This is a genomic window from Rhodanobacter denitrificans (assembly GCF_000230695.2).
In the GTDB taxonomy this organism is placed as follows: Bacteria; Pseudomonadota; Gammaproteobacteria; order Xanthomonadales; family Rhodanobacteraceae; genus Rhodanobacter; species Rhodanobacter denitrificans.
Window position 1 is genome coordinate 3,827,030 of sequence record NC_020541.1, and the last position, 57,671, is coordinate 3,884,700.

Consider the following 57,671-nt stretch of genomic DNA (forward strand, 5'->3'; position numbering starts at 1 on the left):
CCGTATTGCTCGATGAAGTGCGGCCAGTCGAAGGTACTGCTGAGCCGGGTCGTCTTTATCCGCCAGCCTTCGCGCATCATCTCGGCGAAGCGGCCGTGGGTCATCTCCTCGTCGAACAGCGGCGGGGCGAGCAGGCTGCCGGCCAGCGCTGCGCGGTCGGTGTTTTCCTGCGGGGTCAGGTTGCGCAGCCGATACACCTTCTCGCGCCCGAACTCCTGCCGGTAATGCACGCAGGCCAGCGAGTTGCGCTCGCGATGGGTGGAAACCGCCAGCAGCCGGCCGATGCCGGTCAGGTCGAGGTGGCGTTCGGCGTGCGGCGAGGCCGGGTTGCCGAAGAACGTGGCCAGCCCATCCATGCGCGCCTGGCGGATGCCGTCCCAGTCATCGTCGGCCAGCACCACGCGGAAGCCGGCTTCGTCCAGCGCCTTGCCGATCGCGCGGGCGACCTGGTCGGAACCGAAGATCAGCACGCCGCGCGGCTCCGGCTCGGCCACCTTCAACCAGATCGCCAGCGGCCGCGCGGTGGCACTCTGCAGGATCACCGTGCCGATGATCAGGGTGAACACCAGCGGCACCAGCGCTTCCGCTCCGGCTACGCCGAGTGCGCCGAGGCGCAGCGCGAACAGTGCCGACACCGACGCCGCCACGATGCCGCGCGGCGCCACCCAGCCGATCAGCGCGCGCTCGCGCCAATGCAACCCGCTGCCGAAGCTGGCGATCGCCACGGTCAGCGGCCGCACCACCAGCTGCGCGATCACGAACAGGGCGATGCCCGCGCCCAGCATGCCGTCCGGCAGCGGCCAGTGCAGCCGCGCCGCCAGCAGGATGAACAGCAGCGACACCAGCACCGTGGTGAGGCTTTCCTTGAAGTCGAGGATGTCGTCGATATGCACGCCGCGCAGGTTGCCCAGCGCGATGCCCATGATCGTCACCGCCAGCAGGCCCGACTCGTGGGTGATCGTGTTGGATAGGCTGAAGGCGAGCAGCACCGCGGCCAGCACGGCGTAGTTCTGCAGGTACTCGGGGATCATCTGGCGCCGCAGGAAAAACGCCATCAGCCAGGCGGACAGCGCACCGATCACCACCCCGCAGCCGATGGTGGCCACGAAGATGCCGATGGTGTGGCCTTCCTGGCGCGACACGATTGCCTCGTAGATCAGCACCGCGAACAGCGCCCCCAGCGGATCGATCACGATGCCTTCCCAGCGCAGCGTGTTGGCGATGCGCGCATTCGGGCGCAGCGTGCGCAGCATCGGCGCGATCACCGTCGGCCCGGTCACGCAGGCCAGCGCGCCGAACAGCAGCGCGATCGGCCAGGCCAGCCCGGCGACGAGATGCGCGGCCAGCGCCAGCAGCAGCAGCGAGGCCACCGCGCCGTAACTGACCAGCCCGCGCACCGCCTTGCCGATTCCCGGCAGCTCATGGAAGCGCAGGGTCAGGCTGCCCTCGAACAGGATCAGCGCCACCGCCAGCGACACGCTCGGAAACAACAGCCCGCCGAGCAGCTTGTCCGGATCGAGCACGCCGCTGACCGGACCCAGCACGATGCCGGCCAGCAGCAGGAACAGGATCGCCGGCAGCTTGACCCGCCATGCCAGCCACTGCGCCAGGAAGCCGATCATCAGCATGCCGGCGAGCATCAGGCCCAGCTCGATCGTCATCGCAGTCCCTGGGGAGATCAGACCGCTATCGAAGCATGCACCGGTGGAGACGTCCAGCAGGCAGGCGAAACTCAGAACCTCCGGTATTGCAGCGCTTCGGCCAGGTGCTCGCGCTCCAGCAAGGCGGCGCCGCCGTCGAGGTCGGCGATCGTGCGCGCCACCCGCAGCACGCGGTGGTAGGCGCGCGCGGACAGGCCCAGCCGCTCCAGCGCCGATTCGAACCAGCGGCGCTCGGCCGGCCCCAGCGCGCAGTCGCGCTCCAGTTCGCGCGTGCTGATCTCGGCATTCGGCCGGCCCGCGCGCATCAGCGACTGCCGGCGCGCCTTGAGCACGCGCACGCGCACCGTAGCGGAATCCTCGTCGCGTGCGTTGCGCGGCGTACCCAGCTCGGCCAGCGGCACCGGCGGCACTTCCACGCACAGGTCGATGCGGTCGAGCAGCGGCCCAGAAATGCGTGCGCGGTAGCGCTGGACCTGATCCGGCGTGCACTGGCAGCGCGGGTCGCCGGCATAGCCGCAGGGGCACGGATTCATCGCCGCGACCAGCTGGAACTGGGCCGGGAACGCCGACTGCCGCGCCGCCCGCGAGATCACGATGTGGCCCGATTCCATCGGCTCGCGCAGCACCTCCAGCACGTGCCGGCTGAACTCCGGCAACTCGTCCAGGAACAGCACGCCGTTGTGCGCCAGCGAAATCTCGCCCGGGCGCGGATACGAACCGCCACCGACCAGCGCCACCGCCGACGCGGTGTGGTGCGGCGCGCGAAACGGCCGCCGCCGCCAATGCTTCGGATCAGTGACCTGCCCAGCCACCGACAGCACCGCGCAGGTTTCCAGCGCCTCCGATTCCGACAGCGGCGGCAGGATGCCCGGCAGGCGTTCGGCCAGCATGGTCTTGCCGGTACCCGGCGGCCCGACCAGCAGCAGGTGATGGCCGCCCACCGCGGTAATCTCCAGCGCGCGCCGCGCCTGCAACTGGCCGCGCACGTCGGCCAGATCCGGACCGTCGTCGGCACCGCCGTCACTGGGGATGCCGACCGGCATCGACAGTTCGTGCGCGCCGCGCAGCCAGCCGCACACTTCGGCCAGCGTGTCGGCCACGCGCACATCCACATCGGAGACCAGCGCCGCCTCGGCGGCGTTCGCGCGCGGCACCACCACCCGACGACCACGCGTGCGTGCGCGCAGCAGCGCCGGCAGCACGCCGGAGACGCCGCGCAGGGAGCCGGTCAGCGCCAGCTCGCCGAGAAATTCGCAGTCGTCCAGTTTCTCGCGCGGCACCTGGCCGCTGGCGGCGAGGATGCCCAGCGCGATCGGCAGGTCGAAACGGCCACCGTCCTTGGGCAACTCGGCCGGCGCCAGATTCACGGTGACGCGGCGGCCGGGATACTCGAAGGCGGTATTCTGGATCGCCACCCGCACGCGATCGCGCGCCTCGCGCACCGCGGCCTCGGGCAGGCCGACGATATTGGTGCACGGCAAGCCGCCGGAAAGGTGTACCTCGACCATCACCTGCGGTGCGGCGATCCCTTCCTGGGCGCGGCTGAGGGTGACGGCAAGACTCATGCGGCGGCTGATCGCTGGCGCATGGAGGATGGGTCGCTGACAGAAACGATCATCAAGCGACTCCATCCAGCAGTGCTAATAAATAACCGCCTCCGATCGTTCTCGGGGTGAGGGTGACGGATCGGAGGCGGCTCCCGGGAGGCGGTTTGTCACTGACCCGCGCGGGCAGCCAGCGTGGCCTCCAATTCGGCCACGCGTCGCTCCAATTCGTCGACCTTGGCGCGGGTGCGCGCCAGTACCTGGGACTGGACGTCGAATTCTTCGCGGGTGACCAGGTCGAGGCGGCGCAATCCCTGCGCCAGAACGTCCTGGAAGTTGGTTCGCAAATCCTGATGCACCTGTGCCACCCCTGGCGGTACCAACGACACAAGTCGCAGGGCAATCTTGTCGATATCCTGCCTATCCATCATGAATAGCGCCTCGAGCTCGTCGAGGTAAATACTAGGTGAAGGGAAATCGGGCGCGCCATCGGTATGCTCCGTCAAAAGCTGTAGGGATTGTCCTACAGGTGCCGCGCGCGACGCGACATTGCTCCATCGTGCAGGCAAAATGCGGCCTCGACCCAACCGATATCTTTCAAGGAACCATCCATGAAGCTCGTCGTGGCGATCATCAAGCCGTTCAAGCTGGACGACGTGCGCGAAGCGCTGGCCGAGGTCGGCGTACAGGGCATCACGGTCACCGAAGTGAAGGGTTTCGGCCGCCAGAAGGGCCATACCGAGCTGTATCGCGGCGCCGAGTACGTGGTCGACTTCCTGCCCAAGATCAAGCTGGAGGTGGCCGTGGCCGACGATCAGCTCGATCGCGTGATCGAGGCGATCCAGTCTTCCGCCCGCACCGGCAAGATCGGCGACGGCAAGATCTTCGTCAGCACGCTGGAGCAGGTGATCCGCATCCGCACCGGCGAGCTGGATCACGACGCGCTATAACCCTGCCGCCCCCACGCAGGCACTCGACGCAAGCGGCACGCATATCGACTTATGCACAAGCTGTTGGGTTGACCCTGCCCGGGCCACCCGATATGTTGTGTGCGTCGGTGCCCGATCCGATGCGACATCGGTCGGGCTCAAAAGGGAATCCGGTGTAACTCCGGAACTGCCCCGCAGCGGTAAAGCGGAAACGAAAGCGCCCACATGCACTGGCCCTCGGCGGCTGGGAAGCGGGCGCAAGTAGGCGGATCACCTCGATCCACGTCCGCAAGTCCGAAGACCTGCCGGCACAGCGGGACGAGCGTGTCCCGCTGCGTAGTGACGGCTTCCGCGGGGAAGTGCGTCGTGGAGCCGGTTGCCGTCGGGCGACCGGCTGGCGCGTCGCCCCCGGACTCCGTCGCTATCAGGCCCTGCGCGCGGGAGCAGGCGTTTGATGTCCAGCCGGAGCCACCTGCCATGCAAGCCCTCGATACCGCCGCGCGCGCCAATACTCCCGTCGCCAGCGAAGCCGACCCCGCGTTCGCGCTGACCCCGCCACACAACCCAGCGCAGATGCGCGTGACCAAGCGCAACGGCGGCCAGGAGGCCGTCGACGTCAACAAGATCGTGCGCGCGGTGACCCGCAGTGCCGAGGGCCTGCACGGCGTTGATCCGTTGCGCGTCACCCTGAAAACCATCGGCGGCCTGTACGACGGCGCCACCACCGCCGAACTGGACCAGCTCTCGATCCGCATCGCCGCCGCGCTGACCGCGGAGGAACCCGAGTACGGCCAGCTCGCCGCCCGCCTGCTCGGCGCGTACATCGACAAGGAGGTCAGCGGTCAGGAAATCCAGAGCTACTCGCAGTCGATCGCGCGCGGCACGGAGCTCGGCCTCCTCAACGAGCGCCTGCGCGATTTCGTGGCCGCCAACACGCGCAAGCTCAACGACGCGATCGACCCACTGGCCAGCCGCCACTTCGAATACTTCGGCCTGCGCACGGTGTACGACCGCTACCTGCTGCGCCATCCGCAGCGGCGCCTGGTGATCGAGACGCCGCAGCATTTCTTCATGCGCATCGCCTGCGCGCTGGGCGGCAACGAGATCGGCGAGACGCTGGAACTCTACCGGCTGCTGTCCTCGCTGGAATACCTCGCCAGCTCGCCCACCCTGTTCAACGCCGGCACCGCGCACGAGCAGCTCAGTTCGTGCTACCTGCTCGACTCGCCGCGCGATTCGCTGGAGTCGATCTACGACAAGTACGCCGACGTGGCCAAGCTCAGCAAGTTCGCCGGGGGCATCGGCCTGGCGTATTCGCGGGTGCGTTCGCGCGGCTCGCTGATCCGCGGCACCAACGGCCATTCGAACGGCCTGGTGCCGTGGCTGAAGACGCTGGACGCGTCGGTCGCCGCGGTGAACCAGGGCGGCAAGCGCAAGGGCGCCGCCTGCGTCTACCTGGAATCGTGGCACGCCGACATCAAGGACTTCCTCGAACTGCGCGACAACACCGGCGACGACGCGCGTCGCGCGCACAACCTCAACATCGCGAACTGGATTCCCGACGAGTTCATGCGCCGGGTCGAGAACGATGGCGAGTGGTCATTGTTCGACCCCAAGGTGGTGCCGCACTTCGTCGACAGCTGGGGCGAGGCGTTCGATGCGGCGTACCGCAAGGCCGAAGCCGATGGCCTCGCCGTGAAAACCGTGAAGGCGCGCGAGCTGTATGCACGCATGATGCGCACGCTGGCGCAGACCGGCAACGGCTGGATGACGTTCAAGGACCGCTGCAACGCCACCAGCAACCAGACGGCCAAACCCGGCAATGTGATCCACCTGTCCAACCTGTGCACCGAGATCCTGGAAGTGAGTTCGGCGACCGAGACGGCGGTGTGCAACCTGGGCTCGGTGAATCTGGCCCGGCACGTCGTCGACGGCGCGTTCGACTTCGACCAGCTCGCCGCCACCGTACGCATCGCGGTGCGCCAGCTCAACCGGGTGATCGACCTCAACTATTACCCCATCGATACCGCACGTACCGCCAACATGAAGTGGCGCCCGGTCGGACTCGGCGTGATGGGTCTGCAGGACGTGTTCTTCAAGCTGCGGCTGCCGTTCGACTCGGCCGAGGCGCTGGCGCTGTCCACGCGCATCGCCGAGGAGATCTACTTCAACGCCTTGTCGCAGTCATGCGAGCTGGCCGAGGCGGAAGGCGCGCACCCCGGCTTCGCCGAAAGCCGCGCCGCGAACGGCGAGTTGCAGTTCGATCATTGGCCAAGCGCCATACCGCACGACGGTGCACGCTGGAACGCCTTGCGCGAACGCATCAAGCAACATGGCCTGCGCAACTCACTGTTGATCGCGATCGCACCCACCGCCACCATCGCCTCGATCGCCGGCTGCTACGAATGCATCGAGCCGCAGGTATCGAACCTGTTCAAGCGCGAGACGCTGTCCGGCGATTTCCTGCAGGTGAACCGTTATCTGGCCGATGAACTGAAGACACTGGGGCTGTGGACGTCCGAAATCCGCGACGCGATCAAGCTGGCGGAAGGTTCGATCCAGGGCATCGCGGCGATCCCCGAACGCCTGCGCCAGATCTACCGCACCGTGTGGGAACTGCCGCAGAAGTCGCTGATCGACCTGGCCGCCGCGCGCGGCGCCTGGATCGACCAGAGCCAGTCGCTGAACCTGTTCATGGAAAACCCGAACATCGGCCAGCTCAGCTCGATGTACATGTACGCGTGGAAAGCCGGCATCAAGACCACCTACTACCTGCGCTCGCGGCCGGCGACGAAGATCGCCAAGACCACGGTGTCGGCGGCGTCCGACCAGGCGCAGGCAAATGCCGCGGTGTTCTGCTCGCTGGAGAACCCCGAGTACTGCGAGGCTTGCCAGTAACCCCCACTCGTCATCCCAGCGAAAGCTGGGATCCAGTGACTTCCACGCACTCCGAAGAGGCACTGGATTCCAGCTTTCGCTGGAATGACGGTCTGGGCTCAGCCGCAAATCTCCGCATACAAATCCCGCCAATACGGATTGGACTTCTCGATGAGCTCGATCTTCCACGTCCGCTTCCACGCCTTGATCGCCTTCTCGCGGGCAATCGCGGATTCCATCGTGTCGCGCACCTCGAACCAGACGAGGCCATGCACGTGATGACGCTGGGTAAAACCAGCGACCACGTTGTTCCGGTGCTGCCAGATGCGTGCAGGCAGGTCGGAAGTGACACCGACGTACAACGTGCCGTTGCGCTGACTGGCGAGGAGATAGACGCATGGCAAGCGCTCGCGCATGGAGGGAATCCATTCCGTCATTCGACCTCGCTGAACGTACCAATGCACCGGCCGTCATCCCAGCGAAAGCTGGAAGAGCTTTACAACAGCGAAGCTGGTCATCCAGAGCCTTTGTCCTACATAACATCGCGACGAAAGCCCCAGTCACTGGATCCCGGCTTTCGCCGGGATGACGAGCCAAGAGCATTTGCGCCCTATCGGCTGCGAAACCACACAAGGAAATCCCACCATGTCCGCCCAACCCGCCCGCAACGCCCACATCCTCGATCCCGGCTTCGAACTCACGTTGCGCCCGATGCGCTACCCCGGCTTCTACGAGATGTACCGCAACGCGATCAAGAACACCTGGACCGTCGAGGAGGTGGATTTCTCGATGGATACGCGCGACCTCGACACCAAGATGTCTGCCGCCGACCGCCACCTGATCCAGCGGCTGGTGGCGTTCTTCGCCACCGGCGACACCATCGTGTCGAACAACCTGGTGCTGAACCTGTACCAGCACATCAACGCGCCGGAAGCGCGCATGTACCTGTCGCGCCAGTTGTACGAAGAAGCGCTGCACGTGCAGTTCTACCTCACCCTGCTGGACGCCTACATCCCCGATCCGGCCGAGCGCAACGGCGCATTCGCCGCGATCGAGACGATTCCGTCGATCCGTCAGAAAGGCGCGTTCTGCTTCAAGTGGATCGACTCGATCCAGGATCTGCCCCAGCTGGAAACGCGCGAGCATCGCCGCCAGTTCCTGCTCAACCTGATCTGCTTCGCCGCCTGCATCGAGGGGCTGTTCTTCTACGCCGCGTTCGCCTACGTGTACTACCTGCGCTCTCGCGGCTTGCTGCACGGCCTCGCCGCCGGCACCAACTGGGTGTTCCGCGACGAGAGCGGGCACATGGCGTTCGCGTTCGAGGTGGTGCGCACCGTGCGCGCGCAGGAACCGGAACTGTTCGACGACGCCATGCGCGCGCAGGTCGAGGAGATGATGGAGGATGCCATCGCCTGCGAGACCCGGTTCGCCGAGGACGTGCTGTCCGGCGGCGTGGCCGGCATGTCGGTGAAGGACATGCGCCAGTACCTGGAGTACTGCGCCGACCAGCGTTTCGTCCAGCTCGACCTGCCGAAGAAATACGGCGCGAAGAACCCGTTCGACTTCATGGACCTGCAGGACGTGCAGGAACTGGCCAACTTCTTCGAGCGCCGCGTCTCGGCCTACCAGGTCGGCGTGCAGGGCGAGGTGGCGTTCGACATGGCGTTCTGAGCCGGCCCGCAGATTCTTGCGATAGCAGTGAAGGCCATTTCCCTCGCCCGGACTGTGCAGGTTTGTCACAGGGCGGGATTAGAATGACGCGCCGATCCGCAGCCGGCAGGCAGCAAGCCCTGCAGCTGCGCTCGTCAGAACCGGGGAAAACCATCGACGATCCGATGCCGCCAGGCCCGGTGCCTGGCGACCGGGCACGGCGATTCTCCCCGCCGTCCAAACTCAAGGATCACCGATGACTACTCCCATCCGCGTCAGAGTGCTGCCGTTCGCGATCGCCTCATTGTTGGCCATGGCGCCGATCGCTGCCCAGAACATCACCACATCCGGCGTCAGCGGCCGCGTGCTGGACGCCCATGGCCAGCCCGTGGCGGGCGCCACGGTGACGATCGTGCACCAGCCGACCGGCACTACCAAGGAAGTGACCACCGACGCCGATGGCCGCTATGCGGCGCAAGGGCTGCGCGTGGGCGGTCCTTTCGAGATCTCCGCGGCCAAGACCGGCATGGCCGCCGTGGAGCAGGACAACGTGTTCCTGCAGCTGGGCCAGCCCTCGTCGATCAACCTGAGCATGGGCGCCGGCGAGCAGCAGGCGCGCAACCTCAGCGCGGTCACCGTGAGCGCCTCGACCCTGGCGCAGACCTTTTCCTCGGACAACAAGGGGCTGTCGACCAACATCTCGCAGCGCCAGCTGCAGGCGACCCCGCAGGGCAACCGCTCGATCGACGACGTGGTGCGCCTGGACCCGCGCGTCACCGTGACCGATCAGGGCACCGGCGCGATCTCCGCCTCCGGCATGAACAACCGCTACAACAACATCGCGGTGGACGGCGTGACCCAGGGCGATCCGTTCGGCCTCAACGCCAACGGCCTGCCCTACCAGAAGTCGCCGATCTCGCCCGAGACGATCGCCGAGTACAACATCTCCACCGCCAACTACGACACGTCTTCCGACGTGGTCGGCGCCGACGTCAACGCGGTGACCAAGTCCGGCACCAACCAGTTCCATGGCGCGGTGTACTACGCCTATCGCAACGCCAACCACCTGGTCGGCGACGCCGGCTGGTTGCCCAGCGGCAATCCGGGCTACCACTACAAGGGCTACCAGAAGGACACCACCTACGGCTTCAACGTCGGCGGCCCGATCATCAAGGACAAGCTGTTCTTCTTCATCTCGGCCGAGCACGAGAAAACCACCGGCATCGGCGCCGACTCGGCCAACGGCCTGGACGACTCGCTGGGCAACGGGCCGTCCACCAGCAACAAGGTTTCCCCGGGCGACCTGCAGAAGATCATCGATGCGGCCAAGCAGTTGGGCCTGACCCCGGGCACGTTCGGCGGCCCGACCGGGCTGACCTACGACGACAAGCGCTACCTCGGCAAGATCGACTGGAACATCACCAACAATCACCGCGCCAGCTTCACCTTCCAGCGCACCAAGGAGCTGCTGCCCGCGGTGGGCGGCAACAGCCCGAGCAGCGTGGGCCTGACCAGCTATACCTATACCAAGACGATCACCACCAACAACTACGTCGCCCATCTGTTCGACGACTGGTCCGACAGCTTCTCCACCGAAGCCAAGGTCGGCTTCCAGAAGTTCGTCCAGGACACCGCTGCGCCCTGGCAGCAGCCGGCGGTGAACGTGAACCTGTCGCCGACCGGCAAGGGACCGTCGGTGAACCTGGGCGAGGAGCGCTTCCGCCACTACAACCACATCGATACCAAGAAGTTCAGCGTGTTCCTCGCCGGCACCTATTACGCCGGCGACCACGCGATCAAGGGCGGCATCGATTACCAGAGCAACAAGATCAACAACCTGTTCGGGCAGACCGAATTCGGCCAGTACAACTTCTGGGGCATCGACAACTTCGCCGCCGGCAACTACAACTCGTACATCCTGTTTCACCCGGCGCCCGGCTACACGCTCAACGACATCGCCGGCAAGTGGACGTACAGCCAGTACAGCCCATTCCTGCAGGACACCTGGCAAGTCAACGAGCAGCTGTCGGTGCAATACGGCGTGCGCGTGGACATCCCGCATTCCAGTGCGCCGCCGGTCTACAACGCCGCGTTCGAACAGGCTTTCGGCTACCCGAACAACTACACGGTGGGCTCGCGCAACCGCGTGGTCGAGCCGCGGCTGTCGTTCAACTACCTGTTCGACAGCAGCTACAAGACCCAGCTGCGCGGCGGCGTCGGCCTGTTCCAGACCTCGCCGCCCACGGTGTGGATGACCAACCCATACCAGAACAACGGCATCACCCTGCTCTCCTACAACACGTTCGATCCATCGCAGGCGGCGTTCAGTCCGGATCCGTTCAACCAGAACATCCCGGCCGGCGGTGGCGCCGGCTCGATCGATACGATCGCCAGGGACTTCCGCCTGCCGACTGTATGGAAGGCCAGCCTGGCGCTGGACCGCGAGTTGCCGTGGTGGGGGCTGACCGCGTCGGCCGAGTACCAGCACATCCAGGTACGCGACGGCATCCTCTACCAGGCGCTGAACTTCGGCGCACCCACCGGCGTGCTGCCGGACGGCCGCGAGCAGTTCTGGAAGACGCCGGGCGAGGCGCCGGTCTCGAAAGACGCGCTGGCCAACCGGAACCGCGCCTTCAGCACGCAGTCGACCCTGCTCACCAATACCCACAAGGGCAAGTCGGACAGCCTCACCCTGGCACTGAACAAGCCCTTCTCGGCGAACTGGTTCGGCAACCTCAGCCTGACCTTCAACCACGCCACCGACGTCGACCCGGGCACCGACACGATCGCCTACAACGGCTACCAGCGCGTCGCCCGGCTGAACCCGAACTCCAACGTCGAGGCCACCTCCAATTACAACGTGGCCAAGACGCTGAAGGCCTCGCTGACCTGGCAGCATGCGTTTTTCGGCGACTACCAGACGCAGGTGTCGGCGTTCTACAGCGGTCGCACCGGCACGCCGTACACCTGGGTGTTCAGCAACGACGCCAACGGCGACAGCGTCTCCGGCTGGGATCCGGCCTACATCCCAACGGCCAACGACCCGAAGGTCGCCTACGCCGCCGGCACCAGCCAGCAGCTGATCGACCAGTTCCAGGCCTTCCTCTCCAGCGAGAAGTACCTGAACGCCCATCGCGGGCAGGTTGCCAACCGCAACGGCGCCCGCACCGCCTGGGTGAACGAGCTGGACATGAGCTTCTCGCAGGAGCTGCCCGGCATCTTCAAGGGCAACAAGGGCGAATTGCGCCTGGACGTGTACAACTTCCTCAACCTGCTCAACAAGGACTGGGGCCAGGTGCGCAACACCGGCATCTACCCGACCCGCAACCTCGCCAGCTACGCCGGCGTGAACGCGCAGGGCCAGTACGTGTATACGCTGCCGAAAGACAAGAACGGCAACTACCAGCCGCAGCAGCTGCAGGTCTATGACGGCGGCTTCTACGACCCCAGCCGCGTGGTGTCGCGTTGGTCGGCGATGCTGACGCTGCGTTACACGTTCTGACCGATCCGCACGCAACAGCAAGTACAAGAAAACCGGCGCCTCGATGGCGCCGGTTTTCTTTGTGTCGCCACGAGCCTCTGCGGTCCGGCCAATGACCGACGGCCTATTGACTACAAGTGTAGGCAAGAAGTACCGTGACTACACCTGTAGTCAATAGGCGTCACGATCATGCGCAAGCCCACCATCGGCGACCAGGAACTGGCGCTGCTGCACCACATCGACGAATGCGGCACCGCCTCGGTCGGTGAGGTGGCCGCGAGCTTCGGCGAGCCGCGCGGGCTCGCCCGCTCCACCGTGTTGACCATGATGGAGCGCCTGCGCGGCAAGGGCTATCTCAAGCGCCGCCAGCTCAAGGGCATGTTCCGCTACAGCACCGCCACCGGCCCGGGCGAAGTGATGCGCAGCGCCGTGGGCAGCTTCGTCGAGAAGACGCTGAGCGGCTCGGTGTCGCCGTTCGTGGCCTGGCTGTCGGAGCGTGCCGAAGTTTCCGACAGCGAACTGGCCGAGCTCGAGGCGCTGGTGACCCAGCTGCAATCGCGGCGCAAGGAGTCGTGAGATGGACGCACTCAACCATTTTTCCGACACCCTGCTGACGCGACTGGTCTGGACGTCCATCCAGGCCGCGCTGCTGATCGGCGCCGTCTGCCTGGCCGGCCGTCTGTGGCCGCGCCTGTCGGCGGCGATGCGCTGCATGTTGTGGTGGCTGGTCGGCGCCCAGCTGCTGCTCGGCCTGCTGTGGCACGCGCCGCTGGAGCTTCCGCTGCTGTCGCCCGCACCGCTGGAAGCCCCCGCGCCGGTCACGCCGCCCGTGGCGTTCTTCGCCACGCCGGCGACCGCCGACGCCGCGCTGCCGTCGATCGCTTCGCCGGCCACACCGGCGCCGTCCTGGCGCACCGGCATCGCCCTGTGGTGGCTGGCCGCCGTGCTGTTGCAGGCGCTGATCGCGCTGCGGCAAGGGCGGCAGGCACGCCGCGTGCTGCGCGAATCGCAGGCCTTGCGCGATGCCTCACTGCAAGCGCTGTGTACGCGGCAGGCGCGGCAACTCGGCTTGCACCGCTGTCCACGGCTGCGCGTCTCGAACGCGATCGTCTCGCCGCAGGTGACCGGCCTGTGGCGACCCACCGTGCTGCTGCCGACCGGCCACGCGCTCAGCGCCGACGAAGCGGCGATGGCGATCGCGCACGAGCTGGCCCACCTGCGCCGCGGCGACCTGTGGCTGGCGTGGGTACCGGCGCTCGCGCAGTGCCTGTTCTGCTTCCACCCGCTGGTGCGCTGGGCCATGCGCGAATACGCACTCAACCGCGAATCGGCCTGCGATGCGCAGGTCCTGCGGCAGGACCACGCCGCGCCACAGGACTACGGCCGCCTGCTGCTGCGCCTGGGCGTGGCGCAACCGATGCACGCCGGCCTCGCCGGCGCTTCCCCGTCGTTCCACAATCTCAAGAGGCGACTGACCATGCTGCAACAAACCGTGAACCAGCCGTCGTCGCGCGCACGCGGCTGGCTGCTCGTCGCACTGATCGCCCTCGTCGGCGTGCTGCCCTATCGTGTGACGGCGGCCGGCGCGGACAACACCCCCCCCACGCCGGCTTCCGCGCAGGCAAGCCTGCTGCCGCTGCCGCCGCCAGCCCCATCTACCCCTCCGGCCTTGCCAACCCCGCCGCTGCCCGCTCCTCCAGCCTTGCCAACCCCGCCGCTGCCCGCTCCTCCAGCCTTGCCAACCCCGCCTCCGCCGGCTCCTCCAGCCACACTACCCCCACCGCCGCCGCTGCCACCCGCCCCGCCGCACGACATCAGTGGTCTGCGCGTCCACCACGCCAACGTCGCCATCCATACCGACGCCAGCGAAGGCTTCGCGCTGTTCGACGGCGATGCGGCCATCGTCAACGGCAGCGACGTCGACCTTGCCGCCGCGAAGCGCCTGCAGCGGGACGGCAAGTCCACGCTGTGGTTTCGCCGTGGCGACAAGGCCTGGCTGATCGACGACCCGGCCTACGTGCAGCGCGCCAAGGCCGCCTACGCGCCGGTCGACGCCCTGGCCAGGCAGCAAGGCGAACTGGGCGGCCAGCAAGGCGCGCTCGGCGGCAAACAGGGAGCCTTGGGCGCGCAGCAGGGCGCGCTGGGCGCCAGGCAGGGGCAGCTCGCCGGCCAGCGCGCCATGCTGGCCAGCCGGCAAGCCACGCTCGCCGCGCAATCCAGCCAGCATGAACGCTCCGCGGAAACGCAGGCGAACCGCGCCAAGCTGGAAGCCAGCGAGCAGGAACTCGATCAGCAGCAGGAAAAGCTCAGTCAGCAACAGTCGGCACTGGGCCGGCAGCAGGCCGAACTGGGCAAGCAGCAGGAAGCGCTTGGCGCGCAACAGGAAGCACTGGGCAAGCGCCAGCAACAGGCCACCAGCCAAGCCAGTCAGCAGATCCGCAAACTGCTCGACGAAGCGAGCGCCAAGGGCGTCGCCAAGCCGACGAGCCTGCGCTGACCGGAACCTCGGAGCCTCACCCTCTGACCTCCAGCAAGACCGAACGCATCGCCTTGCTCCCTCCCCTGCTCGCAGGGGAGGCCGGGGTGGGGTCGCTCTTCATCAAGCCCAGGATCAAGAGCGTCACCCCCTCCTGCCCTCCCCCTGCTGCGCAGGGGGAGGAACCGGACGTGTTGCTTCTACTTCCATCCCGCAAGCGAAGAGGAACACAGACAGCGGTATCTCACATAACTCACAACCACTCAGCGCCAGGGCCACGCCTTCAGCTGGTACTCGTGCGGCGGCGTATTGCCGGCCAGGTACTGCACGAAGTAGTCCCAGCGTCGGCGGGTGGCGTACGGGGTCGCCTCGGCGTAGCCGTGGTGGACGTTCGGGATCAGCAGCAGGTCGAAATCCTTGTTCGCCTTGATCAGCGCATCAGCTACCAGCAGGGTCTGGTAGGGCGGCACGTTGTCGTCCATCGTGCCGTGCACCAGCATCAACCGACCCTTCAGGTTCTTCGCGAAGCTCTGGTTGGCCTGGGCGTCGTAGTTGGTCTTGCCGTCCTTGTTGGTCACCAGCAGGCCCTGCCACTTCTCGGCCCAGTCGTCCTCGTAGTTGCGGTTGTCGTGGTTGCCGCTTTCGGCCCAGCCGACCTTGAAGAAGTCCGGGTAGTGGAACATCGCGGCCGCGGTGGCGTTGCCGCCGCCGGAGTGGCCCCAGATGCCCACGCGGTCGAGGTCGATCCATGGATACTGCTTGCCGAGTTCCTTCAGGCCGGCCACCTGGTCGGGCAGGGTGTTGTCCTCGACGTGCTCGAAGTAGGCGTCGTGGAACGCCTTGGAGCGCCACGGCGTGCCCATGCCGTCGATCGCCACCACGATGAAGCCCAGCTCGGCCATCGCCTGGTGGTCGGCGCGCGCGGCAGAGAAGCTGCGCCCGCGCACCGAACCGGTCTGCGGGCCCGGGTAGATGTAGTCGATGATCGGGTATTTCTTCGAGGGATCGAAGTGGGTCGGCTTGAACATCATGCCGTACAGGTCGGTCTTGCCGTCGCGCCCCTTCACCGTGAACGGGATCGGCGGCACCCAGCCGGCGGCCTTCAGGCGCGCGATGTCCGCGGTGGCCACGCTCGCCACCTTGCGGCCATCATCGGAAGCGCGCAGCACGATGACCGGCGGCGTGGTCGGGGTGGAATACGCATCGACGAAGGCCCTGCCGTCCGGCGACAGCGTGACGGTGTGGTCGGCCGCTTCCGGCGTCAGCAGCACCGGCTTGCCGCCGTCCAGGCTGACCTTGAAGAACTGCTGGTAGTAGGGATTCACGCCCGCCGTGCGCCCGACGCCGCGGAACCACACGGTGCGCGTCTTCGGATCGACCTTCAGCAGCTCGGTGACGTTGCCCTCGCCCTTGGTGATCGCGCGCTTGAGCTTGCCGCTGGTGAGGTCGTACAGATACAGGTTGCCCCAGTTGTTGCGCTCGCTGAACCAGATCGCCTCGTTGGTCTCCGGCAGGTAGCGCCAGTTGACCGCGCCGTTGCCGCTCTCGTAGTACGTCGGCACCACTTCCTCGAACACCGTGCGCACCTTGCCGGTGTTCGCGTCGGCGATGCGGAACCATTCGTGCCTGTGGTCGCGCGAGGTGGAGACGAAGGCCAGGGTCTTGCCGTCGGCCGCCCACTTCACGTCGTCCCAGCCGCCGTCGGGGCCGCAGCTGACGTCGTCGCACAGGGTGGAGCGATGCTGGTCCGGCGGCATCTGCAGGCGCAGCACCTTCTTCGCTGCCACGTCGACGATCACGCGCTCGATCATCGTCACGTCCTTGTCGCCGACCAGCGGGTACTTCCACTGCTCCAGCTTCGGATGGCCGAGGTTGGTGCTGACCAGGTACATCTCGCCGGTCTTGCGCTGGTCCTGCTGGAAGGTGGCGATCCGCTTCGAATCCGGCGACCACTCCACGATCGCGTTGTCGGTGTGCTTCCAGCCGGCGTTGTCGGTGGCGTAGCCGAAATTCTCCACCCCATCGGTGGTGAGCTGGGTCTCCTTGCCGCTGGCGACGTCGCGCAGCCACAGGTTCCAGTCGCGGATGAACGCCTCGCTCTGCTTGTCCGGCGACAGCGCGCCCGGCTCCTTGCCGGTCTTCACCAGCGCGGTACGGTCGACGCAGCTCGCCTCGACGGCGGCGAGGTCGCACACGTAGTGCTTGCCACGCACGGCGATATCGACCCGCCCGTCCGGCCTCGCCTCGTAGCCAGTCACCGGCAATTTCTTCGCATCGACCGGCTTGCCGCCGGCCTTGCCCAGCGCCACGGCCAGTTTCGCCTGGTCGAACAGCGGCGCGGTCTTGCCACTGGCCGCGTCCATCCGCACGAAATGATCGCCGGCGGCGTCATGGTCGACGTACCAGAAGTGACCGTCGTCCAGCCATTCGACCTTCGGCACCGCGTGGTCGACCAGCGGCACGGTGTTGTAGCTCATGAAGCGCTCCGCCCGCGCGTAGTCGTCGGCGCTCAGCGTGCGCGCCTGCGCCGCGACACCGGCCGACAAGGCGCCCATGACCAGCGCGCCGAGCACGCGCGAACTGCCGGTTTTCGAACTCATGCTGCGTTCCCCTTGCGGAAGCGGATCTGTGCGGTTGCCGACCCTGGCGCGGACTCCCTCGACTGACCGATGCTAGCGCGGGCATGACCAATGGCACCCATGCCATTGGTCCCGATCCGGCCCCATGCGCCAGCGCATGGGCGACCGTCCCCTGCGCTTGACGCGCAGGCATCGGCCGTCGCACGCTGCGCCAAGCGTGTCCCCGGAGCCGCGTCATGTCGCAGCGCCTCAGAGTCATCGGCAATTACATTTCGCCCTACGTGCGCAAGGTGCTGGTGTGCCTGGAGCTGAAGGGGCTGGAATACGAGGTCGACCCGATCGCGCCGTTCGTCGGCAACGACGAATTCACCCGGCTCAGCCCGCTGCGCCGCATCCCGGTGCTGATCGACGGCGGACTGGAGCTCAGCGACTCCTCGGTGATCTGCCAGTACCTGGAGGATCGGCAGCCCTCGCCCTCGCTCTACCCGCGCGACATCGCCGACCGCGCCCGCGCGCGCTGGCTGGAGGAATACGCCGACACGCGGCTGGCCGACGGGTTGATCTGGCGGCTGTTCCACCAGCTGGCGATCAAGCGCCACGTCTTCGGCGAAGCGCCCAATGAGGCGGTGGTGCAGCATGCCCGCGAGGTGGAAATCCCCGCCGCGCTCGACTACCTGGAGCGGCAGCTGCCGGATGACGGCTTCGTGTTCGGCGCGCTGTCGATCGCCGATATCGGCATCGCCAGTTTCTTCCGCACCGCCTCGTTCGTGCGCTACACGATCGACGCCGAACGCTGGCCGCTGGCCGCCGCACTGGTGGCGCAAGTGCAGGCGCTGCCGGTGTTCCAGAAACTGGCCGGCTTCGAGGATTGCATGCTGCGCCTGCCGCTGGCCGAGCAGCGCGGCGCCCTGCTCACCGCCGGTGCCCCGCTGACCAGCGACACGCTCGGCACCAGCGCGCCGCGCCCCGGCCCGCCGCGCGCCTCGTAAGGCCACGCCACCTGCCGTGGACGCGCACCCTGTGCGCGATGGTTTCCGGTCATGTGACGATGAGCATCACGCACAGGGCGCGCTCCTACGCCGTCGTCAACTCCACCAGCCAGTCGACGAACACGCGCAGCCGCGCCGGCATCTGCCGCTGCTGCGGGTACAGGATGGTCATCGGCAACGACGGTGGCGGGTGCGCCGGCAGGATCTCGCGCAGCCGGCCGTTCTTCAGCGCATCGACGATGCGGTAACGCGGCATCTGCGCGATGCCCAGGCCGGCCTCGCAACAGCCGAGATAGGCATCCACGCCGCTGACGCTGACGCAGCCCGGCAGCGCGATCTCGCGCCGCTTGCGGCCGACCATGAACTCCAGGGGCTCCGCGCGGCGCGTGGTGGGCGACACCCAGTTCACTGCCAGGTGGCCGTCCCGCAGCGCGGCCAGCGCATCGGGCAGGCCATGCCGGCGCACGTAGGCGGCGCTGGCCACGGTCACCTGCTCCAGCATCGCCACGCGACGCCCGACCATGCCCGAATCGCCCAGCTCGCCGACGCGCAGCACGCAATCCACGCCCTCGCGTACCAGGTCGACGAAGCGGTCGCCGGTGCCGATGTCCAGCTGGATCTGCGGGAAGCGCGCGAAGAAATCGCGCAGCGCCGGGATCACCAGCAGGCGTGCCAGCGACACCGGCAGGTCGACGCGCAGGCGGCCCTTCGGCTGCACCCGCGCCTCGCGGAAATCCGTCTCGACCTCGTCCACGTCGGCCAGCAGGCGCAGGCAATGGCCGTAATAGGTCTCGCCGTCACGGGTGGCGCGCACGCGGCGGGTGGTCCGCTGCAGCAGCTGCGCGCCCAGCCGCGCCTCCAGCCGCTTGATCGCGTGGGTGACGGTGGCGCGCGGCAGGTTCAGGTCGTCCGCCGCGGCAGTGAAACTGCCCAGCTCGACGATCCGCGTGTACAGCCGCATGGCTTCGAGCCGGTCCATTGCGATTGTTGTCCCGGTTTGAATGGTCATGGCCATTATTGAGCATTTATCCGGCGATCGTCATGGCGCACCATGCGTCCACCCCATCTACCGGAGCGACTCGCATGCAGACCCGCACCCTCGGCAGCCACGGCCCCCGCGTCTCCGCCCTCGGCCTTGGCTGCATGGGCATGAGCGCGTTCTACGGCGCGCACGACGACGCCGAATCCATCGCCACCATCCACCACGCGCTGGAGCGCGGCCTCACCCTGCTCGACACCGCCGACATGTACGGCCCGCACACCAACGAGGTGCTGCTGGGCAAGGCGCTCAAGGGGCGGCGCGAGCAGGCTTTCGTGGCCACCAAGTTCGGCATCGTGCTCGACCCGAACGACCCGGCCGCGCGTGGCATCAACGGCCGCCCGGCCTACGTGCACGCCGCCTGCGACGCGAGCCTGAAGCGCCTCGGCATCGATACCATCGACCTGTACTACCAGCATCGCGTCGATCCGGGCGTGCCGATCGAGGAAACCGTCGGTGCGATGGCCGAACTGATTGCCGCCGGCAAGGTGCGCTACCTGGGCCTGAGCGAGGCCTCCGGCGCCACGCTGGAGCGCGCCTGCACGGTGCACCCGATCGCCGCGTTGCAAAGCGAGTTCTCGCTGTGGACGCGCGACCCGCAAACGAACGGCATGCTCGCCGCCTGCCGCAAGCTCGGCGTCAGCCTGGTCGCCTATTCGCCGCTGGGCCGCGGCTTCCTCACCGGTGCGATCCGCTCGCCGGACGATTTCGACGCCGACGACTACCGCCGCGGCAGCCCGCGCTTCATCGGCGACAACTTCGCCCGCAACCTGCAGCTGGTCGAACAGGTGAAGACGCTCGCCGCCGACAAGGGCTGTTCGCCCGCGCAGCTGGCGCTGGCCTGGGTGCTGGCGCAGGGCGACGACGTGCTGGCGATCCCCGGCACGCGCCGGCGCAGCCGGCTGGACGAGAACCTGGGCGCGCTCGACGTGCGGCTCGGCGCCGCCGAGTTGAAAGCGATCGACGCCGTGTTCCCGCCGGATGCGGCCAGCGGCAGCCGCTATGTCGAAGCGGGAATGCGGATGGTCAATGCGTAAGGCCGGGAATGGGGAATAGCGAACCGACAGAGCCGGGGCCCGCTCGCGGGTGATGCTCTTGCTTCTGCGGGTCCCAAATCCCGAATCCCCGCTCCAAAGGCATCGCCCGCGAGCGGGCTCCAGCAGGGGCGGCGGGGTAAACTTGGAGGATGAGCACCCCCGAACATTCCCCGCTCGGCAAGGACACCGTCTACGCCGACCGCTACGAGCCGCGCCTGCTGTTCCCGATCCCGCGCGCGGACAAGCGCGCCGAGCTCGGCATCGCCGAGTCGCTGCCGTTCCACGGCGTGGACATCTGGAACGCCTACGAATTGTCGTGGCTCGACCCGCGCGGCAAACCGCAGGTGGCGCTGGCCGAGTTCCGCGTGCCGGCGGCGTCGCCGCACATCATCGAATCGAAGTCGTTCAAGCTGTACTTGAACGGCTTCGCGCAGGAGCGCCTCGCCGATGCCGCCACGCTGGCCGCCACCCTGATGCGCGACCTGTCCGCGGCGGCCGGCGCGGTGGTCGGCGTACAGTTGCGCGAGGCGCGCACCGACGCGCTGCCGGTGGTCGATCTGGACGGCCATCTGCTCGACACGCAGGACATCGCGATCGACCACTACGGCCCACCGCAGGCCGATTTCCTGCAGGCCGACACCACCGCGGCGCCGGTGGCGGAGACCGTGCTCTCGCACCTGCTGCGCTCGAACTGCCCGGTCACCGGCCAGCCCGACTGGGGCAGCGTGCAGATCGCCTACCGCGGCGCGCCGATCGACCACGCCGGGCTGCTGCGCTACCTGGTCTCGTTCCGCACCCACAACGAATTCCACGAGCAGTGCGTGGAACGCATCTTCGTCGACCTGATGCAGCGCTGCGCGCCGCGGCAGCTCAGCGTGCATGCGCGCTACACCCGCCGCGGCGGGCTGGACATCAACCCGTTCCGCAGCAGCACGCCGGCCACGCCCGGCAATCTGCGCACGGTGCGCCAGTAGCGACCGAGGCGCGTGTCGGCACCGCGTGAAATCCGGCGCCGGCGGTTCCCTCCGGTAATCGCCGCTTCAGATCGACGGCGCTAGCCTCGGCAGCCTGAGTCCAGGCCATGGAACGGCATCTGCCACGTCATCGACACCGGAGTTCCCATGACACGATCCATGCATTCCCTCGCGCTGTACGGCGCCGTGCTGGGCAGCCTGCTGTGGCTCGGCGGCTGCGGCAAGCACGAGTCGGCGCCGCCGGCACCGGCATCGGCCAGCACCGCGCCGGCGGCCGCCGCCTCCGCACCGGCCGGCAGCGCCACGCGGCCGCCTGCCGGCGCCGCCTCGGCCGCTGCGGCCCGCGCAGCAAGCGTCGCCCCGGCGATCGCGCCGGTCACCGCGCCCGCTCCGCTCAGCGTGGCCAAGCTGACCCTGGGCAGCGCGGTGAACGCCGACCATCAGGTAATCCGCGCCAGCAACAGCTTCGCCACCAGCGACAAGATCCTCTACGCCAGCGTCGCCACCGAGGGCAGCAGCGGCGGCGCCACGCTCAACGCGAAGTGGAGCTACCTGGAAGGCCAGGGCCAGTTGGTCAGCAGCATCAGCCAGTCGATCGCCACCGACGGCCCGGCCATCACCACGTTCAAGGTGCAGAACCCCGACCTGTGGCCGGAAGGCAGGTACAAGGTCGAGATCTCGCTCGACGGCAAGCCGGTGGCGCAGCAGGATTTCGCGATCAAGAAGAGCTGACCTCGCCCGATCCGGCATGCACGAAGAGGCGCCTGCAAGGCGCCTCTTCGCGGTTCAGTGCCCGTCCAGCGCCTTGCGCCCGATCGCCGGATCGTCGCCAGGTCCGGCTCGACGAAGTCGGCGCCGTCGGCGATCGCCTTCGCATACGAAGCCAGCGTGTGCTCCGGGCGCAGCGCGCTGGCACCGCGATGGCCGATCACCAGCACCCTGGCGGCAAGCGGTCTCTCGGCTGAAGAGGTGGCAACGGGCATGGAAATTCCGACCTGTGATAGCGACGCTCAGCAACTGGGGCGATTGTCGTCCATGGAGCGTTCTACGCCGCCCACTTCTGACCCCGGCTGGCGTATTCCATCATCACCTCGAAGACCCGGTCGCATTTCTGCTTGAACAATGCGCGGTCGTAACTGGATGGCAAGTCGGCATCCAGCACGGTCACCACTGCGTTGCGCACCGCCTCCTGGGTCTGACGATCCTTGAACCAATCCTGCACCAGCACCTTCGGGCTTTCCTCCAGAAGGCGGTGCAGCAGGTGGCGCGCGGCCAGCTTCACTTTCTGCGTTTCGTCCTTGCTGAGCCCGTCCTGCAGCAGCAGGTCGTACAGCTCCAGCTCGTCCTCGGTAAGCCCCTCGCGAAGATGTCGCTCGTCCTCGGCCTTCAGGTCGCGGGTGAATTTCAGCAACTCCTCGAAATACTGCTCATTCGACGAGCCGCCTGCGTTGTAGCTGTCGATGATCTGCTGCAGGCGCTGCGCGAAATCGGCGCGCGTGGCATTGGCCTGCAGCATCTGCTCCAGCTTGCGGGCGATGAAGGCGCGCAGGTCGGCGATCTCGATGTTCTTGTATTCAGTGGCGGTGAACTCGGCGCGCAACTTGTCGAAGTCGATCCGGCTGAGGTCCCAGACCCGGCCCTTCTGCACGATCTGGTAGACCGGGCTGGCGCGATCGGCCTGCCAGCTTCCCGACTGGCGATCCACCACCACGCTCTGATCCAGCAACTCGCCGACGCGCCGGGCCACGTCATCGATGTCGGCCTCGCCGATGGCGCTGTCGATCACCCCGCGAAGATACTGGAACACCGCCACCTGGCGCGTCACCGGCCGGCCCAGGATCTCCGGCTTGCTCGCCTCGTACAGCGCGCTGATGCTGTTCTCGTAGACGTTGAACGACCTGCGCCATTCGTCGTTCCCGAGCAGCGTGTCGGCGAAGCGGCCGAACTCGCCCACCTTCTCGAACACGTTCGCCTGCGCCAGCACGTTGTCCAGCTCGACGCCGCGTTCCGCGCAGAACGTCCGGCCCTGGGCAATCGCCTCGTCCAGCAACACGAACAGCTCATCCTTGGGCTGGACCGGCGGCCGCTCCTCGTCGCTGTCGCCCTGCGCGTAGTCTCTCAGCGCCCGCTTCATGTTGCGGAACACGTTGTAGTAATCGACGATCTCGCCGTTGCGCTTGGGCACGCCGCTGATCAGCCAGCTGGTCACGCGGTTCGCGCGTGCGATGGTCTGCATCAGGGTGTGATCCTTCATCGGCTTGTCCAGGTACAACGTGGACACCGTGGGCGCGTCGAAACCGGTCAGCCACATCGCGCAGACGAACACGAGCTGCAACGAATCGCCGGGATCCTTGAAGTTGTATTCAATGTCATGGCCGTTCGCGTCCAGCCGGCTCATGCGCGATCGATGCAGTTTGATGTCCAGCTTCTGCTTCGCGAACTTCTCCTCCTCGCCGGCCTCCTCGCTGACGATCACCGCCATTTCCACGCCGCGCATATATTCCAGCCGCTTCTTCAGCCGCGCCTTTTCCAGCTCGTCGACCGAGCCGGCGATGCGCCCGACCAGCGCCTTGACCTCGTCCTTCCACAGCGCCTGCACCTTGTCGTGCATGCGCAGGGCGGTGAATTTGTCGAGCGAGATCACCATCGCCTTGCCGAGATAGCCGCGACGCGGAAAGTGGCTGACGATGTCGCGCGCAATCGCCTCAAGCCGGTCGTCGCGCTTGATCACCTCCACTTCCCTGGCGAAGCGCTGCTCCAGCTTGGCCTGCTGCGCTTCGTCGAGGTTCTCGTCCTCCAGGATCTCGTAGAACTCCTCGCTCAGATCCTCGTTCTGGATCAGCACCTCGGGCACGCGCTTGCAGTAAAACAGCGGCACCGTGGCACCGTCGTCCATCGACTGCTGGAAGTTGTACTCGGACACGTAGCCGCCGAACCAGGTCGCGGTCTTGCGCTCGCGCCCCAGCAGCGGCGTGCCGGTAAACGCCAGGTAGTTCGCGTTGGGCAGGCCGGCGCGCATGTTCTCGGCCAGGCTGGCGTACTGGGTACGGTGCGCCTCGTCGATGATCACCACGATGTCGGCACGGTCCGACAGCAGCGGATACGCCGCGCCGGCGGCATAACGGAACTTCTGGATCAGGGTGAACACCAGCCGCTTGTTCTGGCCGAGGAACTGGCGCATCTCCGCACTGTTCTTCGGCTGCGCCGCCGCGGCCTGGCTGACCGTCTCGGTGTTGAGGAAGTTGCGGTAGATCTGCCCGTCCAGGTCCTCGCGATCGGTCACCACCACGAAGGTGAAGTTGCCGGGCGTGCGCCGGAAGATCTTGCGCACGTAGAAGATCATCGAGAAGCTCTTGCCCGAACCCTGGGTGTGCCAGAACACGCCGAGCTTGCCGTCCAGCTCGGCGCGCCGGTCGAACCGCTCCAGCGCACGGTTGACGCCGATGAACTGGTGGTTCTGCGCAATGATCTTCTGCGTCTGCTTGTGGAACAGGATGAAGTTCTCGACGTAGTCCAGCAGCCGTGCCGGCACGAACAAGCCGTCGATCACCCGCTCCAGGCTGGTGCCGTCCGCGCGGATCTGCTCGCGGTCGATCTTCTCCTTCTCGTCATCCGGACGCAGCCAGGTGAAGAAATGCTCCCACTCGGCGGTCAGGCTGCCCACGCGGGTGTCCAGCGCGTTGCTGAGCACGCAGAACGCGTTGCACAGGAACAACTGCGGAATCTCGTGGCGGTAGGTGGTGAGGTTGTCGGTATAGGCGCTCTTCAGCGCGACGTTGGAATTCTTCAGCTCGATGAATACCAGCGGCAGGCCGTTGACGTACAGCAACACGTCCGGCCGGCGGTAGCCGCCACGCTCGCCCTTGATCCACAGCTGCGACACCGCCAGGAAGTCGTTGCGCGCCGTGTCGCGGAAGTCGATCACCCGCAGCCGCTCGTACTGGCGGCGCCCCTGCGCATCGTCGAACTCCACCGCGATACCGTGGCACAGCAGGTCGTAGACCTCGCGGTTGGCCATCACTGCGGTCATCGCCGGTCGCCGGTCGCACAGCCGCTCCAGCGCCTCATCGAGGACGGACCCCGGCAACGCCGGATTCAGCCGCCGCGCCGCCGCACGCAAGCGATCGAGCAGGATCACCTCGCGCTTGTCGGCGCGGCCCGAGCCATCCGCCGGCTGATCCCGTTCGGCGGTGTGGCAATTCAGCACCGACCAGCCCGACGACGCGGTCAACCGGCCCAGCAAAGCCTGCTCGATCTGGTCTTCCGTTATCGGGTTCGGCATCGGCAAGCTTTCCTTGCAGCAGCTGTCAGTTGACGATAATGCGCTTGCGTCAACTAGGCGGCTGCCTGATAGGGCGTGATTTTCCTCAGTGCGCCGCCGATGCTGTCCTGCGCGCACTCGATGTCGTAGCGCTGCTGCAGGTTCAGCCAGCTCTGCGCGTCATTGCCGAAATAGCGCGCCAGCCGCAGCGCGGTATCGGCGCTGATGCCGCGCCGCTCGCGCACGATCTCGTTGATACGTGCAGGCGTGACTTCGAGGGCGCGGGCCAGCGCGTTGGACGACAGCTCCAGCGGCAGCATGTATTCCTCGCGCAGGATCTCGCCGGGGTGGATGGGTGGCAGTTTGCGGGGCATGGCAAATCCTCAGTGATAATCGACGATCTCGACCAGGCCCGGGCCGTCGGCGGTCCACACGAAGCACAGCCGGAACTGGTCATTCACACGAATGCTGTGCTGACCCTTGCGATCGCCGGCCAAGGCTTCCAGTCGATTGCCGGGCGGCACCCGCAGATAGTCCAGTTGGGTCGCCGCATTCAACAGCTCCAGCTTGCGCCGCGCCGCCGCCTCGATCACCAGAAAGCGCCGCACCCGGCGTCGCTCGAACAGCGCCTGCGTATCCTTGCAGCGGAACGACTGGATGGTCATGGCTTATAGTGTATCGGAAAGCGATATGGCGCAAGCGCCGATGACTCGCGATATCCCATGGCGCGCTGCGCGCCAGCGGTCAACCCGCCTGCATGCTGGGCGGAAACTGGATATCGAGCTCGTCCACGCGCAGTTTGCCGGAGATCAGGCGGGGGAGGAGGAGGTCGCGGGTTTTGACGAGCTGTTCACTCATCCTTAGTAGAACTTCAATTTGGTCGAAGATCGGCGCAGCCATGTGCAAATATCGCTCAATCAAGGACTTCTGCGGCACCAAAACCTGAAACTTTTTGATGGTGTCCTGGCTTAGGTTCTGCTGTGCAGCGCCATGCGCAAAAGTGACCATTTGAGCAAGCGCATACTTTGCGAGAAAGTACGTAAAGCTTGGATAGAGGTAATCCTTCTTGGGCAAGAGAGCACAGCATGCTTGATTGGTTGCGGCATCAATAGCCAAGAGACTCACATCGGGCATTGCGCAATACATTGCCATGACCACAGTTTGCCTTGGAAATACCTTCGCGGAGGACGAGTCCATCCCTTGCTCTGTGATGGTTTCTGCAGTGCTCAGAACAAAGAGTTGCTTCAGCTCGCCAGTCTTAAGCCAGTTGATACGACCGCCGTAATTCCCAGATGAGGCGCGAGACGGTGTGCCGCCCGATGCCGTCCTATAAAGCTCGCCGAGCTTAGTGACGGTCCAGCCAAATGGAACACCCTTCTCGAACTTCGCTTGCTGATAGCCGGGAAAGCGGAAGCGGACGAACCATTCGCGGTAAAGCTGCTCGGCCATCCGCTCCAGCAAGGCAATCCGCCGCCGGCTGTTCTCGATCAAGTCATCGTAGGCCGATAGCACCGCTGCGATCTTTTTCTGCACAGCGCAGTCGGGAATTCGGAAGCGGAAGCTCAGCAATTTCTCGACGCTGAGATTGTCTTGCGTCGTTCCCTGCGAGATCGCCCGGATTCTCTGCTTGTACGTGTCCAGGCAGTATTTGACGTACTTCGCGTCGGATTTTTTGGGATCGGCTGTAAACCCGATGATGCTGTCCGGAAAGCATGCCGGCATAGCCAGAATGGCCGTATCAGCGATGTTTGCCGCAATCGTGATACACAATGTGCCCGGTGGCCAAAGCTTGCTCTGGGCTAGCCCTTTCTCGTTGTACGTCTGGTCGAACTCGCGCAAATAGAAAGGCGCGGCTTTCACGTCACCAGTCTGGACAAAAGGGTATGCCCCGCCGTAAAGCTGCGGGTCGTTTCGGGGTCGATGCCTCGATTTCCCACGTGCGACTGATCCAACTTCGATCAGTTGCTTGAACTCATTTTTGCGCAACACCGAACTCACGCCATATCCACGATGGATTTGAGGTTGCTGCTGATGAGATCTTCCAACGTGCGGGCATCCTCATTCAACTTTGCAAACTCTTCGTTCATTGCCAGCAGCTCAGCGACAAACTCCTCTTCAGTCTTTCCATCCTCCTCGATCACCACGCCCGCATAGCGCCCGGGGTTGAGCGAATATTCCTGCTCGGCCACCTCGGCCGGCGTCGCCAGCTTGCACAGACCGGTGACGTCTTCGTATTCGGCATTCGGAAAACGCTCCTGTAGCCAGCGCACATGGCCGAACCAGTACTCGGCACGGCGCACTTCCGCGTGCAGCGCATCTAACGCGACCTTGAGTGCGCGGATGTCGCGGCCCGTGCCTCCGCGCCGACCTTCGGCCTGGGCAGCATCGGCCAGCTTCTTCTCGTGCGCCCGCACGCGCTTGTCGAGCTGCTTCAAGTCAGCATGCAGCGCGACGAAAAACGGATCGCAGTGCTCGCGCAACCCGAGTTGCGCGCGGTTGCTGGCTTCGGTGGAGGTGCTGGCCTCGGCCTTCGCCCGGTACTTGGCGTAACGCGCCTGCAGCGGCTTCAGCGCGGCCCATTCGGCCTGCATCGCCGCCACCGCCTGCTGGCCTTCGGCATCATCCAACACCGCCAGCAGCTGTTCGGCCAGCGGCGCGATCTGCGCATGGCTTTCGGCCAGTGCGGCGAAGCCGGCGGCGAAGTAGTCGTCCACCGCCTCGATGAACTCGTGCCGGTCGCCGAGATGCAGCTGGCTGATCAGCGCCAGGTTGCGTACCTGCTCGTCGCTGAACTCGCGGTGCGCGCGGTCGACCTGGGTGAACACATTGCGCGCATCGATGAACAGGATGTGGTCGTCGGCCTTGGCCTTGTCGAAGAACCACAGCGTGGCCGGCAGGGTGACGGTGTAGAACATGTTGGATGGCAGGGTCAGCATGCCGTAGATCAGGTTGGCCTCGATCAGCGCCTTGCGGATGTCCGCCTCGGAGTGGCGCGCGTCGCTGGCCGAGTTGGCCATCACCAGCGCGGCGCGGCCCTGTTCGTTGAGCGAGGTGGCGAACAGGTTGATCCACAGGTAGTTGCCGTTGGGCACGGTCTGCTTGCCCTCGTCCGCCTTCTTCACCTTGGTCTTGTTGCGCGGGATGCCGTAGGTGTTGAAGCGGCGGTCGCCCTCCACGCTGCCCAGCGACACGTCGTCGACATTGAACGGCGGATTGGCCAGCACGTAGTCGAACGCACCGAAGCTGTCGTGCGGATCTTCGTAGTAGGTGTTGGCCTGCTTGATCTCGCCGCGCAGGCCGTTGACCGCCAGGTTCATCTTGGCCAGCTTGACCGTTTCGAGCGTCTTCTCCTGGCCGTAGACGTAGATGTCCGCACCGCCCTCGGCCTTGTCGCGACGCTGCTGCTCGATGAAATGCGCGGACTGCACGAACATGCCGCCGGAGCCGCAGGCGGGGTCGTAGACGGTGCCGCCATGCGGCTGGATGATGCCGACCATCAGCCGCACCACCGAGCGCGGGGTGAAGAACTCGCCGCCACCCTGCCCTTCGGACATGGCGAACTCGCCGAGGAAGTATTCGTAGATCTGGCCGAACATGTCGCCATCGGCGTCGGCCGGGATGTCGGCGAAGTTTTTCAGCAGCTGGCGCGGGATGCCGCGGTTCTGCTCGGAGCGGGTGAGGCGAAAGTATTCGTCCTGCGGCAGCACGCCAGCCAGCTCGGGTTTGTACTGCTCGATCGCCTGCATCGCCAGCTTGATCGCCCGGGCGATGTCCTGGTCGTCCGGCAGGTTGAGCAGGTAGTCGTAGCGGGCGTGCTCGGGCAGGTAGAAGCCGCATTGCTCGATGGCGATGGCCGCCAGCTCGCGTTCGGCACGCTTGCCCTTGTGCTTGCCGTATTCGGCGAGGATCGCCGCTTCATGCTTGTGGTAATTGTTGTCGGCGAACTTCAGGAAAATCAGCCCGAGCACCGGCGTGGATTACTCGCTGGCCTTCAGGTCAGAGTTGGCACGCAGGCTGTCGGCCGAACGCCACAGGTCGGCTTCGAGTTTTTTGAGCTGCTCTTTGGTCATCGTCGATTCTTGGGCTGGGTGATGCGCCTGGGCGCTTGCGCCACGGGCATGGTCAAGGCGGCTCCATTCTCGACGCGAGAGGCACGTGGTGGAAACCGCCCGATGCCACCCATTCTCCGCGATCACGGAAGAACTGTCGCTTGTCGGCCATCTACGGTGGATCGGACGACATGGCCTTGCACGCCGCGCACGCGTATCCCGCATGCCCCTGATGAAGCCCGCGACGAATATCCACTGATTCGGAGGATGCACCTCCGGCGAGGAAGTGGCGAAAATGGTGCGCCCGGCGGGATTCGAACCCACGACCCCTGCCTTCGGAGGGCAGTACTCTATCCAGCTGAGCTACGGGCGCATTTAGGGCCGCGCGGAGCTGTGGCCGGAGGCCGGCACCGCGGGGTACGCAGTATAGCCGAGTTGCCGCCGCGGAGTGGACGGACCGCCGCCGGCGGCGGAAACGCGAGCGGCCCTCCCGAACGGTGCCGGGAGGGCCGCTGCAGGCTTGCCTCAGCGTGCCTTGAGCAGCGCGGTCAGCGTGTCGGGCTTGCTGGTGTCGCGTACCAGGTGCGGGTATTTCAGGCCGTCGTGGTAGTCGATGCGGATGGTCTTGTACTCGTCGAAGTTCTTCACCAGCAGCTCGACTGGCTGGCTCTTGTCCTTCGCCGAGGCGGTCACCGCCTCCTTGAGCGCGTCGGCGTCATAGTCGCGACCATTGACGGCGATCACCGTCATGCCCGGCGACAGGCCGGCCTTGAACGCGGGGCCGTCCCACAGCACGTCGCCGATGCTGCCGCCCTTGCCGATGGAGACGCCCAGCGAATAGGTGAGGTCGGCGATGTGCCGGCGCGCCTCGATCGCCTTTACCGCCTCGGACGGCTTGTCGGTGTAGACCAGCCTCCAGCCGTGCGACTCGATGCCGCCGATCAGCGGGCCGTGACCATCGAGGCGCGTGCGCAGGTACTTCGCCCAGTCGTACGGCGCGATGTCGTTGAGCGTCTTGACCACGTCCTCGAAGGTGTAGGTGTTGACGTCCCACTTGCCGTTCTCCATGCCGAAGAACGCCTTGCCGAAATCATCGAGGGTCTTCTTGCCGCCGCTCAGCGCACGCAACTGGCCGTCGACGTCGAGCCAGATCATCTGGCCGGCCGAGTAATAGTCCTCGCTGGCCTGGTAGTTGCGGTACGGCAACGGGCGACGCTGCGCGATGATCGGGTCGTTGGTGGTGTCCTGCACATTGCGGAAGCTGGCCAGGCCGGGACGGCCCCTGTCGTAGGTGGCCGCGGTGAAGGCCCACATGTCGTGCGCCTGCTCGGTGTCCCACAGGCCCGAACGCGCGGCCATCACCTGGCCCCAGAACTGGGTCTGCCCTTCGTAGACCCACAGCAGCGTGTCGCTCATCGGCACGTTGAAGTTCGGCGTGGCGAGATCCGCGCCGCGGCGATACTTGCCGTCCCAGGAATGGTTGAACTCGTGCGAGAACAGGTCGCGGGCCAGCGCATTCTTCTTCCACTCGGTGAAGAAGTCGGCCGAGGTGCCGTCCTCGCTGGAGCGGTGATGCTCCAGGCCATTGCCGCTCATCTTGTCGCTGAGCGAGACGAGGAAGTCGTAGTGGTCGTAGTGGTGCGCGCCGTACATCTTGTACATCTGCTGGACCAGGTTGCGGAACGGCTTGATCTGCTCCGGCTTGATCTCCAGGTACTTCGGGTCATCGGCCACGATGCTCATGTGCACCGGCACCTTGGCGCCCGGATCCAGATCGATGCGCTTGAAGTACTTGCCGGCATAGATCGGCGAATCGACCAGGTCGTCGTAATTGATCGGCTTGAAGTTCAGCGTGTCGCCGTCCTTCGAGGCCACCTCCAGCGCGGTGCCGGCCTGCCAGCCGGCGGGCAGCTTCACGCTGGCTTCGGTGTTGATCCCGCGGGCGAAGTAGCCGGCCGGATACATCGTCACCGAGTTCCACTGCAGGTTGAGCATCTCCGGCGTCATCACCACGCGGCCCTGGCGCTGGTCCTGCGACGAGAGGAACTGGAACTCGACCTCCACGCCAGTGGCGCCCTGCGGCACGTCGACATGGAACGCGTAGACGTTCAGCGGGTCGCGCGTCCACGGCAGCACCTGGCCGTTCGCCTTCACCACCAGTCCGGCCATCTTGTCGATCGTGCCGTTCGGCGCATGGTTGCCCGGCAGCCACTGCGGATACAGCAGGGTCAGCGGACCGGCCTGCGCCGGGATCACCTGGTGCACGCGGAAGATGCGGTGGGCCAGGTCGGTGGCGTCCACCTTGATCTTCAAGGTGCCCTGGTACGGCACATCCTGCGGCGCCGGGACATCGGCAAGCGCGGCGAAACTGGCCAGGCCGAAAGCGGCGGCGGCGAGGGCGGTGGCGAGGCGGGTGGCTTTCAATGCGTTCTCCGGGTGGGCAAGGGGAAGCCTGCGGGGCGGACTGATCCGCGGCGAGGGCCGCCCGGGCAGGCCCGGGAATCCATGCCGCAGGAGTTGCCGCGGCAGGCAACCGAAGCGCCGATGCTAGACCGGCCATGCCGGACTTCACCCCTGCCGAAGGTCACGAGCATGGCTCGCGCATGAACCCGTTCCAGCCGATGGCCCGGATCTGGCATCCATCTTGCTCGGCTTGGGTCGAGCCTCCCGGCTCTCCACCCGAAAGAACCCGCATGCACGCCTTGTTCAAGCATCTCCGGCAAGCCGACGACACGGAGCAACGCCGCGAGTACAGCCATTATCTGGCGCAGCAGATGGGGCCGATGATCCACGCCCTGATGCTGGTGGGTGCGCTGGCCTATCTGGTGGCGGTCACCGCCAGCACCCTGGTGCGCCACTCGTCGTTGCCGCTGTGGCTGCGCCTCGCGCCGCTGGCGCCGCTGCTGCTGGTGGCCGCGTCGACCCGGCACGTGCGGCAGCCGCGCCTGCTCAGCGCGCTGACCCTGCTGTGCGTCCTGCTGCTGGAGATCGGCATCAACCTCAACGGCATGGACGACATGCACCGGCAGTCCGTGGTGTTGCCCGGGCTGCTGCTGCCGGTGGCGTCGTCGGTGGTCTGGCTGGGCCGCTGGGATTTCGTCGCCGCCATGCTGCTGTGCGCGCTGGGGCCGCTGCCGATGCTGCTGTTCGGCAGCGCCGACAGCGCGCAGGTCTTCCAGTACCTGGTCTACATGGCGATCGCGATCGCGCTGTCGACGGTGCTGCGCGCGTTCATGGCGCGTACCCTGTTCGAGCAGTTCCGGCTGGAACGCCAGCTGCGCGAGCAGGCCAATACCGACGGCCTCACCGGCCTGCTGGTGCGCAACCGCTTCCTGGAGCTGGCGCAACTCGCGCTGGGCGACATCCATCGCCGGCAGCAGCCGGCGTGCGTGCTTTACCTGGACGCCGACCACTTCAAGCCGCTCAACGACGACTACGGCCACGCCGCGGGGGATGCGGCGCTGATCGCGCTGGCCACGACGATGCGCCGGCAGATGCGCCAGGGCGACCTGATCGGCCGCATCGGCGGCGAGGAGTTCGCGATGTTGCTGCCCGGCCTCGACCTGCAGCAGGCCGGCGCACGCGCCGAGCAACTGCGTGAGTCGATGCACGAGATCCGGCGCCCGGACGGCCCGTTGACCGTGAGCATCGGCGTGGCCGCATGCGGCCACGCCGACGAAGCCATCGAAACCCTGCTGGCCCGCGCCGACCAGGCGATGCGCCAGGCCAAGCGCGACGGCCGCGACCGGGTCGTCAGCGCCTGACGACGGCCGGGTTCAGCCTCCGGCCGCCGCCAGCTTGCTGCGGCGGATGCCGTAGACGAAGTAGATCACGCAGCCCAGCGCCATCCAGACGATGAAGCGCTCGTAGGTGATCCACGGCAGGCCGTAGATCAGCGCGACGGAGAACACGATGCCGAGCGGCGCGGTGAACCACACCGCCGGGGTCCTGAAGTTGCGCTGCAGGTCCGGCCGACGCACGCGCAGCAGCATGATCGAGGCGCAGATGATGATGAAGGCGCTGAGCGTGCCGATGTTGACCAGTTCGGCCACCTCGCCGATCGGCAGCAGGCCGGCGACCAGCGCGGTGAACACGCCGAGAATCAGGGTCGGCCGCGCCGGCGTGCCGAAGCGAGGACTCACTTTCGCGAACCAGCCCGGCAGCAGGCCGTCGCGGGCCAGCGCGAACCAGATCCGCGCCGCGCCCAGCATGAAGGCGAACAGCACGCTGGTGACGCCGATCACCGCGGCAGCCGCAATGGTGATGCTGAGCCAGTGCAGGCCGATCGACTCGAACGCATCGGACACCGAGGCTTCGCCGCCCAGCGTGCTGTAGTGGGCGATGCCGGTGAGCACCAGCGACACCGCGATGTACAGCACCATCGCGATCGCCAGCGACAGCAGCACCGCGCGCGGCAGGTCGCGCTGCGGGTTCCTCGACTCCTCCGCCGCGGTGGTCAGCGTGTCGTAGCCGAACACCGCGAAGAACACCACGCTGGCGCCGGTCAGCACGCCCTGCCAGCCGAAGTGGCCGATGCCGGTGGCGGCGTCGACCACGCGCGCCGGGATGTACGGGTGCCAGTTCGCCGTGTCGATGTAGAACACGCCGACCAGCACCACCAGCAACACGCCGATCACCTTGATCGCCACCACCAGCGTGTTGAAGCGCGCGCCCCACTCGGTGCGCACGGTCAGCAGCACGGCGACCGCCAGCGACACCGCCGCGGCGATCACGTTGAAGCGGTGGCCGTCGCCGGGCCCGGCGATCGGGTGGCTGCCGTGCAGGCCGAACAGCTGCTGCAGGTAGTACTCCATGGTCTGCGCGCTCATGCTCTGCTGCGCCCACTCCGGCAGGTGCACGCCGGCCGAGGCCAGCAGCACCTGCACGTAGCCGGACCAGCCGATCGCCACCACTGCGACCACCAGCGCGTATTCCAGCAAGAGGTCCCAGCCGATGATCCAGGCGGCGAACTCGCCGAGCACCGCATAGCCGTAGGTATAGGCGCTGCCGGTGACCGGGATCAGCCCGGCGAACTCGGCGTAGCACAGCGCGGCGCAGGCGCTGCCGAAGCCGGCGATGAGGAAGCTGATCGCCACCGCGGGGCCGGCGTTCATCGCCGCCTGCTGGCCGGCCAGCACGAAGATGCCCACGCCGATGATGCCGCCGATGCCGATCGCGGTGAGCTGCCACAGGCCCAGCACGCGGCGGAAATCGCCACGCGTGCCGGCTTCCGCCTGCAACTGCTCGACCGTCTTGTGGCGCACCAGCTTGCTGAAGAATCCCATCGCCCGCCCCCGAGTTGGCAAACGGCGATCATAGCGAATGCGCATGCGGGCACACAGCGCGGTGCAGCACGGTCGTCGCCGAAGGTTCGCGCAAACCCGTAGGGCGGGCGCGGCCCGCCGCTTCTGCCAAAGCCGACAGCCGGCGGGCGGTGCCCGCCCTACCGCAATGAAGCGGTTGCAGATTCAGAGGGAACGGCGGCCACGCCCGCGCGGGCCGATGACGGGCGCAGCCACGGCAGTGCGGCCGCACTCAGTCCGAACACCAGCGCGATCGCCAGCGCGATATGGCCGTCCAGATGCGGCACACCGAACCAGCGTCCGCTGGCCAGCGGCACCGCGGCGGTGGCGATCACGCGCAGGCCTTCCGCCCACCACGCCCAGCGGCGGCCATCCATCAGTGCGCCGAGCACGCACAGACCAAACACCTGCCAGGCCGCGTAGAACAGCAGTTCCGGCAGGGCGGCGTGGCCGGCCAGGCCGAGGAACTGGGTGACCATGCCCAGCAACAGGGCGAATTGCAGCAGCACGTAGAGCTTCAGCGACCGCGGCAACGGCGGGTCGTAGCGCTCGGTGGGCAGCGCGAACGCCGGCTTCGGGAAGCGCGCCGCCACGTCGGCGGGACGCCAGCCCGGCGGCTTGAACCACACCAGGAATTTGTCGCGCCAGCGCCGCGCATGCCACGCATCCTGCGCGGTCCGCCAGTACACCTCGGCGTTCGCCCACAGCGGATTCCAGCTGCGCAGCGGCGCGCGCGTGCCGTACACCGGCGGGTCGGCGTCGTCTTCCTCCACGAAGCTGCCGAACAGGCGGTCCCACACGATCAGGATGCCGCCGTAGTTGCGGTCGAGGTAGCGGTCGTTCACCGCGTGGTGGGCGCGGTGGTTGGACGGCGAGCAGAACACGCGGTCGAACCAGCCGAGCCGGCCGATCTGCTCGGTGTGCACCCAGAACTGGTACAGGAGGTCGATCAACGCCACCACCACGAACACCTCGACCGGCACGCCGAGGATCGCCAGCGGCAGGTAGAAGATCCAGCCCAGCAGCGCGCCGCTGCCGGTCTGGCGCAGCGCGGTGGAGAGGTTGTAGCGCTCGCTCTGGTGGTGCACCACGTGGGCCGCCCACAGGAGGTTCGTCTCGTGGCCCTTGCGGTGCAGCCAGTAGTAGCAGAAGTCGTAGCCCAGCAAGGCGCCGGCCCACACCAGCAGGTTGTCCGCCGGCAGCCTGAACAGCGCCAGGTGCTCGGCACACCAGGCATAGATGCCGATGGTCAGCAGCTTGCTGAACACCGCCACCAGCTGCGAGATCACGCCGAGGCCGATGCTGTTGATCGCGTCGTTGCTGGCGTAGGCGTCGCGCCCGCGCAGCCTGGCCACCAGCAGCTCGATGCCGATCAACAGGAAGAACACCGGCGTGGCCCAGGTGATGATGAGTTCCTGCGTGTTCATGCCGCCTCGTTTTCGGCGGTGACGCCCTGCACCGAGCAGGCGATCCACCACATGGCCAGATAATACGCCGCCAGCACCCACAGGCTGGCCCACGGCAGCGGGCCGCGGAAGCGGTCCCACGCCAGCACGCTGTCGCTGAGCATGAATACCAGCGCGCCGCGCGCGGCCAGCCGGGCCGGGGCGTCGCCCCGCCGCGTCCACGCCCGCGCCACCGCCTGCCCGCCCATGGTGGCCAGCACCGTCACGTAGACGATCACTGGCACGCGCAGCGGCGCGCCGATGGCGCCCCACAGCAGGGCGAGATTCGCCGCGCCGTAGGCGAGACAGGCCGCCAGCGGCCACGCCGGCGCCGCCAAGCGGCTGTCGCCGAGGAAGGCCGCGATGAAGCAGGCATGCGCCAGCAGGAAGGCCAGCAGCCCCGGCACGAACAGGTCGCCCGGCAGCATCAGCAACACGTCGCCGAGCAGCGAAGCGGCGATGCCGGCCAGCACCCGTCGCCGGTAGCGCGGCGACACCGCCGGCCGCACGCGCCAGGCCAGCGCGAAGACCAGCCCGGTGGCCAGCGGCTTGGCGAGCCAGTGCAGCCACAGCCAGCCATGGCCGGCATGACCTGCCGCCAGCAGCGCGCCAGCGATGGCCGCGACCGCCGCGACTGCGGTGGCGAAGCCGAGCCGGCGCACGCCGGCGGAAAGCGTAGGGCGGGAAACCAGCGCGACCATGCAGGGCACCGTGGACGATACCCGGCCGATCATAGCCGGGCGCCGCCATCGCGTTGGATGGCGACGCCCGGCGCATCACCGGCGGGCGCTCAGAAGCGCACGGTGGCGGTCAGCATCGCCGCGCGCGGCGCACCGACCTGCAGGGTGGCGAACTCGCCGGTCGGATCGGCTGCGGTGAAGCCGTTGGAGCCGATCGTGCCGTAGTAGTGCTTGCCGGCGAGGTTGGTGACGTTGAGCGCCAGCTTCAGGTCCTCGGCCACGCCGAGCTTGCCGAAGTCGTACGCGGCGGCGGCGTTGAACAGCCAGTACGACGGCACCGCGGCGTCGTTGACGTAGGTGTAGTAGCGCTTGCCGGTGTAGTTGGCGGACAGGCGCAGGTCCCACGCGCCCGGCGTCCAGGCGATCTCCGAGGAGAACAGCTGCTTCGGGCTGTCGACCACGGTCTTGCCCTTCGTCGCCACCACGGTGGTGCCGTTGAGGTAGTCGCTGTCGTAGCGCGAGCGGTTGTACGACAGCGCGTTGTACCAGCGCAGGTCGCTGGCCGGCTTCAGGATGAAGGTCAGCTCGGCGCCGCGGCTGGTCACCGAACCGACGTTGGCGTACGCCGACGGACAACCCTGGATGCCGGACGAGCACTGCTGGATCGCCAGCAGGCGGTGGTCGAACTTAACGTCGTACAGCGCCAGCGAACCTTCGAACAGCTCCTCGGCATGGCGCCAGCCGGCCTCGACGGTGCGCGACTGCTCCGGCTTCAGCTTGCCGCTGATCAGGTCGAACGCGGCCTGGGTGGTGGCGAACGGCCCGCTCACGCCGGCCTGGAACGCGGCGATGTTCTGCGCATAGGAGGCGAACAGCTCATCCTGCCCGCCCAGCTTGTAGCTGGCGCCGAACTGGGGCAGCAGCGACTTGTCCGCGGTCAGCTCGCCGTTGGCGTAGCTGCCCACCACGGCGTGCGTGCGGGTGCGCGTCTGCGGGCTCTTGACGCCCACGTCGACGTGCAGCCTGCCGTCGAGCAGGGTGATGCTGTCCTGCAGGTACAGCTGGTGCGTCTCGGTCTCGTAGCGCTGGTAGAACTTGCGGATGTCCGGGTTGTGCAGGAAGTACTGGTCGTCCACCGGGCCGGCGATGAAATAGAAGTTGCGCTGCACCGTGTGGTGGCTGTTCTCGTACCAGAAGCCGCCCTCGAGGTGGTGGATGCCGATGTCCCAGCCCAGCGAGGCGATCGCGCCCCAGCGGTCGATGCCGTACTCGGTGGTGCGGATCGAGATCGGCGTCTCCTGCGGCGTGCCCGGGAACGAGGCCTGGTACGGCGTGAACCAGTGACCCTGGCCGCGGTTGCTGTGGTAGTAGCCGGTGGCCTTCAGGCGCACGCCCTCGGCCAGGCCGAAGTCGCCGAACAGGCCGGCCAGGCTGTCGTCGCGCAGGCCGCGGCCGGCGTAGTACGCGTCGTCCGGGTTGTTGACGCCGCCGCTGTAGATGCCCTTCGCCGCGTTCACCGCACGCGTCCAGTCCGGCGCGTAGTTGTCCCAGTTCCAGCCCAGCCGCCGCTGCATGTCCAGCGACAGGTCCTGGTAGTCGGTCTCGTTGCGGCTGGAGGTGTTCAGCAGCGCGGCCAGGTGGTTGTCGCCGAAGTCGTACACCGCCTTGCCGTTGAACTGCTGCTGCTTCTGCGCGCCGTCGCCCTTCCACTTGTCGCTGTCCGCATAGGCGCCGGAGAGGTACATGGCGAAGCCCTGGTGGTCACCGGTGTCCAGCCGCGCGTAGGTGCGCAGCGCGCTGTCGCTGCCCACGCTCTGCGCCAGCGTCACGCCGTAGTTGCTCGCCGGGTCGGCCGAGTAGAACTGCACGGTGCCGCCGAGGTTGCCGGTGGAGGCGGTGCCCAGCGCGCCGATGCCGGCGGCCAGCTCGGCGCCGCCGAGGTTCTCGGCGATCAGCGCGCGGCTGATGTGCAGGCCGTTGTTGTTGCCGTAGCTCATGTCGCCCAGCGGGATGCCGTCCAGCGTGAAGCCGAGCCGGGTCTGGTTGAAGCCGCGCAGGCTGATGCGGGTGGACCACTCGTAGTTGCCGAACGCATCGGCCGATTCGAAATGCACGCCCGGCAGCTTCGCCAGCAGCTTCAGCGGGCTGGAGCCCGGCGGCAGCAGCTTCACGTCCTGCACGGTGATGCGCTGCACCTGGCGGGTCTCGCCCTGCCCGATCACCGACACCGACTCCAGCGTGCGGGCGGTGTCGGCGGTGGGCGCCGGCGTTGCCGGCGCGTCGTTGTCGGCCGGCGCAGCCAGCGCCGTGCCATGCAGCACGGCGAACAGCGTCACGGCCAGGGCGGTCCTGCGGAAGGAGATCTTGTCGACGGACATGCGCGTGCATCCTTAGCGCAGCCTCCCGCGTCACGGGAAGCTACGACATCTAATGTGTGGAAGAGGAGTACGGCCGCCCCCAGCGACCGTGCGCACCAGCATGGCGGTGCTTTGTGTAGGTGGCCTTACAGCCGCATGTCATCTTCCGGATGGACGTCCATGCGGTCGCCGCGATGGCGGCGACGCCGCGCTCAGCGCCGGTCCAGCGCCTTGCGTCCGATCGCCGGATCGTCGGTGAAGAACGCGTCGATGCCGGCGTCGAGGTAGGCGCGGATCTCGGCGATCGAGCCCGCCTCGTTGAAGGTCTTCGGGTCGCTGCCCTGGCGGAAGTTCTTCGCCTGGAACTGGTTTTCCGGGCGGAACGTGTAGGGATGCACTTCCAGCTTCGCCGCGTGCGCGTCGCGCACCAGCGGGGTCGGCCGGCCGAGCGTGCCGTCGCCGGCCAGCGGGATGATTGCGCGGATGTTCGGGCCGATCGCGTCGGCGTAGCCGGCGATCTCGCGCAGGCCGGCCGGCGTCGTCATCCCGCCGTAGGTCAGCCGGCCGCCGGCGGCGGCCACGTCGTACGGTTGCTGGTCGGCGTCGTCGATCAGCTGCAGCAGGCGGATGTTGCGGTGGTCGCGGCCGAGCTTGCCGCGCAGGTATTTGAGGTTGGCGATCTCGAACGACTGGATCTCCACCGGCGCCGTGCGCGTGTACGCGTGCGCGGCGAGGATCGCCAGCACGCGGTCCTCCATCGGCAGGCCGGCCTTCTGGAAATACGTGCCGTGCTTGATTTCGGGAATGATGCCGATCATCCGCCCCTGCGTGGCCGACTCGGCGGCGACGAAGTCGATGATCTCGTCCAGCGTGGGAATCTGGAACTGGCCGTCATACGCGGTGCCGCGCAACTCCGGCAGGCGTTCGCGCGCGCGCAACGTCTTCAGTTCGGCGAGGGTGAAGTCCTCGGTGAACCAGCCGGTGACCGGCTGGCCGTCGATGGTCTTGGTGGTCTCGCGCCCGGCGAATTCCGGATGCCGGGCGACATCGGTGGTGCCGCCGATCTCGTTTTCATGGCGTGCCACCGGCACGCCGTCCCGCGTCATCACCAGGTCGGGCTCGATGAAGTCGGCGCCGTCGGCGATCGCCTTGCCGTAGGAGGCCAGCGTGTGCTCCGGCCGCAGCGCGCTGGCGCCGCGGTGGCCGATCACCAGCACCCTGGCGGCCAGCGGCGGCTCGGTTCCCGTGGCGTTTGACATGCCGGCGAATCCGATCAGGAGGACGGCCAAGCATAGGCGTTTCGGCAGCGAAGGTTGCGGCATGCGTGCGGCTCCGGTGGATCGGCGTGGTGCCGGCCCGGCGACGCGGGCGAGGCACCGACTCTGCCGGCCGCATGTGTAACGGTCTTTACAGCGGCGTGGCGGCCACGCCGGCGCCGAGCTTCCGCCACTGCTGCCAGTCCGGCCGGTCCACCGGCACGCCGTCGGCGTTGCAGCTGCCGAGCCGGCACAGCTCGGCGCGCAGCCGCGGCGTGTGCTGCACCATCACGTGGAAGATCACGTTCTGCTCCAGCTCGCCGTGGAACGCGGCGGCGCCGGGGCCGGTGGCGAAGATCGCCACGTCCTCGCCGCCGTGCGTCTCGGCCTTCAGCGGCACGGTCGCTTCCTGCATGTAGTCGGGGTCGGTGGTGTCGACCCGGCGCAGGTCGGGGCGGCCCTTGCCGATCGCGTCGTACTCGCGCGGGTTGTGCGGGTAGCGCTTGCTGCCCTCCGGCTGCCGTTCGCTGGCGCCGGTGTTGCCCGGACCGTTGGCGAAGCCGAGCGTGGTGTACGGCAGGCCGGTGGCGTCGCGCGCCATGCCCGGCGCGCTTTCGTCGTCGTAGCTGTCGGTGTGACCCACGACCTTGCCCAGGATCGGGTTGCCGCGGCGCGGATAGCCGGCGAAGGTCATGGTGTGGCTGTGGTCGGCGGTGACCACGATCAGCGTCTCGGCCGGGTCGGTGTGCTGCAGCGCGGCCTGCACCGCGTCGGCGAAGGCGATCGTCTCGTCCAGCGCGCGATACGCGTTGCCGGCGTGCAGCGCGTGGTCGATGCGGCCGCCCTCGACCATCAGGAAGAAGCCGTTCGGGTTGCGTTTCAGCACTTCGATCGCACTGGCCGTCATCTCGGCCAGGCTGGGCTCGCCGGCCTTGTCGTGCGCGCGCTCGTGCTCGTAGTTCATGTGCGAGGGCTCGAACAGGCCGAGCAGGCGCGGCGTGCGCGCAAGGTCCAGCGCCTTCAGCTGCGCCGCGTTCCACACGTACTTGCCGTCGGGATGCCGGGACGTCCATTCGCCGATCAGGTCGCGGCCGTCGAGGCGCTGGCCCACGCTGGTCGGGTATTCCGGGTCGTCCGCACCGGCCGGCATGAATTCGGTGCGGCCGCCGCCCATCGCCACGGTGAGGCCGCCGGCGACCGGGAAGTCGATCAGCTGCGCGGCGAAATCCTTGCAACCGGCGGCCTTCGCCGCCTCGCTCAGGTCGGCGTCCACCTCCCAGTTGCGCTCGGGCAGGTGGCCGTAGGTGGCGGCCGGGGTGGCGTGGGTGATCCGCGTGGTGGTGACCGCGCCGGTGGCCATGCCGGCCGAGGCCGCCAGCTCCAGCGCGGTGACCAGTTCCTGGCCGCGGCTGCCGGCGCAGTCCTGCCGCTTCGGCACCTGCGACACACCGATGTAGCCGGCGCGGGTCTTCACCCCGGTCATGATCGCGGTCATGGTGCCGGCCGAATCGGGCGTCTGCTGGTCGGTCTCGTAGGTGCGGCTCAGCGCGCTGAACGGAAACTTCTCGAAGCTCAGCCGGTAGCTCTCGCCGTCCGTGCCGGCGCGCTCGCCGGCCAGCACGTGCGCGGCGGCGATGGTGGGAATGCTCATGCCGTCGCCGAGGAACACGATCACGTTCTTCGCACGCTGGCCGTCGACGTGCGCCTGCGCGGAAGCCAGCGCGGCCTGCGCCGCGCCGCTGCGGAACCACCACGACGCCGTCTCGCCCTGCGGCCGCTGGATCGCCGGCACCGCGATCGCGGCCGTCGACGCCGACGGCGCGGACCACGGCTGGCTGGCGCAGGCGCCGAGCAGGGACAGGCAGCTGCCCAGCAGGGCCGGGCGGAGGCGGGACAGGGAACGGGGCATGCGGATCTTCTTCATGGGGCGTCGCGTGAACAGCCACGCGAATCGCCCGCGATCCTAATCATGGCATGCGAACTTTCCGTGGCACCGGCATAACCGGGGCCGACGCGCCAGCGGCGCCGTACATCCTGCGATACGCCTCGCCCAGTTGCGCCTGCGCCCCGCCGTCCCGGTGCGCCTGCTCGAACACCTCGTTGATCTGCCGCTCGGCCGCGTGGAGCTGGCGCAGGAAGCTCCGGGTGCCGTCCGACAGGCTGCTCTCGGCCATCCGCCGTTCCAGGACCGGGTCGGACGTTTCACCGGATTTTGGCTTGCGCTTGCTCATGCCGGATTGCAAGCAAGACGCCTGCCAGCGTTGTCCGACGCCCGCGGCACGCAGTCCATGGCCGCCGCGACGGCCTGCCCCGCTGCCCGACCGCGACGCAAACTGCCGCTGCCGGTCGCCCGTGACAGGGGCGCGTCGCCGCCCCTTCACTGGTAGACGTGCAGCCGCCCGATCGTCCACGCGTGGTAGGACGCCAGCAGGCCGGGCACCGCGCAGTCGTCGTAGCGGCCGTCGCAGCGCTCACGCAGTCCGGTCGACGCGGCGAAGTACGCGTCGGTCGGCACGCCGGCGGCCTCGAGCACCATGCTGGGCAGGAACGCGATGTCGAGCAGCGGGTACTGCGGCAGCGGCGGCCCGGCGAAGTTGCTCTTCAGCATGTAATAGGTGAGGTAGTCGCGGTACGGCTGCAGCGCGGGCGGCAGCCGCCGCGGCAGGTTGCGGATCAGGCCGTTGAAGGAAGGCTGGTGGTCGCCGAAGTGCAGCAGCACGGTCGGCTGCGGACGGTCGAGGAAGGCATGCTCCAGGGCGTGCATCGCCGTATCCGAGGCGTGCAGGCGCGCCAGGTAGGCGTCGAAGTTCAGCGCCGCATCGCGTGACAGCCCGCGCAGCAGGTTGCGGTAGGGCTTGGGCAGCGTCGCCATCGGCTGGTGGTCGTGCGGGCCGTGCTGGTTCAGCGTCAGGATCATCAGGAACACCGGCTGCCCCGGTTTCTTCAGTTTGTCGTAGAGGCGCCCGGCCGCCGCGAACATCTGCGCATCGCTCTCTTCCCATTCCTCCAGGCCCAGCTCGTCGGCGCCGTACAGGTGGTCGAAGCCGTAGGCCTGATAGGCGTTGCGGCCGTTGATGAAGTCGGCGCTGGTCGGGTAGACGCCGATGGTGAGGTAGCCGAGCCGGCGCAGCTGCAGCGCCAGCGCGTCGCGCACGTTCGGCGCCAGCACGTACGGCGCGTACATGCCGCCGGGACCGAAGATGTCCTGCGGCATGCCGGTCAGCGCGGCGAACTCGCTGACCCAGGTCCCGCCGCCGAAGGTGTGCACGCGCAGCATGCCGTGCGCGCGGGTGCGCGCGTCGGGGCGGAACATCGCGACCCGGCACGCCGGCACGTTGCAGGCGTCGTAGATCGACGGGTCGAAGGTGCTTTCCTCCAGCACCTGCACGATGTCCGGATACGGCGACGTGCTGCCGGGCGCACCCTGCGCGGTGGCGCCCCAGTCCTGCTCGGCCACCGCATCGTCGGCCATCGCCGGCAGTTCCACGTCGGCGTCATGCAGGTTGACGAAGAAGTTGGTCAGCTGTGCGTCGTCGGACATCTTCTGCCACGCGTTGCGCGAGTGCACCCGCGCGAACGGCCCGCTGGGCAGCATGCACAGCCACAGCGCCAGTGCGCACGACGCGACGCCGCCGAGGCGCACGCCGGCGACGCGCCGCGACCGCAGCCGCTCCAGCACGCGCCAGTCCCAGCGCCACACCAGATACAGCAGCGGCGGCAGCAGCACGCCCAGGCCGATCCCCACCGTGTACAGGTGCGGATAATGGCGCAACGTGTCGAGCAGGCTGCTGCGCACGTAGTAGATGAAGTCCGACGGCATCAGCTGCGAGTCGAGGTAGCGCAGCTTCAGCACCGCCACCGACTTCAGCAGCAGGAACAGCCCGCCGCCGACCAGCAGCGCCGTGGCGAACCGGCCGAACGCGAACAGCAGCATGCCGGACGTGCACAGCATCAGCCCCGCGATGAAGCCGCGCTGCAGCGGCTGCGGTTCCTGCCAGGCGGTGAGCGCGACACAACCGGCGAAGAAAGCCAGCGCGCACAGCACCACCGTACCTGCCCGCGTGGGGCGCAACGACATTCGACGCATGGCTGGAAAGTCCCCCCGTAGGACCGGTGTCACCGGAATGCCATCTTACGGTCTTGCCGCGGCAACGAAACGGCGCCGCGGGCAGGCCGTTCCACTGGCGTTGGGCTTGGCGCGGCGGATGGGGCGAAGGCCGCCCCCGGCGGCGACGAGCAAGCATCCGGTCACCCCGATCTGCTAGCTTTCGCGATCTGAGAGGTTGTGGCTTTTTCAACCTCTCAGACCGGCCACGAATGGCCGGACATGAAGCAGTCACGCCAGTGACTGGTTCATGTGAGCGAGTCCGGGCGGTACCGGACTCGCGACAGAAGACAGCCACAGGAAGTGGTTTCCTTCTCAAGCCCCCAACCCGCACGTCCCACGGAACCGCCATGTCGCTTCGCCTGACCCCGTTCGCCGCCCCGCTGCTGCTCGCCCTCGGCGCCGCCCTGCTCGCCGCCTGCTCCAGCCTGCCCTGGGCCGCCGGCAAGACGCCCGACGGCGCGCGCGCGAGCGTGGCGATCCTGGAAACCACCGACGTGCACGCGAACGTGCTCAGCTACGACTACTACAAGCTGAAGCCGGACCCCTCGCTCGGCTACGAGCGCACCGCCACGCTGATCCGCCGCGCCCGCGCCGAGTTCCCGAACACCTTCCTGTTCGACAGCGGCGACACCATCCAGGGCAGCGTGCTGGCGGACTACCAGGCACTGGTGAAACCGGTGACCTGCGCGCAGGAGCTGGCCGTCTACCAGGCGATGGACGCGATGGGCTACGACGGCGGCACCGCCGGCAACCACGAGTTCAACTACGGCCTGCGCTTCCTGTCGCAGGTCACCGGCACCCCGATGAACGTGGACGGCGGCCACAGCGAGCGCTGCGCCGGCCCGCACTTCCCGCTGGTGCTGGCGAACGTCTACAGCGCGCGCGACGGCAAGCCGATCTTCCAGCCGTGGACGATGGTGACCAGGCGGATCGAGGCGTACACGGCCGACGGCAGCAAGCTCAGCGTGCCGCTGAAGGTCGGCATCATCGGCTTCACCCCGCCGCCGATCATGGCCTGGGACAAGCAGAACCTGGAAGGCAAGGTCACCGTCAGCGGCGTGGTCGAGGCCGCGCAGAAGTACCTGCCGGAACTCGAGGCGCAGCATCCCGACCTGATCGTGGCGATCCTGCACGGCGGCCTGAATACCGCGCCGTACACCCCGGACATGGAAAACGCCGGCTGGCACCTGGCCGGCGTGCCCGGCATCGACGCGCTGCTGCTCGGCCACTCGCACGCCGAGTTCCCCGGCCCGCGCTACGCCGGCCTGAAGGAGGTCGACGCCCAGCGCGGCCTGGTGCGCGGCGTGCCCGCGGTGATGGCGGACTTCTTCGGCAAGGACCTGGGCGTGATCCGGCTGGTGCTGGATCGCAAGAACGGCCGCTGGGTGGTTGACCGCGAGGAAAGCCACAGCGAGGTGCGGCGCATCTGCGGAAAACCGGGCGGCCCGAACAAGTCGGGTCTGCAAGCTGTCGAGTGCGTGCCGACCGACCCGGCGATCGCGCCGCTAGTGCAGCAGGCGCACGAGGCCGCGATCGCCTACGTCAACACGCCGATCGGCGAAAGCGCGCTGCGCCTGAGCAGCCACTTCGCCGACGAGGGCAACATGACCGCGCTGGCGCCGGTCAACGCGGCCCAGGCCGACTACGTGCGCCACGAACTGCCGCGCTCGCACCCCGAACTGGCCGGCGTGCCGGTGCTGTCCGCCGCCGCCGCGTTCCGCACCGGCTTCGGCGGCCCCGACGACTACACCGACGTCGCACCCGGCCCGCTCACCCTGCGCAGCGCCGCCGACCTGTACTTCTACCCGAACACGCTGGCCGCGGTGAAGACCGACGGCGCCGGCCTGAAGGCCTGGCTGGAGAAATCCGCCGAACGCTTCAACCGGATCGACCCGGCGAAGGCCGGCGAACAGGCGCTGATCAACAGCCGCTACACCGGCTACAACTTCGACCAGATCCAGGGTGGCATCCGCTACGTCATCGACGTCTCGAAGCCGGCCGGCCAGCGCATCACCACGCTGACCTTCCAGGGCAAACCGGTCGAGCCGGGCCAGCCGTTCATCGTGGTCACCAACAACTACCGCGCCAGCGGCGGCGGCCACTTCCCCGGCCTCGACGGCGGCAACATCGTGCTGGCCGCCCCCGATGGCACCCGCGAGATCCTGGCGAAATGGCTGGAGAGCAAGAAGCGGATCGGCGCGCTGGACCTCGAACCGACCTCATGGCGGTTCGCGCCGCTGAAGACCCGCGGCCCGGTGGTGTTCACCGACGCCAGCGGCAAACAGGACGTGGCGCGCGAGGCCGGCCTCGACAACATCCGCCAACTGAAGGACCACGGCGACGGCACGGCGACCTACGCGATCGACCTGTCGCGTTGAGAGGTGGCATAAGTGAGGAATGGCGACGTCCGCTTTCGACCCGAAGCGGACATTCATCAAATATCCGCTGATCGCCCTCATCGGGCGTCCAGCCGATGCGGTTGAGCATTTTCGGAAGCTATATGGCCCAATGCCATGTTGATCCGTGAATGATGCGGTCGCCATGCTTAGACCAGCGGTAGCGCTTCCACATTAACTGCTTCGGATCACCGCCAAATTTCGCTTCATCGTGAAGACGTGCAAATGCTTCATCCGTGATCCAAGTCCGCTCCGCCAAATTCAGGTCGGTGAGTTTCGCAGCATAGTTCGCCGCACGCCCTACCCATACGATGTCATTGCCGCCACGAACGCCCGTACGTGCAGCCCGGATGGGGCTGGTGTCAATCCCTACTACCTGCTTCACCTCACCACCCCATTCAGGGTATTGCTGCTTCAGCGCAGGATTGACGATCTTCTGGACTGCATAGTTGATCTTCAAAGCCGCAATCGCGGCGGGTGTAGTTTGGCGGCTCCCTACCCAAATCCCCATGACGCGATCGCCATCATAAGATGTGATCTTGCCACCTTCTGCTCTAATGATGGTCGCCGCGCAATGTAGGAAGGCCTTGTAGACTTCTGCGCTAAGCTGCCAGTTTTCCGTGTCGACCATGTTCGTCGATCCTTGAAGGTCTGCGTAGAGAACGGTCGCTAGATCGAATTCGACGGCATCATTGCCGAGCCTTAGGTCCTCGGGGTCGGGAACGACTTGACCTTGTCGCTTGTTCCAGGCGCTCCGCGCAATGGTCTGCACGGCTTCCTTCATGTCATCCAATAGCGACATCGTTAATCTCTCGGACCAGCTTCCAGGATTCGTGCCCGGATCTGTTCGCAGGCGGGTGCCAGAAAGGCACGGGCGTCGGGGCCTTTGACGTAGCGATACGGCACAGTGGTCAACCCCGCCAAATCGCTCGGTAGCTTTAACTTATCCTCGCGCGGCTCCATCAGAAAGGCGCGCTTGCGGCCTAAGAAACCAATGAACATGCCCAATTCAAAGACTACGTTGTCGCGCATCGCTGGCCATTCGTCGCTGCGGCTAATTACCATGTCGTCAGCATGCGCTACAGCAATGGCGAAATCAGCCTGTTCCAACTGGCGCTCGAGTTCTTCTAGAGTGTAGTTCGAAGCTCGAAAAACCCCCTGATCCCAAACCACGGTTAGGAAGGGATCGTGTTCGAAGTGCTGAACAAGCAGACGCGTTACGGGCAAGGCCTCAACGGACGACATCACGAATACCCGCACTTGCTCTCGCGCATGGGCGATCATTGAGTTGCGCTCTAAGAGCCGCCGCGACAGCGTTGCGGCCATGCGTCTCCAGATCACAGGGTTCGCATCGGCGAATTTGATGAAGTCGCTGTCAGAGATTTTCAGGAGAACGCACGATTCCCGTGCGGTGATAGTCGCCGAGCGGAGCTGTGCCGGTTCGATGACAGCCATCTCGCCCACATGATCTCCGACCCTGCGAGTATTGACCATCTTGCCGTTGACGATGACGTTTACCGACCCTGCGACAATGAAAAACACATCAGTCTGTGAATCATTTTGGGTAATAAACGACTCGCCCGCTGCAACTTCCAAGAGCTCACCTACCTCGGCGAGGCACGCGGGGACTCCGGCCAATCCCGCCAAGAGGCGGAATTCGGACAACGCCTCGATCAGCCGTTTACCGCCCTCAGCGGCAAATCGTTCTACCAGCCGTGTTCCCACGGTCGCCCCCTTTGAAAGCGTGATGTGCACCCAAATATACGCCGAAAGTATGCCTATCTCGGAACCGGCCGGCGCAGCGCAAAGGGCGCTGCGGCCCACTCTGGCTCAACAACACGTACTGCTCCTCACGAAGGTCTGCTGTTGGCCGATAGCCAGCCGTCTTAGCAGCACCATGCCACTCTCCCAATTGAACGTTTGGCGTCTCGGCTCTTCCGCTCTCGCAACCGCGCAGCGGTTGCGCACCGAGTGCGGGCCGGAACCGCCCGCCGCCCTTTCCTTCGCCGGTGGGCGCCTGAAGAACCAGAGCTTTCGTACACTTGCGGCGCACGAAAGCTCTTCGCTTCGAACTACCAACCAGAGCGATCAAGAGTATCGCCCGCGAGCGGGCTCCTACAACGAGATCCCGAGGTGGTTGCCGCAGGCAGACGAAAGCTCTCGGCGACACCTGGGCACGTGGGCACGTGGGAAGAACGAGCTCCCAGCCTTGGGCGGCCACCACCAGCCTACCGCCTGAATCGGCAAGAGCACCGCAGGTGCCCTACCGGATCAGCACCAACACCGTGACGATCGCCAGCAGCGCCAGCGGATACAGGCTGGCGCGGTCGAACAGGCGCGCGGCCTGGCGGCCGTCCAGCGTGCGCGCGAGCCCTATCGCCGGCGGCAGCAGCAGGCCGGCGCCGGCGGCGAGGATGGCGAACTGGAACGGCCAGCCGCCCGCCAGCGGCGACAGGCGCGGCAGCAGTGCGCTGGCCAGCACGGTCAGGCCCAGGCTGATCGCCACCAGCACGCTGGCGGTGCGCAGGCCAAGGACCAGCGGAATGGTGCGCGCGCCGATGCGACGGTCTTCCTCGATGTCGTTCCAGTCGGCCGGGATGTTCTGCCCGCCGATTTCCCACAGCATCAGCCAGACCAGCATCCCCAGCAGCCCCGACCACGGCGGCGCGGGGATCACCGCGAACACGGCGGCGACCGGGCCGGCCGACTTGACCAGGCCGCTGACCACGGTGCGCCACCAGGTGACCTTCAGCAGCTTGACGTAGAGCACCTCCAGCGCCGCCGCGGCGAATACGATGAGCAGGATCTTCGGGTTCAGCAGCCAGGTGCCGAGCACGGCCAGCGCGAACCAGCAGCCGAACCACGCCAGCGCGCCCTTCATGCTGATCAGGTTCTGCGCCAGCGGGTAGCGCATGGCGGACGCCTCCACCGCGTAGCCGGGGGTGATCCCGCCGGCGACCTTTTCCTGGTCGTCCTTCACCCCGATCAGGTCGTTCAGCGCGTAGATGGCCGTATAGCCGGCCAGCGCCGTCGCCAGGCACAGCGCCAGTATCCGCCACGACGGGAAATGCCCCAGCCACAGCAGCGCGACGAAGCCGGGCATGGCGATGTCGAGCACGCCGTGGACGGAACGCGACAAGGCTAGGAAACGTCGCATGGGGTTCAGCCCTTCCTGGCGAAGCAGGCCATGTAGTTGATGTCGGCGCGGTCCGGCGCAACGCGGAAGCGGCGCGTGAGCGGGTTGTACATCAGGCTGTCCACCGCCTTGAACTCGAGCCCCGCCGCGCCGGCCCACGCGCGCATCTCCGCCGGCCGGATCAGCTTGCGGTAGTGGTGGGTGCCGCGCGGCAGCAGGCCGAGGATGTACTCGCCGGCCACGATGGCGAAGGCGAACGCCTTGAACGTGCGGTTGATGGTGGAGAAGAACGCCACGCCGCCCGGCTTGAGCAGGGCGGCGCAGGCGGCGATGACCTGCGCCGGCTGCGGCACGTGCTCGAGCATCTCCATGCAGGTGACCGCGTCGAAACGGCCGGCTTCCTCGCGGGCGAGCGTTTCCGCATCGAGCTCGCGGTAATCGATGGCCAGCCCGCCGCGCTCGGCATGCTGGCGGGCGATGTCCAGCGACAATCGCGACAGGTCGATGCCGGTCACCTGTGCGCCGCTCCGGGCCAGCGCCTCGGCCAGGATGCCGCCGCCGCAGCCCACGTCGACGACGCGCGGCGCGCTCACGCCGATGCGGTCGGTGATGAAGCGCAGGCGCAGCTCGTTGATCGCGTGCAGCTGGCCCATCTTGCCGTGCGGGTCCCACCACAGCTGCGCGATGCGGTTGAAGTGGGCGATTTCCGCGGCATCAACGTTCGGCGATTCGGTCATGGTCTGTCGTGGTCCGGTCATGCAACGTCTGGATGGAGGCTTCGATTTCCGCGCGCGCGATGTCGTTGACGAACGTGCATTCGCCGACCGCCGCGGGCAGCGGCACGCGCTGCAGGCCGTTGCGGTGTTCGACGCGATCGAGCAGCGATTGCCACATGAGTTCGGCGTCGAGCAGGGCGAGGTCGGGGGCGAGGCCGAGATGGTCGACCACGGCGAAGATCCGTTCGGCCGCGGCCGCGCCGAGCAGGCTGCGGCGCCGCGCGATCGCGGTCGACACCAGGATGTCCAGCAGCACCGCCTCGCCGTGCAGAAGGTCGTCCCCGTGGCGGGTTTCCAGGCCATAGCTGAAGGTGTGGCCGAAGTCGACCTTGCGCGCCAGCTCTTCCTCGTGCAGGTTCGGCGCCAGCTCTTCGAGCATGCCGCCGATCGCACGGTCGAGGATGTCGCCGCCGCGCGCGTCCTGGAACGCCGTCGCCAGCGAGGCCGCGCCGTGTTGCTCCAGCAGGCGGAACAGCGCGGCGTCCCTGATCACGGCCAGCTTGACGATCTCGCACAGGCCGTTGCGCAGGTGGCGCGGCGACAAGGTGCGCAGCAGGCTGCGATCGAGCAGCACCCGGCGCGGCGGCTCGAAGTTGCCCAGGCGGTTCTTGTGGCCGTTGAAATTGATCCCGGTCTTGATTCCCACCGCGGCGTCGACGTAACCCATCAGCGTGGTCGGCACCTTGATGTGCGGCACCCCGCGGCGGTAGCTGGCCGCCGCGTAACCGACCACGTCGGTCAGCACGCCGCCGCCGATGGCGATGACCGGCTCGTCGCGGCGATGGATCGGAAAGCCGTCCAGCTCGCGCAGCACCGAGAGCCAGGCCTCCAGCGTCTTGCCGCCCTCGCCGCCCGGCAGAGTGATGATGCGGGCATCGACCCGGTGCTGCGCGAAGTAGGCGCAGATGCGTGCGCCGTGATGCGCGTGCACGCAGGCGTCGACCACCACGAAACGGCGCCCGTCCTGCACGCGCCCCATCGACAGCAGCGCGTCGCTGCGCGGGTCGAACACGTCGGCCACGTTGAGCAGGTCGTACTCGATCCGGCGCGTGGCGCTGACCTGCCAGTGCGTGCCCGGCGCGGTGCTCATGCCACGTCCCGCCACGCCGAGCGCTGCGCCAGCACCTCGCGCGCGACGGCCTGGGCGCGGGCCAGGTCGTGGTGGCGCCAGTGGCCGCACTGGTCGACGCGCGCATACGGCACGGCGTCGGCCGCGAGCACGCCTTTCAGGATGGTTTCGAGCGCGTCCTCGATGACGGCACGCCGGCCTTCGCCGAGCAGGGTGAGATAGAAGCCGGTCTGGCAACCCATCACGCCGATGCCGACGAAATGCCGCGGCAACAGGCGCCCGTAGCCTTCGAGCAGGAAATGCTCGATCGAATGCAGTTCGGTGCTCGACAGGCAGGCGTCGGCGTTCGGCCGGCGCAGGCGCAGGTCGACGGTGTAGACGATGTCGCCCGCAGCTCCCGCATGGACGCCGCGCAGCTTGACGCTGGGCGCCTTCAGCCGGCGGTGGTCCAGTTCGCCGACGGTATCGCTCGACCAGCCCAGTGCCTCGAAGTCGATCATGGTGATTGCTCGGTGGAACGGCCGGGTGCGCTCATGCCGGCTGCGCGATCGCGGCCAGGTGGCGGTAGCTGTCGTCGAGGGCCTGCTGCCAGCCCTCGACGTGGTGGTAGAGCTCGACCGAGCCGAAGCCGTCGAAGCCGTGCGCGTTCAGCGCATCGAAACTCGCCGCCAGGTCCAGCGTGCCCTCGCCGGGAATCTCGTGGAAGTGCACGATGCCGGTGCGCGTGTTGGCGACCATCCGCTCGAACAGCGCCGGACCGCGCACGCCGCGCAGGTGGGCGACGATCGGCCAGGCCCGTTCGAGCACGTCGAAGCTCAGCCCCGGCACCGAGATCAGGTAGGTGAAGATCTCGTCGTCCAGCGGCGAAGCACCGGCGTACAGGCTGCCGTAATCGACCATGCCTGCCGGCCGGTCGATGCCGGCCTGCGCCAGCAGGGCGTCGATGCGCCGGCGCCGCGCCGGGTCGGGCGCGCGGTCGGCGAAGTACAGCGGATGGCGGCGATCCACCAGCAGGTAGTCCGCCGTCTCGGGAAAATAGACCAGGGTGCTGGCGGCATCCAGGTCGAAGCCCGCCACCGCATCGTCCCGCACGATCCTGAGGTTGCGGCCCTCGCGCGCATCGGAGATGTGCAGGTAGCGGGCGAACGGCGCCGCCTGCGCCAGCGCGCCGGTGTAGTCCGGTTCCGAGCAGTAGGCGTGGCAGATGTCGATGTGCAGCGCGAAGCGCGGCGAGCCGACCGCGCGGATCAGCGCCAGCCCCTGCGCCAGGGTCTCGATGTACATGCCGGGCTCGGGCTCGATCAGCAGCGTGATGTCCTCATCGTCGCGGATCTCGCGCAGGCATTCGCGGATGCTGTCGGCCAGCAGCTCGCCCGGATCGGCGGCCGCCTCGCGCACGTGCTCGTCGCGCAGGAAGCCGCTGCCGAAAGTGACCAGCTTCACGCCCAGCCGGCGGGCCACGCGGATGCCGCGCTTGACCAGGTCGATGCGGCGCTTGCGTCCGGCCACGTCCAGCGTCAGCAGCGACGGTTCGTGCGGCCGCGACGGGGTGAAGAAGTGCGAGGCGGTGGCTACGCAGGCCGGTACGATCCGCGCCGCGTCCAGCCGCGCGCGCACGGCATCGAGGTCGGCCTCGCCGAGGTTGAAGGGATTGAACTGGTCGCGGTGGAAGGACAGCTCGACCCCGGCGTAGCCGGCCCGGGCCACCGCGTCGATCGCCTCCAGAAACGGCAGATTGGTGAGGCCGAAGGTGCTGTAGCTGAGCTGGATCATGCCCGGAAGCCGTGGTGAGCAAGCGGTGGATGGATATCCCCCGCAGCGTGCGGGCGCGGCGCCACGCTTGCCATGACCCACGTCAAATCGCGCCCGCCGACGCCTGCGTACGGATGCCGCAGTGCGCTGCAGCCGGCGGCAAGAGCGCGCTGCCGGCGCGCTCGCACCGGTCACGGCAGGGCCACGGCGCCCCGCCGGGACGGAAGAAAGAGCAAGAGCGGACCCCGCCCCCCTGCGAGCAGGCAGGGAGTAACGCCGACGACGCCGAAACGCCGGCTGCTCAGTCGACCGGCGTGTTGCGGTAGGTGCCGACGTCGGCCGGTTGCACCGCAGCGGCCTGGTTCGACCACGACTGGCGGATGTAGCCGACCACCGCGGCGACGTCCTCGTCGTTCAGCTGCTGCGCGAACGGCGGCATCGAGTACGGCTGCGGGTTGCCGGCGGTGGCCGGGGCGAAGCCGCCGAGCAGCACGCTGCGGATCGCGTTGATGCCGGTCGGTTCGGTCACCGAGGTATTGCCGTCCAGCGGCGGGTAGGTGCCGGCCACGCCACGGCCGTCCTTGCCGTGGCAGTCGGCGCAGTGCTGCGCGTAGAGCTTGCCGCCCTGCGCGTGGCTGGCCGCCTGCACGAACGGAACCGCTGCCGCCGGCGCGCGCGGCGGCAGCGATTGCAGATAGACGGCCACCGCCTGCAGGTCGGCGTCGCGCAGGTGCTGGGTGCTCAGGCGCACCACGTCGGCCATCGGCCCGAACGCGGTGCCCTTGGCCGACTGGCCGGTCTTCAGCAGGTCGACGATGTCCTGCGCGCGCCAGCCGTCGAGGCCGCCGCCGGCCTGCGTGCTGAGGTCCGGCGCGTACCAGTCCAGCTGCGGGATCTGGCCGCCGGTGAGGTGGCGGTCCTGCTCGATGCCGCCCAGCGAATCGCGCGTGCTGTGGCATTCGTTGCAGTGGCCCAGGCCCTGCACCAGGTAGGCGCCGCGGTTCCACTGTTCGGACTTCGTCGGGTCGGGCCGGTACTCGCCCGGCTTGAAGTACAGCGCGCGCCACGCGACCAGGCTGCTGCGCACGTTGTAGGGAAACTCCAGCCCCAGCGCCGTGTCGGGCCGCTGCACCGGCGGCAGCGACTTCAGGTAGGCGAAGATCGCCAGCGCGTCGTCGCGGCTCACCTTGGTGAACGAGGTGTAGGAGAACACCGGGTACAGCAGTTCGCCCCGGCGGCCCTTGCCTTCGTGCAGCGCGCGCCAGAAATCGTCGAAGCTCCACTGGCCGATGCCGGTATCCGGATCGGGCGTGATGTTCGGCGCCGGCACGTCGCCGAACGGCGTGCCCAGCGAACGGCCGCCGGCGTAGCGCTGGCCGTCGCGCGCGGTGTGGCAGGCAGCGCAATCGCCGGCCGTGGCCAGGTATTCGCCGCGCGCGATCAGCGCCGGGTCGCGCAGCGCGGCGGCATCCGCCGCGCGCTGCGCGGGCGAGGCGACCGGCTGGCCATGGCCGAGGTACCACCAGCCCAGCACCGCCACCACCAGCAATGCCGGCACCCACCAGCCATGTCGCCGCCATGTCATCGATCCGCTCCGCTCTTGCCCATCACGCACCAGCCCGGCAACGGTTCGGTCTGCGCGCTGGCCGGTGCCGGATGCATGTCGGCCGGCGGCTCGTGGCTGGCCAGCCACGCGGACACGGCGGTGATGTCCGATTCGCGCATGCGATTGGCGACCACGCCCATGCAGTACGGCCCTTCGGCCGCGCGCTGGCGCGTGCGCCACGACACCAGCTGAGTGTCGAGATAGTCGTACGACAAGCCCATCAGGCCCGGCATCATCGGCTCCACGCCGGTGAGTCTGGCGCCGTGGCAGCTGACGCACGACGGTACGCCGCGGGTGGAGTCGCCGCGCAGCACCAGTTGCTCGCCGCGCCGCAGGGTGTCCGCGGACACCGCCGGCACCGGCAGTTTCCGGTACGGCACGTCCTGCTTCGCGAAGTAGCCGGCGATGTCGCGCAGGTACGCCGGGCCCAGCTGGCGCACCACGTATTCCATCGGTGCGTGCCGGCGCTGGCCGCTCTGGAAATATTCCAGCTGTTGCAGCAGATAACCCGCCGGCTTGCCGGCCAGGCGAGGGATCGCCACGCTGTCCGGCGAACCCTCGCCATGCGCACCGTGGCAGCTGGTGCAGGCGGCCACGCGTTGCTGCATGGTGTCGGGTATCGCCGGGGCGGCGCCGGCCTGCGGCGGCGTGGCGGCCATCGGCGCATGGCCCATGCCGAGCGCAAGCAACGCAAAAGCCGCACGCGGCGCCTGTCTGCACAGCCGCCGGCGCAGTGAAACGAACCTGTTCATCCGGCGGATTGTAGGCCGGTCGACCGGCACCGGCCGGCGCCAACCGGCGTGCCGCGACAACCTGCCGCAGGTGCGGCGACCTGCGCCCGCCGCTTGAAAGTTGCAGATGCATCTGTTGACCGCAGTGCAACATCCGCCTTAAGGTCGAGCCCATGTCGCCGCTTTCCATGCCAGCACGCACGCACCTCGCCCCGGTCTTCGCCGGGCGTGCGCCGTTGCCGGCCGGCGGCGTCAACCGCCCCGCCACCACCACCACGACCACCATTACCACTCGGTCGGGGTGGGTGTCCGTGCGCGACTAGGTTCTTCACCACGCAACGGCCCCGCCCTCGACCGAGGCGGGCCGGTGCACTCCCCAAGCACACGCCGATCCGCCAGCGAGCACGGGCCTCACCAGGAGGTCATCGTGAACATCTGTGCGTCCCCACTTGCCGAGCTGCCGCCCGCATCCGGTTTCGCCGCGGCGGGCAGGCGGCGGCAGCGCGTGCTGGCCGTCGGCGTGATCGGCCCCGGCCGGGTCGGCAGTGCCTTGCTCGAACAGCTGCGTGCCGCGCAGCCGCGGCTGCTGCGCGACAGCGCGCTGGAACTGAAGCTCTGCGGCGTGGTGGCCAGCAAGCGCATGTGGCTGGACTGCGACGACACCGAGCTCAACGGCCGCCACGGCGGCGCGCAGATCTGGCGGCCGAACGACCTGGACGCGTTCGCCGGGCACGTGCGCGGCAGCGATGGCCGGCATGCGCTGCTGATCGACTGCAGCGCGAACGACGAGGTGGCCGCACGCTACCCGCGCTGGCTGGCCGCCGGCCTGCACGTGGTGACCCCGAACAAGCTGGCCGGCAGCGGCCCGCTGTCGCGCTGGCAGGCGATCCGCGCCGCCTGCGCCGGCGGCGCGCGCTTCCGCTACGAGGCCACCGTGTGCGCCGGCCTGCCGGTGGTGCAGACGCTGCGCGACCTGCTCGACACCGGCGACGATCTGCTCGCGGTCGACGGCATGTTCTCCGGCACGCTGGCCTGGCTGTGCAACCGCCACGACGGCCGCCAGCCGTTCTCCGCGCTGGTGCGCGAGGCGCATGCGCTGGGCTATACCGAGCCCGACCCGCGCGACGACCTGTCCGGGCTCGACGTGGCGCGCAAGCTGGTGATCCTGGCGCGCGAGGCCGGCCGGGCCCTGTCGCTGGAAGACGTCGACCTGCAAAGCCTGGTGCCGCCCGCACTGGCCGCGTTGCCGCTGGACGACTGCATGCGGCGGCTCGACGAACTCGATGCGCCAATGGCGGCGAAACTGGCCGAGGCGCGTGCCGAAGGCGGCGTGCTGCGCCACGTGGCGCAGCTGGACCGGCACGGCCGCGCCAGCGTACGGCTGCTGGTGCTGCCCGCGTCCCACGCGTTCGCGCACACCCGCCTCACCGACAACATCGTGCAGTTCAGCACCCGCCGCTACTGCGATAATCCGCTGATCGTGCAAGGCCCCGGCGCCGGCCCGGAGGTG

General features: G+C 67.5%; 42 protein-coding genes, 1 tRNA gene, 1 pseudogene and 1 riboswitch (2 of these 45 running past the window's edge). Of the genes and pseudogenes, 13 read left to right on the forward strand and 31 right to left on the reverse strand.

Annotation, left to right across the window (positions count from 1 at the left end; all coding sequences use genetic code 11):
• From R2APBS1_RS17505 to R2APBS1_RS17515, 3 genes are all read right to left on the reverse strand, one after another.
• On the reverse strand, positions 1-1,661 hold the 5' portion of the coding sequence (locus tag R2APBS1_RS17505; RefSeq protein WP_015448937.1) for a cation:proton antiporter. The gene continues 136 nt to the left of window position 1, outside the view; 1,661 of the gene's 1,797 nt are visible here — the first part of the coding sequence; it begins with the start codon at positions 1,659-1,661; its stop codon lies off the left edge, out of view.
• 71 nt (positions 1,662-1,732) lie between these two features.
• A complete protein-coding gene (locus R2APBS1_RS17510) occupies positions 1,733-3,226 on the reverse strand; it encodes a YifB family Mg chelatase-like AAA ATPase (protein WP_007513654.1) in 1,494 nt (497 codons plus the stop codon).
• Positions 3,227-3,375: 149 nt separating this feature from the next.
• Positions 3,376-3,636 (reverse strand): accessory factor UbiK family protein, encoded by a 261-nt coding sequence (locus R2APBS1_RS17515; protein WP_015448938.1) that lies wholly within the window; start codon positions 3,634-3,636, stop codon positions 3,376-3,378.
• Positions 3,637-3,816: 180 nt separating this feature from the next.
• On the opposite strand from R2APBS1_RS17515, the gene glnK reads away from it, so the two are divergent.
• Both glnK and R2APBS1_RS17525 read left to right on the forward strand, forming a co-directional pair.
• The gene (glnK, locus tag R2APBS1_RS17520; protein ID WP_007513650.1) at positions 3,817-4,155 is read left to right on the forward strand and encodes a P-II family nitrogen regulator; all 339 of its coding nucleotides are present in this window, start codon (positions 3,817-3,819) and stop codon (positions 4,153-4,155) included.
• 88 nt (positions 4,156-4,243) lie between these two features.
• Positions 4,244-4,458: riboswitch (cobalamin riboswitch) on the forward strand.
• A 153-nt stretch (positions 4,459-4,611) separates the two neighbouring features.
• On the forward strand, positions 4,612-7,032 hold the full coding sequence (locus R2APBS1_RS17525; protein WP_015448939.1) for a ribonucleoside-diphosphate reductase subunit alpha: 2,421 nt from the start codon (positions 4,612-4,614) through the stop codon (positions 7,030-7,032).
• A gap of 98 nt (positions 7,033-7,130) precedes the next feature.
• On the opposite strand, the gene R2APBS1_RS17530 is transcribed toward R2APBS1_RS17525, so the two are convergent.
• Positions 7,131-7,427, reverse strand: a complete 297-nt coding sequence (locus R2APBS1_RS17530; RefSeq protein WP_007513647.1) for a GIY-YIG nuclease family protein — start codon at positions 7,425-7,427, stop codon at positions 7,131-7,133.
• 229 nt (positions 7,428-7,656) lie between these two features.
• Here R2APBS1_RS17530 and R2APBS1_RS17535 point away from each other — a divergent pair, with 229 nt between their 5' ends.
• From R2APBS1_RS17535 to R2APBS1_RS19415, 4 genes are all read left to right on the forward strand, one after another.
• Positions 7,657-8,682 carry a ribonucleotide-diphosphate reductase subunit beta gene (locus R2APBS1_RS17535; RefSeq protein WP_015448940.1) on the forward strand — a complete coding sequence of 342 codons (1,026 nt, stop codon included), beginning with the start codon at positions 7,657-7,659 and terminating at the stop codon, positions 8,680-8,682.
• A 235-nt stretch (positions 8,683-8,917) separates the two neighbouring features.
• Positions 8,918-12,163, forward strand: a complete 3,246-nt coding sequence (locus R2APBS1_RS17540; RefSeq protein WP_015448941.1) for a TonB-dependent receptor — start codon at positions 8,918-8,920, stop codon at positions 12,161-12,163.
• Positions 12,164-12,331: 168 nt separating this feature from the next.
• A complete protein-coding gene (locus R2APBS1_RS17545) occupies positions 12,332-12,718 on the forward strand; it encodes a BlaI/MecI/CopY family transcriptional regulator (protein ID WP_015448942.1) in 387 nt (128 codons plus the stop codon).
• 1 nt (position 12,719) lies between these two features.
• Entirely contained in the window at positions 12,720-14,639 is a 1,920-nt protein-coding gene (locus R2APBS1_RS19415; RefSeq protein WP_015448943.1) for a M56 family metallopeptidase, read from the forward strand.
• A 242-nt stretch (positions 14,640-14,881) separates the two neighbouring features.
• Here the strand turns inward: R2APBS1_RS19415 and R2APBS1_RS17555 are convergent, their stop codons facing one another.
• Positions 14,882-17,218 (reverse strand): S9 family peptidase, encoded by a 2,337-nt coding sequence (locus tag R2APBS1_RS17555; RefSeq protein ID WP_015448944.1) that lies wholly within the window; start codon positions 17,216-17,218, stop codon positions 14,882-14,884.
• 215 nt (positions 17,219-17,433) lie between these two features.
• Here R2APBS1_RS17555 and R2APBS1_RS17560 point away from each other — a divergent pair, with 215 nt between their 5' ends.
• Entirely contained in the window at positions 17,434-18,186 is a 753-nt protein-coding gene (locus R2APBS1_RS17560) for a glutathione S-transferase family protein (RefSeq protein ID WP_015448945.1), read from the forward strand.
• Between the two features lie 85 nt (positions 18,187-18,271).
• On the opposite strand, the gene R2APBS1_RS17565 is transcribed toward R2APBS1_RS17560, so the two are convergent.
• The gene (locus R2APBS1_RS17565) at positions 18,272-19,165 is read right to left on the reverse strand and encodes a LysR family transcriptional regulator (RefSeq protein ID WP_015448946.1); all 894 of its coding nucleotides are present in this window, start codon (positions 19,163-19,165) and stop codon (positions 18,272-18,274) included.
• Between the two features lie 104 nt (positions 19,166-19,269).
• Between R2APBS1_RS17565 and R2APBS1_RS17570 the strand changes: the two genes are divergently transcribed.
• From R2APBS1_RS17570 to R2APBS1_RS17580, 3 genes are all read left to right on the forward strand, one after another.
• Positions 19,270-20,262, forward strand: a complete 993-nt coding sequence (locus tag R2APBS1_RS17570; RefSeq protein WP_015448947.1) for an aldo/keto reductase — start codon at positions 19,270-19,272, stop codon at positions 20,260-20,262.
• Between the two features lie 149 nt (positions 20,263-20,411).
• Positions 20,412-21,236: an NADPH-dependent 7-cyano-7-deazaguanine reductase QueF gene (queF, locus tag R2APBS1_RS17575; protein ID WP_007513627.1), complete on the forward strand. Its 825-nt coding sequence runs from the start codon at positions 20,412-20,414 to the stop codon at positions 21,234-21,236.
• A 147-nt stretch (positions 21,237-21,383) separates the two neighbouring features.
• A complete protein-coding gene (locus tag R2APBS1_RS17580) occupies positions 21,384-21,968 on the forward strand; it encodes a hypothetical protein (RefSeq protein WP_015448948.1) in 585 nt (194 codons plus the stop codon).
• Positions 21,969-22,054: 86 nt separating this feature from the next.
• Here the strand turns inward: R2APBS1_RS17580 and R2APBS1_RS19830 are convergent.
• The 8 genes and pseudogenes from R2APBS1_RS19830 to R2APBS1_RS17615 form a co-directional block, all read right to left on the reverse strand.
• Positions 22,055-22,219, reverse strand: a pseudogene (locus R2APBS1_RS19830) (glycerophosphodiester phosphodiesterase family protein); the annotation flags it as partial.
• A gap of 62 nt (positions 22,220-22,281) precedes the next feature.
• On the reverse strand, positions 22,282-25,518 hold the full coding sequence (locus R2APBS1_RS17585; protein ID WP_015448949.1) for a type I restriction endonuclease subunit R: 3,237 nt from the start codon (positions 25,516-25,518) through the stop codon (positions 22,282-22,284).
• A 53-nt stretch (positions 25,519-25,571) separates the two neighbouring features.
• Positions 25,572-25,871, reverse strand: a complete 300-nt coding sequence (locus R2APBS1_RS17590) for a HigA family addiction module antitoxin (protein WP_007512782.1) — start codon at positions 25,869-25,871, stop codon at positions 25,572-25,574.
• A gap of 9 nt (positions 25,872-25,880) precedes the next feature.
• Complete coding sequence (locus R2APBS1_RS17595) at positions 25,881-26,162, reverse strand: type II toxin-antitoxin system RelE/ParE family toxin (protein WP_007512781.1); 282 nt, start codon at positions 26,160-26,162, stop codon at positions 25,881-25,883.
• A gap of 79 nt (positions 26,163-26,241) precedes the next feature.
• Entirely contained in the window at positions 26,242-27,495 is a 1,254-nt protein-coding gene (locus R2APBS1_RS20585; protein WP_015448950.1) for a restriction endonuclease subunit S, read from the reverse strand.
• Positions 27,492-29,465, reverse strand: coding sequence for a class I SAM-dependent DNA methyltransferase (locus R2APBS1_RS17605; protein ID WP_007512779.1), 1,974 nt, complete (start codon positions 29,463-29,465; stop codon positions 27,492-27,494). The genes R2APBS1_RS20585 and R2APBS1_RS17605 overlap by 4 nt, the downstream gene beginning before the upstream one ends.
• A gap of 377 nt (positions 29,466-29,842) precedes the next feature.
• Positions 29,843-29,919, reverse strand: a tRNA-Arg gene (locus R2APBS1_RS17610).
• A 152-nt stretch (positions 29,920-30,071) separates the two neighbouring features.
• Positions 30,072-31,970 (reverse strand): M61 family metallopeptidase, encoded by a 1,899-nt coding sequence (locus R2APBS1_RS17615; protein ID WP_015448951.1) that lies wholly within the window; start codon positions 31,968-31,970, stop codon positions 30,072-30,074.
• A 269-nt stretch (positions 31,971-32,239) separates the two neighbouring features.
• Here R2APBS1_RS17615 and R2APBS1_RS17620 point away from each other — a divergent pair, with 269 nt between their 5' ends.
• Positions 32,240-33,310, forward strand: coding sequence for a GGDEF domain-containing protein (locus R2APBS1_RS17620; RefSeq protein WP_015448952.1), 1,071 nt, complete (start codon positions 32,240-32,242; stop codon positions 33,308-33,310).
• Positions 33,311-33,322: 12 nt separating this feature from the next.
• Here R2APBS1_RS17620 and R2APBS1_RS17625 read toward each other — a convergent pair whose 3' ends face one another.
• The 8 genes from R2APBS1_RS17625 to R2APBS1_RS17660 form a co-directional block, all read right to left on the reverse strand.
• Positions 33,323-34,831 carry an amino acid permease gene (locus tag R2APBS1_RS17625; RefSeq protein ID WP_015448953.1) on the reverse strand — a complete coding sequence of 503 codons (1,509 nt, stop codon included), beginning with the start codon at positions 34,829-34,831 and terminating at the stop codon, positions 33,323-33,325.
• 158 nt (positions 34,832-34,989) lie between these two features.
• The gene (locus R2APBS1_RS17630; RefSeq protein ID WP_015448954.1) at positions 34,990-36,276 is read right to left on the reverse strand and encodes a sterol desaturase family protein; all 1,287 of its coding nucleotides are present in this window, start codon (positions 36,274-36,276) and stop codon (positions 34,990-34,992) included.
• Positions 36,273-37,028: a lysoplasmalogenase gene (locus R2APBS1_RS17635; protein ID WP_015448955.1), complete on the reverse strand. Its 756-nt coding sequence runs from the start codon at positions 37,026-37,028 to the stop codon at positions 36,273-36,275. The genes R2APBS1_RS17630 and R2APBS1_RS17635 overlap by 4 nt, the downstream gene beginning before the upstream one ends.
• 56 nt (positions 37,029-37,084) lie before the next feature.
• The gene (locus R2APBS1_RS17640) at positions 37,085-39,352 is read right to left on the reverse strand and encodes a TonB-dependent receptor (protein WP_015448956.1); all 2,268 of its coding nucleotides are present in this window, start codon (positions 39,350-39,352) and stop codon (positions 37,085-37,087) included.
• Positions 39,353-39,543: 191 nt separating this feature from the next.
• Positions 39,544-40,653 carry a glycerophosphodiester phosphodiesterase gene (locus R2APBS1_RS17645; RefSeq protein ID WP_015448957.1) on the reverse strand — a complete coding sequence of 370 codons (1,110 nt, stop codon included), beginning with the start codon at positions 40,651-40,653 and terminating at the stop codon, positions 39,544-39,546.
• 85 nt (positions 40,654-40,738) lie between these two features.
• Positions 40,739-42,496, reverse strand: coding sequence for an alkaline phosphatase family protein (locus R2APBS1_RS17650; protein WP_015448958.1), 1,758 nt, complete (start codon positions 42,494-42,496; stop codon positions 40,739-40,741).
• 58 nt (positions 42,497-42,554) lie between these two features.
• The gene (locus tag R2APBS1_RS17655) at positions 42,555-42,818 is read right to left on the reverse strand and encodes a hypothetical protein (protein ID WP_015448959.1); all 264 of its coding nucleotides are present in this window, start codon (positions 42,816-42,818) and stop codon (positions 42,555-42,557) included.
• 146 nt (positions 42,819-42,964) lie between these two features.
• Positions 42,965-44,674, reverse strand: a complete 1,710-nt coding sequence (locus R2APBS1_RS17660) for a sulfatase-like hydrolase/transferase (RefSeq protein WP_015448960.1) — start codon at positions 44,672-44,674, stop codon at positions 42,965-42,967.
• Positions 44,675-45,042: 368 nt separating this feature from the next.
• On the opposite strand from R2APBS1_RS17660, the gene R2APBS1_RS17665 reads away from it, so the two are divergent.
• Entirely contained in the window at positions 45,043-47,073 is a 2,031-nt protein-coding gene (locus tag R2APBS1_RS17665; protein ID WP_015448961.1) for a bifunctional 2',3'-cyclic-nucleotide 2'-phosphodiesterase/3'-nucleotidase, read from the forward strand.
• Between the two features lie 118 nt (positions 47,074-47,191).
• Here R2APBS1_RS17665 and R2APBS1_RS17670 read toward each other — a convergent pair whose 3' ends face one another.
• The 9 genes from R2APBS1_RS17670 to R2APBS1_RS17710 form a co-directional block, all read right to left on the reverse strand.
• Positions 47,192-47,893, reverse strand: coding sequence for an adenylate/guanylate cyclase domain-containing protein (locus R2APBS1_RS17670; RefSeq protein ID WP_015448962.1), 702 nt, complete (start codon positions 47,891-47,893; stop codon positions 47,192-47,194).
• A gap of 2 nt (positions 47,894-47,895) precedes the next feature.
• Positions 47,896-48,915 carry a TIR domain-containing protein gene (locus R2APBS1_RS17675; RefSeq protein WP_236126973.1) on the reverse strand — a complete coding sequence of 340 codons (1,020 nt, stop codon included), beginning with the start codon at positions 48,913-48,915 and terminating at the stop codon, positions 47,896-47,898.
• A 439-nt stretch (positions 48,916-49,354) separates the two neighbouring features.
• Complete coding sequence (locus tag R2APBS1_RS17680; protein WP_015448965.1) at positions 49,355-50,248, reverse strand: UbiA prenyltransferase family protein; 894 nt, start codon at positions 50,246-50,248, stop codon at positions 49,355-49,357.
• Positions 50,249-50,253: 5 nt separating this feature from the next.
• Complete coding sequence (gene ubiG, locus R2APBS1_RS17685; RefSeq protein WP_015448966.1) at positions 50,254-50,964, reverse strand: bifunctional 2-polyprenyl-6-hydroxyphenol methylase/3-demethylubiquinol 3-O-methyltransferase UbiG; 711 nt, start codon at positions 50,962-50,964, stop codon at positions 50,254-50,256.
• Positions 50,942-52,093 (reverse strand): sedoheptulose 7-phosphate cyclase, encoded by a 1,152-nt coding sequence (locus tag R2APBS1_RS17690; protein ID WP_015448967.1) that lies wholly within the window; start codon positions 52,091-52,093, stop codon positions 50,942-50,944. Before R2APBS1_RS17690 ends, ubiG begins: the two co-directional genes overlap by 23 nt.
• On the reverse strand, positions 52,090-52,572 hold the full coding sequence (locus tag R2APBS1_RS17695) for an S-ribosylhomocysteine lyase (protein ID WP_015448968.1): 483 nt from the start codon (positions 52,570-52,572) through the stop codon (positions 52,090-52,092). The genes R2APBS1_RS17690 and R2APBS1_RS17695 overlap by 4 nt, the downstream gene beginning before the upstream one ends.
• Positions 52,573-52,603: 31 nt before the next feature.
• Positions 52,604-53,845 carry a sugar phosphate isomerase/epimerase family protein gene (locus tag R2APBS1_RS17700; protein ID WP_015448969.1) on the reverse strand — a complete coding sequence of 414 codons (1,242 nt, stop codon included), beginning with the start codon at positions 53,843-53,845 and terminating at the stop codon, positions 52,604-52,606.
• Between the two features lie 280 nt (positions 53,846-54,125).
• On the reverse strand, positions 54,126-55,409 hold the full coding sequence (locus R2APBS1_RS17705; RefSeq protein WP_015448970.1) for a cytochrome c: 1,284 nt from the start codon (positions 55,407-55,409) through the stop codon (positions 54,126-54,128).
• On the reverse strand, positions 55,406-56,182 hold the full coding sequence (locus tag R2APBS1_RS17710) for a c-type cytochrome (protein ID WP_041676822.1): 777 nt from the start codon (positions 56,180-56,182) through the stop codon (positions 55,406-55,408). Before R2APBS1_RS17710 ends, R2APBS1_RS17705 begins: the two co-directional genes overlap by 4 nt.
• A gap of 406 nt (positions 56,183-56,588) precedes the next feature.
• Here R2APBS1_RS17710 and R2APBS1_RS17715 point away from each other — a divergent pair, with 406 nt between their 5' ends.
• Positions 56,589-57,671 carry the 5' portion of a homoserine dehydrogenase family protein gene (locus tag R2APBS1_RS17715; protein WP_015448973.1) on the forward strand. Its footprint extends 63 nt past the window's final position, so only the first 1,083 of its 1,146 coding nucleotides appear in the window; its start codon is at positions 56,589-56,591; its stop codon lies beyond the right edge, outside the window.

Bases quoted from the DNA above. Each gene is read 5' to 3' on its own strand.
- R2APBS1_RS17510 (WP_007513654.1), bottom strand. From the start codon at position 3,226: ATGAGTCTTGCCGTCACCCTCAGCCGCGCCCAGGAAGGGATCGCCGCA.
- R2APBS1_RS17515 (WP_015448938.1), bottom strand. From the start codon at position 3,636: ATGATGGATAGGCAGGATATCGACAAGATTGCCCTGCGACTTGTGTCG.
- glnK (WP_007513650.1), top strand. From the start codon at position 3,817: ATGAAGCTCGTCGTGGCGATCATCAAGCCGTTCAAGCTGGACGACGTG.
- R2APBS1_RS17525 (WP_015448939.1), top strand. From the start codon at position 4,612: ATGCAAGCCCTCGATACCGCCGCGCGCGCCAATACTCCCGTCGCCAGC.
- R2APBS1_RS17530 (WP_007513647.1), bottom strand. From the start codon at position 7,427: ATGCGCGAGCGCTTGCCATGCGTCTATCTCCTCGCCAGTCAGCGCAAC.
- R2APBS1_RS17535 (WP_015448940.1), top strand. From the start codon at position 7,657: ATGTCCGCCCAACCCGCCCGCAACGCCCACATCCTCGATCCCGGCTTC.
- R2APBS1_RS17540 (WP_015448941.1), top strand. From the start codon at position 8,918: ATGACTACTCCCATCCGCGTCAGAGTGCTGCCGTTCGCGATCGCCTCA.
- R2APBS1_RS17545 (WP_015448942.1), top strand. From the start codon at position 12,332: ATGCGCAAGCCCACCATCGGCGACCAGGAACTGGCGCTGCTGCACCAC.
- R2APBS1_RS19415 (WP_015448943.1), top strand. From the start codon at position 12,720: ATGGACGCACTCAACCATTTTTCCGACACCCTGCTGACGCGACTGGTC.
- R2APBS1_RS17555 (WP_015448944.1), bottom strand. From the start codon at position 17,218: ATGAGTTCGAAAACCGGCAGTTCGCGCGTGCTCGGCGCGCTGGTCATG.
- R2APBS1_RS17560 (WP_015448945.1), top strand. From the start codon at position 17,434: ATGTCGCAGCGCCTCAGAGTCATCGGCAATTACATTTCGCCCTACGTG.
- R2APBS1_RS17565 (WP_015448946.1), bottom strand. From the start codon at position 19,165: ATGGACCGGCTCGAAGCCATGCGGCTGTACACGCGGATCGTCGAGCTG.
- R2APBS1_RS17570 (WP_015448947.1), top strand. From the start codon at position 19,270: ATGCAGACCCGCACCCTCGGCAGCCACGGCCCCCGCGTCTCCGCCCTC.
- queF (WP_007513627.1), top strand. From the start codon at position 20,412: ATGAGCACCCCCGAACATTCCCCGCTCGGCAAGGACACCGTCTACGCC.
- R2APBS1_RS17580 (WP_015448948.1), top strand. From the start codon at position 21,384: ATGACACGATCCATGCATTCCCTCGCGCTGTACGGCGCCGTGCTGGGC.
- R2APBS1_RS17585 (WP_015448949.1), bottom strand. From the start codon at position 25,518: ATGCCGAACCCGATAACGGAAGACCAGATCGAGCAGGCTTTGCTGGGC.
- R2APBS1_RS17590 (WP_007512782.1), bottom strand. From the start codon at position 25,871: ATGCCCCGCAAACTGCCACCCATCCACCCCGGCGAGATCCTGCGCGAG.
- R2APBS1_RS17595 (WP_007512781.1), bottom strand. From the start codon at position 26,162: ATGACCATCCAGTCGTTCCGCTGCAAGGATACGCAGGCGCTGTTCGAG.
- R2APBS1_RS17620 (WP_015448952.1), top strand. From the start codon at position 32,240: ATGCACGCCTTGTTCAAGCATCTCCGGCAAGCCGACGACACGGAGCAA.
- R2APBS1_RS17625 (WP_015448953.1), bottom strand. From the start codon at position 34,831: ATGGGATTCTTCAGCAAGCTGGTGCGCCACAAGACGGTCGAGCAGTTG.
- R2APBS1_RS17630 (WP_015448954.1), bottom strand. From the start codon at position 36,276: ATGAACACGCAGGAACTCATCATCACCTGGGCCACGCCGGTGTTCTTC.
- R2APBS1_RS17635 (WP_015448955.1), bottom strand. From the start codon at position 37,028: ATGATCGGCCGGGTATCGTCCACGGTGCCCTGCATGGTCGCGCTGGTT.
- R2APBS1_RS17640 (WP_015448956.1), bottom strand. From the start codon at position 39,352: ATGTCCGTCGACAAGATCTCCTTCCGCAGGACCGCCCTGGCCGTGACG.
- R2APBS1_RS17645 (WP_015448957.1), bottom strand. From the start codon at position 40,653: ATGCCGCAACCTTCGCTGCCGAAACGCCTATGCTTGGCCGTCCTCCTG.
- R2APBS1_RS17650 (WP_015448958.1), bottom strand. From the start codon at position 42,496: ATGCCCCGTTCCCTGTCCCGCCTCCGCCCGGCCCTGCTGGGCAGCTGC.
- R2APBS1_RS17655 (WP_015448959.1), bottom strand. From the start codon at position 42,818: ATGAGCAAGCGCAAGCCAAAATCCGGTGAAACGTCCGACCCGGTCCTG.
- R2APBS1_RS17660 (WP_015448960.1), bottom strand. From the start codon at position 44,674: ATGCGTCGAATGTCGTTGCGCCCCACGCGGGCAGGTACGGTGGTGCTG.
- R2APBS1_RS17665 (WP_015448961.1), top strand. From the start codon at position 45,043: ATGTCGCTTCGCCTGACCCCGTTCGCCGCCCCGCTGCTGCTCGCCCTC.
- R2APBS1_RS17670 (WP_015448962.1), bottom strand. From the start codon at position 47,893: ATGTCGCTATTGGATGACATGAAGGAAGCCGTGCAGACCATTGCGCGG.
- R2APBS1_RS17680 (WP_015448965.1), bottom strand. From the start codon at position 50,248: ATGCGACGTTTCCTAGCCTTGTCGCGTTCCGTCCACGGCGTGCTCGAC.
- ubiG (WP_015448966.1), bottom strand. From the start codon at position 50,964: ATGACCGAATCGCCGAACGTTGATGCCGCGGAAATCGCCCACTTCAAC.
- R2APBS1_RS17690 (WP_015448967.1), bottom strand. From the start codon at position 52,093: ATGAGCACCGCGCCGGGCACGCACTGGCAGGTCAGCGCCACGCGCCGG.
- R2APBS1_RS17695 (WP_015448968.1), bottom strand. From the start codon at position 52,572: ATGATCGACTTCGAGGCACTGGGCTGGTCGAGCGATACCGTCGGCGAA.
- R2APBS1_RS17700 (WP_015448969.1), bottom strand. From the start codon at position 53,845: ATGATCCAGCTCAGCTACAGCACCTTCGGCCTCACCAATCTGCCGTTT.
- R2APBS1_RS17705 (WP_015448970.1), bottom strand. From the start codon at position 55,409: ATGACATGGCGGCGACATGGCTGGTGGGTGCCGGCATTGCTGGTGGTG.
- R2APBS1_RS17710 (WP_041676822.1), bottom strand. From the start codon at position 56,182: ATGAACAGGTTCGTTTCACTGCGCCGGCGGCTGTGCAGACAGGCGCCG.